This window comes from Streptomyces sp. NPDC006610, assembly GCF_040611575.1.
Classification (GTDB): Bacteria; Actinomycetota; Actinomycetes; order Streptomycetales; family Streptomycetaceae; genus Streptomyces.
The window spans coordinates 1-57437 of sequence record NZ_JBEXOP010000019.1; the positions used below are offsets into that span (position 1 = coordinate 1).

Sequence of the window (57437 nt, forward strand, 5' to 3'; positions counted from 1 at the left end):
CCTTTTCTCAGTGCCACAACCATTTCCTTTTCACCCTCCCCCCGACCCCCCCCCCCCCCCCCCGGGGGGCCGCGCGGCCGGCCGGCCCCCCCCCCCCCCCCACGACGGTGGGGTGGCGGACGGCGGTTCGGGCGCTGCGGACGTCATGACCGAGGAACGTACCCGTGTCGTCAGGGAGTTGGGGCACGTCCGGGTACGGCTGCCTGCTCGGAGGCCAGCTCGCACCACACGTACTTGCGTCGTGTTCCTCGACTCGGAAGCGCAACTCAGCACGTACCGAACACGCTTCCGTAAGGTAGAAGCGGTGTCACTCGAACCGGGCCGGTCGCGTGACTTCATCCACAAGTTGGCGAAGGAGCTGTGAGGCGCCATGACCACCCGCGTCAATTGGCGAAAGTCGTCCTACTCCGGCGAGGGTGACGGAAACGATTGCGTCGAGGTCGCCACCACCCCCACCCGCGTAGCCGTCCGAGACACCAAGGACCGCCCCCGAGCCACCCTCACCTTCCGCGCCCCCGCCTTCGCGCCCTTCCTGGAAGCCCTCAAGCGCGAGCCCGGACTGCGCTGACCGTCCGGGGCGGTCGCTGGACCCGCGCCGCCCCGCGGAGCGGCAAGCGCACCGGCCCCGCTGTCAGCGCGGGCCGGTACCGTCGCAGTCATGGCCCAACCAGCAGGCGGCGAGGGCGGCGAGCGCCGGCTCGCCGTGCTCGAAGGCGTCCTCGAGCGCATCACCTACGCCAACGAGGAGAACGGCTACACCGTCGCCCGCGTCGACACCGGGCGCGGCGCCGGCGACCTGCTCACCGTCGTCGGCGCGCTGCTCGGTGCGCAGGTCGGCGAGTCGTTGCGGATGGAGGGGCGCTGGGGGTCGCATCCGCAGTACGGCAAGCAGTTCACCGTGGAGAACTACACGACCGTCCTGCCGGCCACCGTCCAGGGCATCCGGCGCTATCTCGGCTCGGGTCTGGTGAAGGGCATCGGACCCGTGTTCGCCGACCGCATCACCCAGCACTTCGGGACCGACACCCTCCGGATCATCGAGGAGGAGCCCAAGCGGCTCATCGAGGTGCCCGGCCTCGGCCCCAAGCGCACCAAGAAGATCGCCGACGCCTGGGAGGAGCAGAAGGCGATCAAGGAGGTCATGCTCTTCCTCCAGACCGTCGAGGTCTCGACGTCGATCGCGGTGCGGATCTACAAGAAGTACGGCGACGCCTCGATCTCCGTGGTCAAGAACCAGCCCTACCGTCTCGCCGCCGATGTGTGGGGCATCGGCTTCCTCACCGCCGACAGGATCGCCCAGTCCGTCGGCATCCCGCACGACAGCCCCGAGCGGGTCAAGGCGGGCCTGCAGTACGCCCTCTCGCAGGCCACCGACCAGGGCAACTGCTACCTCCCGGAGGAGCAGCTGATCAAGGACGCGGTGAAACTCCTCCAGGTCGACACCGGCCTGGTCATCGAGTGCCTCGCCGAGCTGGCCGAGCCGCCCGAGGACGGCGGCGATCCGGGCGTCGTACGGGAGAAGGTGCCCGGCCCGGACGGCGGCGGCGAGCCGGTCACCGCGGTCTATCTGGTGCCGTTCCACCGCGCCGAGCTGTCCCTGTCCGCCCAGCTGCTGCGCCTGCTGCGCACCGACGAGGACCGGATGCCCGGCTTCCACGACGTCGCCTGGGACAAGGCGCTGGCGTGGCTGAAGGGCCGTACGGGCGCGGAGCTGGCCCCCGAGCAGGAGGCCGCCGTCAAGCTGGCGCTGACGCGGAAGGTCGCCGTCCTCACCGGCGGTCCCGGCTGCGGCAAGTCGTTCACCGTGCGGTCGATCGTCGAGCTGGCCCGCGCCAAGAAGGCGAAGGTGCTGCTGGCCGCCCCCACCGGCCGCGCCGCCAAGCGCCTCGCCGAGCTGACCGGCGCGGAGGCATCCACCGTCCACCGCCTGCTGGAGCTCAAGCCCGGGGGCGACGCGGCGTACGACAAGGACCGGCCGCTGGACGCCGACCTGGTCGTCGTGGACGAGGCGTCGATGCTGGACCTGCTCCTCGCCAACAAGCTCGTCAAGGCCGTGCCGCCGGGCGCCCACCTGCTGTTCGTCGGGGACGTCGACCAGTTGCCCAGCGTCGGCGCCGGCGAGGTGCTGCGCGACATGCTGGCCGACGGCAGCCCGGTCCCGGCGGTGCGCCTGACGCGCGTGTTCCGCCAGGCCCAGCAGTCCGGCGTGGTGAGCAACGCGCACCGGATCAACGCCGGGCAGCATCCGCTCACCGACGGGCTGAAGGACTTCTTCCTGTTCGTCGAGGACGACACGGAGGCGGCCGGCCGGCTCACCGTGGACGTGGCCGCACGGCGAATCCCGGCCAAATTCGGGCTCGACCCGCGCCGGGACGTCCAGGTGCTGGCCCCCATGCACCGCGGCCCCGCCGGCGCCGGCGTCCTCAACGGCCTCCTCCAGCAGGCCATCACCCCGGGCCGCCCCGACGTGCCGGAGAGGCGGTTCGGCGGCAGAGTCTTCCGTGTCGGCGACAAGGTCACCCAGATCCGTAACAATTACGACAAAGGGAAGAACGGCGTCTTCAACGGCACGGTCGGCGTGGTGACCTCGCTCGATCCGGTCGACCAGCGCCTGACCGTGTTGACGGACGAGGACGAGGAGGTGCCGTACGAGTTCGACGAACTGGACGAGCTGGCCCACGCCTACGCCGTGACCATCCACCGTTCCCAGGGCAGCGAGTACCCGGCGGTGGTCATCCCGGTGACCACCGGCGCGTGGATGATGCTCCAGCGGAACCTCTTGTATACGGCCGTCACACGGGCCAAGCGGCTGGTCGTCCTCGTCGGCTCGCGCAAGGCGATAGGGCAGGCGGTGCGCACGGTGTCGGCGGGTCGGCGCTGCACGGCGCTGGACCACCGGCTGGCTCCGGGACCACTCTTGCGGACCCCTCCGATGGCTTGATCGTAAAAAATGATCGATCAAATGAGTCGGAAAGGTCACACAGACCTTCCGTAAGGGCAACGGAGGGTGGAGGATGAGCGGTTGGCGGCACTGAGTGCCGCCATTAAGCCCAATGGTCGACCCCGAGTGCACTCTCCTGAGCCAAATGGGGGATGGTAGAGACAGTCAGGGCACCTCGAAGATGAGGCACTACGTCGGTGAGGGAAGACGTGAGCGACAACTCTGTAGTACTGCGGTACGACGGCAGCGAGTACACCTACCCGGTGATCGACAGCACCGTCGGGGACAAGGGCTTCGACATCGGGAAGCTCCGGGCCCAGACCGGTCTCGTGACCCTGGACAGCGGTTACGGCAACACCGCCGCGTATAAATCCGCGATCACCTACCTCGACGGCGAGCAGGGAATTCTCCGGTACCGCGGCTACCCGATCGAGCAGCTGGCCGAGCGCTCCACCTTCCTGGAGGTCGCCTACCTGCTGATCAACGGCGAGCTGCCGACCGTGGACCAGCTCACCGGCTTCAGGAACGACATCACGCAGCACACCCTGCTGCACGAGGACGTCAAGAACTTCTACCGGGGCTTCCCGCGCGACGCCCACCCGATGGCCATGCTGTCCTCGGTCGTCTCCGCGCTGTCCACCTTCTACCAGGACAGTCACAACCCGTTCGACGAGCGGCAGCGCAACCTCTCCACGATCCGGCTGCTCGCCAAGCTGCCGACGATCGCGGCGTACGCGTACAAGAAGTCGATCGGTCACCCGTTCGTCTACCCGCGCAACGACCTGGGCTACGTCGAGAACTTCCTGCGGATGACCTTCTCGGTCCCCGCACAGGAGTACGAGCTGGACCCGATCGTCGTCTCCGCGCTGGACAAGCTGCTCATCCTGCACGCGGACCACGAGCAGAACTGTTCGACCTCCACGGTCCGCCTGGTGGGCTCCTCGCAGGCGAACATGTTCGCCTCGATCTCCGCCGGCATCAACGCCCTGTGGGGCCCGCTGCACGGCGGCGCCAACCAGTCCGTGCTGGAGATGCTGGAGGGCATCCGCGACGCGGGCGGCGACGTCGACTCCTTCATCCGCAAGGTGAAGAACAAGGAGGACGGCGTCCGCCTGATGGGCTTCGGCCACCGGGTCTACAAGAACTTCGACCCGCGTGCCAAGATCATCAAGGCCGCCGCGCACGACGTCCTCTCGGCCCTTGGCAAGTCCGACGAGCTGCTGGACATCGCGCTGAAGCTGGAGGAGCACGCGCTCTCCGACGACTACTTCGTCTCGCGCAGCCTCTACCCGAACGTCGACTTCTACACCGGTCTGATCTACCGGGCCATGGGCTTCCCGACCGAGATGTTCACGGTCCTGTTCGCCCTCGGCCGCCTGCCGGGCTGGATCGCCCAGTGGCACGAGATGATCAAGGAGCCCGGTTCCCGCATCGGCCGCCCGCGCCAGATCTACACGGGCGTCGTCGAGCGCGACTTCGTGCCGGTCGAGGCGCGCTGACCGCGGGCTTTCACTCCGAACGACAGAAGGCGCCCTGGCGCCGGTCCCCCCACGGGCCGACGACCAGGGCGCCTTCCCATGTCCCGGTACGGATTCCCCCCACGGGATCCGGCCGGGCGCCTGTGAGAACCAGCGCCTGAATCGCTGTGTCATGAGCTCTGCCGGGACAGCGCACGCAGGGAGGGCCGCTCAAAGCTTCCCGGTGTACGTGTCCCGGCAACGCGACTCCAGGGAAGTCCCCCAAGACATCCCCGGATGCCAGTCGGCGCCCCCCAAGACGCCTTCTGACATCGCCAACTTAGACCCTCGAATCCCTTCGATGGTTACGTTCACACCACTGTGATCTGCGTCTCTTGCATATGTCCTGAAAGATGCCGAGAGGCCCGATCAGGTGAACGAGGCCCAGCGTAAGGAAGCTGCGTGAGCCTTGTGAAGAGCTTATGTGAGGCCCGCGCGGGACTCCAAGGGGATGAGCGCCCCGATTTCGGTGAAATAGTGAAATGAGAATGGTATTCAGCGGGAACGTCCGCGGCGTTGAGTGGAAGGGCCGCGGCGCTCGGCGCGGCCCGGTGCCGGGAGTGTCTCAGGCGCGGCCGACCAGCTCGAAGCCGGCCTCGTCCACGGCGTCGCGCACGGCTTCCTCGTCCAGCGGGGCCTCGGAGACGACGGTGACCTCGCCGCTGGCGGCGACGGCCTTCACGGAGGTGACGCCGGGGATTTCGGAGATCTCACCGGAGACGGCGCCCTCGCAGTGGCCACAGCTCATGCCGCCCACCTTGTAGACGGTGGTCACGGAACCCGGGGTGTCGGTCTGGGTGGTCATGTCGTCGCTCCTCCATCGTTCCAACTTCTCCGACCCTTTCAACTGTATACCCCTAGGGGGTATTCCGGGCGTTCCTCCGCCGTGAGCGGACGGCCGTGGCGCGGAGTGCGTCGCCGGGTGTCCCGCCCGGCGCGCGGACTCGTTGCGCGGCTCGTCGTGGGGGCGCGTCGCGCGGGGCTCGCTCTGGCGGCCCGCTTCGCCCGTTCCCCGTCTACCGCCGTCGGCTCCGTCGACCGTACGCCCACACGGCCAGCGCGGCGGGGATCACCGGGCCGCCGAGGAGGAGTGCGGCGGGCAGGCGGGCGGGGTCGCCGACGCAGGTGACGAGGACGGTGATCGCCCACACGGTCGTCCAGCCCCACAGGCAGCGGCGCCAAAAGACGAGCTGCGGCTCGGGACGGGGCGGCGGGGGCTTCCGTGGGGCGGGGATGCGGGCCCGGGGCGCGCCGGGCGGCGGGGAGTGGGTCACGCTGTCCCCTCCTGCTCGTCCGGTCCTGCTCGTCCGGTCGCCGTGCCGCGTGTCCGATTCGTCCGGTGCCTCTGGTCCCGAACCCTATGCGGTCTCGGCGTGCGGCGCAGTCCGGGACGGTCCGGCGTCGGCCATGGGTTCGAGGTAGCGCACCAGTACGGCTTTCAGCTCCCGGATGTACTCCTCGCGCTCGGCGCCCTCGTGGGCGAGGACCAGTTCCAGACCCGCCTTGTACAGGCTCAGGCAGACGTTCGCGGTGCGGGCGACGTCGGCCTCGCTCGCCTCGGGCAGCAGGGAGGTGAGCAGCGTCGCGACGCGCTGGAGCAGGGTCGCGTGCAGGGCGTCGTGCTCGTCGGTGATCCGGCCCGGGATGTCGGGGCCGTGCATCAGGGCGAAGAAGACCGGGTGGCGGCAGTTGAACTCGATGAACCGGTCGACGGCGGCGTGCACGGCCTCCTCCAGCGGTGTGGAGGGGTCCACGGGGGCGAGCGCCTCGCCGTAGGCGTTCCGCATCTCGTGCATCAGCCGGTCGCCCAGCTCGACCGCGATCGCTTCCTTGTTCGGGAAGAACTGGTAGAGGGTGCCCGGTGAGACGCCCGCCTCGCGCGCGATGGCGTTGGTGCTGGCGGCCGTGTAGCCGGTCGTGCAGAAGACGGTGGCGGCGGCCTCCAGCAACTGGGCCACGCGCCGCTCGCCGCGCGCCTGGCGCCGGCGTGGCTTGGCGTCGGCGGTGGCCTCGCCGGTTCCGCCGGTTCCGCTGGACTCGGTGGGTCCGCCGGATTCGGCGGTTCCGCCGGTTCCGCCGGTTCTGTCGGACCCGCCGGTTCCCTTGGCTTCGCCGGTCCCGCCGGATGCGGTGGTTCCGCTCGTCTCGCTCGTCTCGGGCACGAGTTATCCCCAGCTCTCCGAACGCGATTGACAAACGCGAGTGGTCGCTCGCATTCTAAAGAAACGCGAGCGATGTCTCGTGTTCGCCAGTCTATTGGCAATGGTCGGTCCATGGTGCCTGCCCGCACGCCGCGGGTGGGCCAGGGTGAAGGGGACACCGCACGATGACCGAAGTCAGCAGCCCGCGCCGCACGGACGACGGGCCGCCGCGGCCCGGCGGGTGGACGCGGTTCGTGACCGCCCGGCCCCGGCTGTCCCTGTTCGCCGCCCTGGTCCTGACCGTGCTCGCGGTGCTGGCCGGCGGCGGGGTGGCCGAGCGGCTGGGCAGCGGCGGCTGGGAGGACCCCGCCGCCGAGTCGACCTACGCGACCAGGGCACTGGAGCGCGAGTTCCCCGGCTCGCAGCCGAACCTGCTGTTGCTGGTGGACGCCGGGAGCGCCTCGGTGGACGACCCGGCGGTCGCCGCGGAGGCGGACCGGCTCGCCGATCGGCTGGCCGCCGAGAAGGGCGTCGCCGGGGTCGGCTCCTACTGGCAGTCCGGGTCCCCCTCCCTGCGCGCCGAGGACGGCCACGAGGCGCTGATAGCCGCCCGGATCACGGGGGAGGAGAAGGCCGCCCAGGAGACCCTGGAGCGCATCGCGCCCGCCCTGCGCGGGACCCACGGCCCGGTGGAGGTCCGGATCGGCGGAATGCTCGCGGTCCGGCACGAGATGCAGACGATCATCCAGGAGGACCTCACCCGGGCCGAGCTGATCGCCCTGCCGGTGACGCTGGTGCTGCTGGTGATGGTCTTCGGCAGCGCGGTCGCCGCGCTGCTGCCGCTCGGCATCGGCATCGTGGCCATCCTGGGCACCAACGCCCTGCTGCGCGGTCTGACGGAGTTCACCGACGTCTCGGTCTTCGCACTCAACCTGACCACGGCCCTCGGGCTCGGTCTGGCCATCGACTACGCGCTGTTCATCGTCCGCCGCTTCCGCGAAGAGCTGGCCACCGGGGCCGCGCCGGTGACCGCCGTGGGCGTCACCCTGCGCACGGCGGGCCGCACGGTGCTGTTCTCGGCCCTGACGGTCGCCGTCTCGCTGGCCGCGATGATGCTGTTCCCGCAGTACTTCCTGCGGTCCTTCGCCTACGCCGGCATAGCGGTGGTGCTGCTCGCCGCGGCGGCCGCCCTGATCCTGCTCCCGGCGGCGCTGGTGCTGCTCGGCCACCGGGTGAACGCCCTGGACGTGCGCCGGCTGTTCCGTCGCGGGCGGTCCCCGGAGCCGGCCGACGCGGAGAAGGGCCGGGCGGAGGCGGGCGCGGCCTGGGGCCGCACGGCCTCGCTGGTGATGCGGCGGGCCCCGTTCTTCGCCCTGGGGACGACCGCGGTGCTGCTCCTGCTCGGGCTGCCCTTCCTGGGCGTGAAGTTCGGCACCGCGGACGACCGCCAGCTCCCGTCGAGCGCCGAGTCCCATGTGGTGCAGCAGCACATCAGGGACGGCTTCCCCGGCAGCCCCGGCGGCGGCCTGGAGGTCCTGGCCGAGGGGCGGGCGACCGAGGCCGAGTACGCCGACTACAAGCAGCGGGTCGCCGCGCTTCCCGGCGTCCTGCGGGTCGAAGGGCCTCTGGTGCGGGGCGACGCGGCGTACTTCACGGTGCTGCCGGAGGGCGAGGCCGTCGACGAACCCGCCCAACGGCTGGTGGACGGACTCCGCGCGGTGGACGCCCCCTTCGACACCGCCGTCACCGGCACGGCCGCCGTCCTGGTCGACTCCAAGGACGCCCTGGCGGAGCGGCTGCCCTGGGCGCTGGCCTGCATCGCGGTCGTCACCCTGCTGCTGGTCTTCCTGCTCACCGGCAGCGTGCTGATACCGGTCCAGGCGGTGGTGCTGAACGCACTCAGCCTCACGGCGATGTTCGGCGCGGTCGTCTGGGTCTTCCAGGACGGGCACCTGTCCGACCTGCTCGGCTTCACCACCACCGGCTCCATAGAGACCACCCTGCCCGTCCTGATGTTCTGCGTGGCCTTCGGCCTCTCCATGGACTACGGCGTCTTCCTGCTCTCCCGAATCAAGGAGGAGCACGACCGCACCGGCGACCACGACGAGGCGGTGCGGCACGGACTCCAGCGCACCGGCGGTCTGATCACGGCGGCGGCGGTCATCCTGGCGGTGGTCATGGTCGCCATCGGCACCTCCCGCGTCACCAACACCAAGATGCTCGGACTGGGCATCGCCCTGGCGGTGCTGATGGACGCCATGGTCGTCCGCAGCCTGCTGGTCCCGGCCGTGATGCGGCTGACCGGCCGCGCCACATGGTGGGCGCCGGCACCGCTGCGCCGCCTCCACGCCCGCTTCGGACTCGGCGAGGGCGAGGAGCCGGCCGCGGCGCCGGGGGCGGGCGGCACGCGGGAGCACGGTGCCGGTGGCGGCGAACAGGAAGGGGAGTCCGCCCGGGACACGGTGGCGGCACGGGGTTAGCGTTCCGCCGGGAGCGGTGGTGACCGCCCGCGGCGTCGGCCGCGGGCGGCGGCGGAAGGGCAGGGCGGCGGATGCGGGCTGTGGTGTTCGAGCGGTTCGGGGAGCCGGCCGGGATACGGGAGGTGGCCGACCCGCGGCCCGCGGAGCACGGGGTGGTCGTGCGGGTCGAGGCCACGGGGCTGTGCCGCAGCGACTGGCACGGCTGGCAGGGGCACGACCCGGACATCACGCTGCCGCACGTTCCCGGCCATGAACTCGCCGGCGTCGTCGAGCAGACCGGTGCGCGGGTGACCGCCTGGCGGCCCGGCGACCGGATCACCGTGCCGTTCGTCTGCGCCTGCGGCGCCTGCGCCTCCTGCGCGGCGGGCGACCAGCAGGTGTGCGAGCGGCAGACCCAGCCCGGCTTCACCCACTGGGGCTCGTTCGCCCAGTACGTCGCACTGGACCATGCCGACGTGAACCTGGTCGCCGTGCCCGCGGAGATGTCCTTCGCGACGGCCGCCTCGCTCGGGTGCCGGTTCGCCACCGCGTTCCGGGCGGTCGTGGGGCAAGGCAGGGTCGCCGCGGGGGAGTGGGTCGCCGTGCACGGCTGCGGCGGGGTCGGGCTGTCCGCGGTGATGATCGCGGCGGCGTCCGGGGCACGGGTCGTCGCCGTCGACGTGTCGCCGCGGGCCCTGGAGCTGGCGCGGACCTTCGGCGCGGCGCACTGCGTCGACGCGCGCACCACCGAGGACACCGCGGCGGCGGTCCGCGAGCTGACCGGCGGCGGGGCCCACCTCTCGCTGGACGCGCTCGGCTCGCCCGCCACCTGCGCCGCCTCCGTCAACGGCCTGCGCCGCCGCGGACGCCACGTCCAGGTCGGCCTGCTCCCCTCGCCGACCGGTACCACGCCCGTGCCCATGGCCCGCGCCGTCGCCCTTGAGCTCGAACTGCTCGGCAGCCACGGCATGGCCGCCCACGCCTACCCGCCGATGCTGGAACTGGTCCGCACCGGCGCCCTGCGCCCCGACCTCCTGGTCACCTCCACCATCCCGCTCGACGCGGCCCCGGCCGCCCTCGCCGCCCTGGGCGCGGCCCCGGGATCGGGGGTGACCGTCATCGAGCCGTGGCGGTGAGCCGGGGGGCGACCGCGAGGGGCGGCCCGCTCGTCCAGGACGGCCCCGCCGCATTCCGGGACGACCGTGCCCCGCTCCAGGGCGGGGCACGGGGCGGCCGACGGCCCGTCAGTCCGCCGCGCGGCCCCGGTTGCGGGGGCGGGCGGCGACCCAGGCGCGGACGGTGTCGGCGTACCAGTAGGGCTTGCCGTTCTCCACATGGTCGGGCGGCGGGAGCAGCCCGTGCTTGCGGTACGAGCGGACCGTGTCCGGCTGCACCCGGATGTGGGCCGCGATCTCCTTGTAGGACCAGAGCCTTCGGTCGGTCATGATGTGCACCTCCCCGCGCGCGCCGCGGCGGCGGCCGGGGGACGGCCGCCGGTGGAGCCGGACGCGCGCTGGCGATCATCGAGCCTGCGCCCCGTCAACGACGCGGAGTTCGCAGGGGGCGGGGGCCGTGGCCGGATGTGACACAGGGCGTGCGGATGCATGACATCTGTGACACGACGGTGGCGTTCGTGACAGAAGTGGAGCAGAGGCCCGCGCCGTCCGGGCGCGTTGTCGTCCGAATGTCCGGACAAACCGTTGACAGGGTTCCCGGCGGAGACTAGAAACCCGGAAGAGCGAGCCGCGACCCACCCGCGACGGTGCGAAGGGATCTCGATGGCGTACGACCTGATCACCATGGGGCGGATCGGCGTGGATCTCTATCCGCTGCAGACCGGGGTGCCGCTCCCGCAGGTGTCGACCTTCGGCAAGTTCCTCGGCGGCTCGCCCGCCAACGTCGCGGTCGCCGCCGCCCGTCTGGGCCGCCGTACCGCGGTGATCACCCGCACCGGCGACGACCCGTTCGGCGCCTATCTCCACCAGGCGCTGCGCGACTTCGGCGTGGACGACCGCTGGGTCACACCCGTGCCGGGGCTGCCCACCCCGATCACCTTCTGCGAGGTGTTCCCGCCGGACGACTTCCCGCTCTACTTCTACCGCCACCCCAAGGCCCCCGACCTGGAGCTCGACGCCCACGACCTCGACCTGGACGCCGTGCGCGCGGCCGGGATCTTCTGGGCGACCGGCACCGGCCTGAGCGAGGAGCCCAGCCGCACCGCCACCCTCGCGGCCCTCGCCCACCGCGCCAAGGCCGGTCCGACGGTCTTCGACCTCGACTGGCGCCCCATGTTCTGGACCGACCCGGCCGCCGCCCGCCCCTTCTACGCCGAGGCCTTGCGCCATGCCACCGTCGCCGTCGGGAACGTGGACGAGGTGGAGGTCGCCACCGGAATCCGCGACCCGCATGCCGCCGCCCGCGCCCTGCTCGACGCCGGAGTGGAGCTCGCCGTCGTCAAGCAGGGCCCCAAGGGCGTCCTCGCCGTCGGCGCGGGGGGCGAGTCGGCCGAGGTGCCCCCGCTGCCCGTCGACGTCCTCAACGGCCTCGGCGCCGGGGACGCCTTCGGCGGCGCCCTCTGCCACGGCCTGCTCGCCGGCTGGCCCCTGGAACGGACCGTGCGCCACGCCAACGCCGCCGGCGCGATCGTCGCCTCCCGCCTGGAGTGCTCCTCGGCCATGCCGACCGGCGAGGAGATCGCGGCGGCCCTGGAGGCGGGTGCGGTGCCCTCCGGGACGTCCCGGAGGGCGGCGCCGACCGTCCCCCAGGCCGGCGGGACGACCGCCCGGACCGACGGGACGACCGCCGAGGCCGACCGCAAGGCCGGCGGGACGACCGCCCGGACCGACGGGACGACCGCCGAGGCCGACCACAAGGCCGGCCGGACGACCGCCCGGACCGCCCGGACGACCGCCGAGGCCGACCACAAGGCCGGCCGGACGACCGCCCGGACCGCCCGGACGACCGCCGAGGCCGACCACAAGGCCGGCGGGACGACCGCCCGGACCGCCCGGACGACCGCCGAGGCCGACCACAAGGCCGGCCGGACGACCGCCCGGACCGACCGGACGACCGACCGGACGACCGCCGAGCCGGACCAGACCCCCGCCGAGGCCGCCGCCGAGCCGGATCAGACGGCCCAGCAGACCGATGAGACCGCCCCCGGGGCCGCCGGCCACACCACCCCCGAGGCCGACCCATGCCCGTAGACGTCGCCGAGCTGGTCCGCATCCGCACCCGGCACCCCCAGGCCGTCGTCGAAGCCGCCGCACGCCGGCCGCGAAGGCCGCTGCTCGGCGACGACGACCGGCTGATGGTCGTCGCCGCCGACCACCCCGCCCGCGGCGCGCTCGGGGTCGGCGACCGGGAGCTGGCCATGGCCAACCGCGCCGACCTGCTCGAACGCCTCTGCCTCGCGCTCTCCCGCCCCGGCGTCGACGGCGTCCTCGCCACCGCGGACATCCTGGACGACCTGCTGCTGCTCGGCGCCCTGGACCGCAAGGTCGTCATGGGCTCGATGAACCGCGGCGGACTCCAGGGCGCCCGCTTCGAGCTGGACGACCGCTTCACCGGCCACCGCCCCGAGGACATCCGGCGCCTCGGCTTCGACGCGGGCAAGCTCCTGCTGCGCATCGACTACGACGACCCCGGCTCCCTCGACACCCTGGAGTCCGCGGCCCGCGCCATAGACGAGATGGCCGCCCGCGGACTCCCCGTGTTCGTGGAGCCGTTCATCACCCGCCGCGACGCCTCCGGGCGGCTGGTCAACGACCTGTCCGCCGAGGCCGTCGTCCGTTCCCTCGCCATCGCCTCCGGGCTCGGCGGCACGTCCGCCTACACCTGGCTGAAGGTGCCGGTCACCGACAACCCGGACGACATGGCCCGCGTCATGCAGACCACCACCCTGCCCGCCGTGCTGCTCGGCGGCGACATCGGGGACACGCCCGAGGACCGGGACGAGGCGTACGAGAAATGGCGCGGCGCCCTTCGCCTGCCGACCGTCCGTGGGCTGGTCGCCGGCCGGTCGCTGCTGTATCCGGCGGACGGCGACGTGGCCGCCGCCGTGGACACCGCCGTAGGACTGCTGTGAGGGGTCGTATGAGCAACCGTCTGCATCTGCCCAGGGGCGCCACCTCGGGACCCCAGTACGCCGTCGACGTCGACCCGGAGCTGGCCGGCTGGACCCACTGCAGTCTGCGCGTGGTGGAGCTGGAGCCGGGCGGGACGCACATCTTCACCACCGGGGACAGCGAGTGGATCGTGCTGCCCCTGGAGGGCGGTTGTACCGTACAAGCGGGCGGGACGGCGGGCGAGGTGTTCCAACTCCTGGGACGCGAAAGCGTGTTCGCGTCGGTCACCGACTTCGCGTACGTGCCGCGCGACGCCCAGGCACAGATCGCCTCCGGCGCGGGAGGCCGCTTCGCCCTGGCAGGAGCGAAGTGCGAGCGACGACTCCCCGCCCGCTACGGCCCCGCGCCGGAGGTACCCGTCGAACAGCGCGGCAGCGGCAACTGCGCCCGCACGGTGCGCAACTTCGCCGCCGCCGACGCCTTCCCCTGCGACCGGCTGATCGCCGTCGAGGTGATCACCCCCGGCGGCAACTGGTCCTCGTACCCGCCGCACAAGCACGACGAGCACCGGCCCGGCGAGGAATCCCGGCTGGAGGAGATCTACTACTTCGAGATCGACGGTCGAAACGGCCTCGGCTACCAGCGGGTCTTCCCCTCCCGCGAGGGCGGGGCCGACCTGCTCGCCGAGGTCCGCTCCGGCGACACCGTCCTGGTGCCCGACGGCTGGCACGGTCCGTCCATCGCCCAGCCCGGCCACGACATGTACTACCTCAACGTCATGGCGGGCCCCGGCGAGAGCCGTGAGTGGCGCATCCGCTTCCACCCGGACCACACGGCCGCCGCAGGGGGTTACCGATGACGATCAGGCTGACGGTCGCGCAGGCGCTGGTGCGCTTCCTCACCGTCCAGTACACCGAGCGGGACGGCGTCCGCCGCCGGCTGATCGGCGCCACCTGGGGCATCTTCGGGCACGGCAACGTCGCCGGGATCGGCCAGGCGCTCGTGGAGCACGCCGGCGCGATGCCGTTCCACCAGGGGCGCAACGAACAGGCCATGGTGCACGCCGCCGTCGGCTACGCCCGCCAGTGCGACCGCCTCTCCACGCACGCGGTGACCACCTCCATCGGCCCGGGCGCCACCAACCTGGTCACCGGCGCCGCCCTCGCCACCGTCAACCACCTGCCCGTCCTCCTCCTGCCCGGCGACGTCTTCGCCGCCCGCCCCGCCGACCCCGTCCTCCAGCAGCTCGAAGTGCCGTACGCGGGCGACGTCTCGGTCAACGACACCCTGCGCCCCGTCTCCCGCTACTTCGACCGCGTCACCCGCCCCGAAGCCCTGATCCCGGCCGCGCTCCAGGCCGTGCGCGTGCTCACCGACCCCGTCGACACGGGCGCCGTCACCCTCGCCCTCCCGCAGGACGTGCAGGCGGAGGCGTACGACTGGCCGGACGACTTCTTCGCCGAGCGCACCTGGGCCGTACGGCGTCCCGGCGCCGACCCCGCCGAACTGGCCGAGGCGGTCCGGGCCGTCCGTGCCGCCCGGCGGCCCCTCGTCGTCGCCGGCGGCGGGGTGCACCACAGCCGGGCGGAGACGGCCCTCGCCGAGTTCGCCGAAGCCACCGGCATCCCGGTCGCCTCCACCCAGTCCGGCAAGGGCGCCCTGCCCCACGACCACCCCCAGGACGTCGGCGGCATCGGCCACACCGGCACCGCCGCAGCCGACGCCCTGGCCCGCAGCGCCGACCTGGTCATCGGCGTCGGCACCCGCTACACGGACTTCACCACCGCCTCCGGCACCCTGTTCGCCGCCGACGGCGTCCGCTTCCTCAACCTCAACATCGCCCCCTACGACGGCCACAAGCTCGCCGCGCTCCCGCTGATCGCCGACGCCCGCAGCGGCCTCGCCGAACTGACCGAGGCGCTGCGCCTGCACGGCCACCGCGTCGAGCCCGGCTACGCCGCCGAGTACGCCCGCGACAAGAAGCGCTGGGAGCGGCGCGTCGACGCCGCCTACGCCGCCCCCGACCCGGACGCCCGGCCCACCCAGACGCAGGTCCTCGGCGCCCTGGACGCCGTCGTGGACGAGACGGACGTGATCATCAATGCGGCCGGCTCCCTCCCCGGCGACCTGCACAAACTGTGGCGGACCCGGTCGCGGGACCAGTACCACCTGGAGTACGGCTACTCCTGCATGGGCTACGAGATCCCCGCCGCGATCGGCGTCAAGCTGGCCGCGCCGGACCGGCCGGTGTGGGCGCTGGTCGGCGACGGCACCTATCTGATGATGCCCACCGAGATCGTCACCGCCGTGCAGGAGGGCGTCGCGATCAAGGTGCTGCTGGTGCAGAACCACGGGTACGCCTCCATCGGCGGCCTGTCCGAGTCGGTCGGTGCGGAGGGGTTCGCCACCGCCTACCGCTTCCCGGCCGCCGACGGCACGTACACCGGCGCGCCCCTGCCGGTCGACCTCGCCGCCAACGCCGCCAGCCTCGGGATGCGGGTGCTGCGTGCCCGCACCGTCCGCGAACTGCGCGCCGCGCTCACCGAGGCGCGGGCCGCGGACACTCCCACATGTGTCTACGTCGAGACCGAAACGGCAGACACAGTGTCGGGCGCGCCCGAGGCGCAGGCCTGGTGGGATGTACCCGTGGCCGAGACCGCGACCAGGCCGTCCGCGGTCAAGGCCCGCGAGCTGTACGAACGGCACGTCTCGACCCGACGCCGCCATCTGTGAAGGAGCACCCGGTCATGACGAAGATCGTCAACCACTGGATCGGCGGCAGGTCCGTCGACGGCACGTCGGGCGCGTACGGGCCGGTCACCGACCCGGCGACCGGCGCGGTCACCGCCAAGGTCGCCCTCGCCTCGGCCGACGAGGTGGACGCCGCCGTCGCCGCCGCCAAGGAGGCCTACGTCACCTGGGGCCAGTCCTCGCTGGCCCAGCGCACCTCGGTCCTGTTCTCGTTCCGGGCACTGCTCGACGCCCACCGCGACGACATCGCCCGGCTCATCACCGCCGAGCACGGCAAGGTGCACTCCGACGCCCTCGGCGAGGTGGCGCGCGGCCTGGAGATCGTCGACCTGGCCTGCGGGATCAGCGTGCAGCTCAAGGGCGAGCTGTCGACGCAGGTCGCGAGCCGCGTCGACGTGGCCGCGATCCGGCAGCCGCTGGGCGTGGTGGCGGGAATCACGCCGTTCAACTTCCCGGCCATGGTGCCGATGTGGATGTTCCCCCTCGCCATCGCCTGCGGCAACACCTTCGTGCTCAAGCCCAGCGAGAAGGACCCCTCGGCCTCCGTGCGGCTGGCCGAGCTGTTCGCCGAGGCGGGCCTGCCGGACGGCGTCCTCAACGTCGTCCACGGCGACAAGGTGGCCGTCGACCGGCTCCTGGAGCACCCCGACGTCAAGGCGGTCTCCTTCGTCGGCTCCACCCCCATCGCCCGCCACATCCACACCACCGCCTCCGCCCACGGCAAGCGCGTGCAGGCCCTCGGCGGCGCCAAGAACCACATGCTGGTCCTGCCCGACGCCGACCTCGACGCGGCGGCCGACGCGGCGGTCAGCGCGGCCTACGGCTCCGCGGGCGAGCGCTGCATGGCCATCTCGGCCGTCGTCGCGGTCGGCGCGATCGGTGACGAACTGGTCGAGAAGATCCGCGAGCGCGCCGAGAAGATCAGGATCGGCCCCGGCGACGACCCGGCGTCCGAGATGGGCCCGCTGATCACGCGTGAACACCGCGACAAGGTGGCGTCGTACGTCACCGGGGCCGCCGACGAGGGCGCCGAGGTCGTCCTCGACGGCACCGGCCACACCGTCGACGGCTACGAGGACGGCCACTGGATCGGCATCTCCCTGCTCGACAAGGTGCCGACCACCGCCAGGGCCTACCGGGACGAGATCTTCGGCCCCGTCCTGTCCGTCCTGCGCGTGGACACCTACGAGGAGGGGGTGGCGCTCATCAACGCCTCCCCGTTCGGCAACGGCACCGCGATCTTCACCCGCGACGGCGGCGCGGCCCGCCGCTTCCAGCTGGAGGTGGAGGCCGGCATGGTCGGCGTCAACGTGCCGATCCCGGTCCCCGTCGGCTACCACTCCTTCGGCGGCTGGAAGGACTCCCTCTTCGGCGACCACCACATCTACGGCAACGACGGCACGCACTTCTACACCCGCGGCAAGGTCGTCACCACCCGCTGGCCGGACCCGGCCGACGCCCCCGCGGGCGTGGACCTGGGCTTCCCGCGCAACCACTGACGCCCTGACGCCCTATGTCCTGACTCCTGACGCCCTCGACCCAACCGCGCCCCGTCCCGGCGTCCGCCGGGTCGGGGCGCCGGCGCGTCACTGGCCTATCGCCGTGTCCCGCTGCTCCCTGACCTGCTCGCTGAGGTCGCCGGTCCGGGCCGCGGGCGGAGCCGTGATCCGCTCGGTCGTCCCGAACTGCACGAAGTCCATGGTCACGGTCATTCCGGCGCCGGTCTGCGAGATGCGCACGGGCAGGTCCTCGGCGTCGACCCAGATGTCGGCCGTCAGCTTCCCGCCGTCCGCCTCCAGGGCGGCGAGGGCGGCCTTCTTCTCCGCGTCGGTGAGCCTGGACCCGCTGACGTGGTCCGCGCTGAGGCTGCCCCGGTAGTGGGTGGTCCTCTTGCCGAGGACGGTCTCCTCGCCGAGGTCCTTCACCTGCGTGGAGGCGGTCATGTAGCGCAGGGTCGCCGTCGGGTCGGCGGTGGCCGCCATGTTCTCGACGCCCGTCTCGCCCATCACCGCGGAGACGTCGATGCGCATCCACTCCTTGCCCTGCAGCGGACCGCTCGGCTGGGGGTCGACGTCGTAGTAGTAGGCGCCGTCGACCATGATCACTCGCGTCGTCGGGGCGTCCTGGGGGGCGCTCATCTGCGCCGCGGCGGTGTCCATCTCGACGTCCATCGCGGGGCCGTCGCCCCAGGAGTACGTGCCGTCCATGGCGATCGGCCCGCCGCCCGTCGCCTTCAGCTCGGTCGTCGTCTCGATCCGCGCCGAGCCCAGCTCCTCGGTCCGGTCGGTGGCACGGGCGAGCGCGGCCAGGATCCGGTCCGCGTTCCGCGCCGCCTCGCCCGCCTTCCTCGTCGTCTCGGCACCGCAGGCGGTCGTCGCCAGCAGCGCCGCCGCGGCCCCCACCCAGGCGGCCGTGTACCGCACCTTCATCCGCGTCCCACCCCAAAGCCGTGTGTCGGTTGTGAGCGACGACCCTGGCGAGCCCCACTGACAGTCCCGGCGCACGGGGACGATGATCCTCCCTCACCGCCGGGCCCCGCGAGACCGGCGGCATACCGCGAGACCGGCGGCGTCCACGGCGGCGTACCACGAACGCGGTACGCCCGGCCCGGCCCGTACGCCCGCAGGAGGGCCGGGGGCTCCACCCGACGGCGGCATCGGTTGTCACAGGCGGGCCGTACCGTTGACGCATGGATCTTCGACTGAGGCGCGTGGGCGGGCGGCTGCGGACGCTGCTCGGCGGACCGCGGCGGACCGTCGCCGCCGGCGCCGCCGTCGTCGTGCTCGCCGCCGCCGGCACCTGGACGGCCGTCGCGGACGACGCCGCGCCCGCGGTGCACCGTGCCGACCGGGTCATGGCCATGGGCGACGGGATCCGCATCGACACCTCGTACTTCACGGCCGGCGACTCCGGCCGTCGGCCCGCCGTCCTGCTGGCGCACGGCTTCGGCGGCAGCAAGGACGATGTGCGCGGCCAGGCCGAGGACCTCGCCCGCGACGGCTACGCGGTGCTGACCTGGTCGGCGCGCAGCTTCGGCCGCTCCACCGGGAAGATCGGGCTGAACGCCCCGGACGGCGAGGTCGCCGACGTCTCCCGGCTGATCGACTGGCTGGCCGAGCGCCCCGAGGTCCGCCTCGACCGGGCCGGCGACCCCCGCGTGGGCATGGCCGGCGCCTCCTACGGCGGCGCGGTCGCCCTGCTCGCCGCCGGGCACGACGGCCGCGTCGACGCCATCGCCCCCGCGATCACCTACTGGAACCTCGCCGACGCGCTGTTCCCGAACGGCGTGTTCAAGAAGCTGTGGGCCGGCATCTTCGTCAACTCCGGCGGCGGCTGCGACCGGTTCGAGGCGCGGCTGTGCGCGATGTACGAACGCGTCGCCGAGTCCGGCGCCCCCGACCCCGAGGCCCGCGCGCTGCTGGAGGAACGCTCACCGGTCGCCGTCGCCGACCGGATCGAGGTCCCCACCCTCCTGGTGCAGGGCCAGTCCGACTCCCTCTTCTCGCTCGGCCAGGCCGACGCCGCCGCACGCGCCATCAAGGCCAACGGCGCCCCCGTCGACGTCGACTGGATCGCCGGCGGCCACGACGGCGGCGACCCGGAGTCCGACCGCGTCCAGGCCCGCGTCACCGCGTGGTTCGACCGCCACCTCGACGGCGACGAGTCCGCCGCCACCGGCCCCGCCTTCCGCGTCACCCGCACCGGAGGCGTCGACTCCACCGACGGCGAGGCCCTGCTGCGCGGCGCGAGCGCCGACGCCTACCCCGGCCTCGGCAGCGGCCGGCGCGCGATCCCCCTGACCGGACGCGAGCAGACCTTCGACAACCCGCCCGGCGCCGGCCCGCCCGCCGTCTCCGCCCTGCCCGGCATCGGCGGCGCCGGCGGCCTGGCCCAGCTCTCCTCCCTCGGCGTCGGCGTCTCCCTCGACTTCCCCGGCCAGCACGCCCGCTTCGACTCCGCGCCCCTCGGCGACGACCTGCGCATCACCGGCTCGCCCACCGTCACCGTCCGCGTGAGGTCCACCTCCGAGGACGCCGTCCTGTTCGCCAAGGTGTACGACGTCGGCGCCGACGGGCGGCAGCAGGTGCTGCCCTCCCAGCTGGTGACGCCGGTCCGGGTCGAGGGCGCGAAGTCCGGCAAGGACGTGACCATCGCCCTCCCGGCCGTCGACCACGAGCTGGACAAGGGCCACCGGTTGCGCCTGGTCCTCGCCTCCACCGACCTCGCCTACGCCTCACCGGCCGCCCCGGCGTCGTACACCGTCTCTCTCCGGAGCGACCTGTCCGTCCCGACCGCCCCCGGCGTGACGACCGCCGCCGCCCCGCTGCCCGCCTGGGTGTGGTGGCTGCCGCCGACCGGCGCCGTGGCCGCGCTGGCGCTGCTGCTCTCGGCCCGCCGACGCACCGCCACCCCGCCCTCGGACCCGGCCCTCGCCGACGTCCCGCTGCAGATCACCGGCCTGAGCAAGCGGTACGCCAAGGCGGCCGACCGGTACGCGGTCCGGGACCTCTCCTTCCGCGTGGAGAAGGGCCAGGTCCTCGGCCTGCTCGGACCCAACGGCGCGGGCAAGACGACGACCCTGCGCATGCTGATGGGCCTGATCGTCCCGGACGGCGGCGAGATCCGCGTCTTCGGCCACGCCATCCGCCCCGGCGCCCCCGTGCTCTCCCGTGTCGGCGCCTTCGTGGAGGGCGCGGGCTTCCTGCCCCACCTGTCCGGCCGGGAGAACCTGGAGCTGTACTGGCGGGCCACCGGCCGCCCCGCCGAGGACGCCCACCTGGACGAGGCCCTGGAGATCGCCGGACTCGGCGACGCCCTCGCCCGCGCGGTGCGCACCTACTCGCAGGGCATGCGCCAGCGCCTCGCCATCGCCCAGGCCATGCTCGGCCTGCCGGACCTGCTCATCCTGGACGAGCCGACCAACGGCCTCGACCCGCCCCAGATCCGCGAGATGCGCGAGGTGATGATCCGTTACGCCGCCGCCGGCCGCACCGTGATCGTCTCCAGCCACCTCCTGTCGGAGGTCGAGCAGTCCTGCACGCATCTCGTGGTGATGGACCGGGGCCGCCTCGTGCAGGCGGGCCCTGTCGCCGAGATCGTCGGCTCCGGCGACACCCTCCTCGTCGGCACCGCCGTGCCCCTGGAGGAGCCCGTCGCCGAGAAGGTGGCCGCCCTGCCGGGCGTGGTCTCGGCCGTGCGCACCGACGACGGACTGCTGGTCCGCATGGACGCCGCGAGCAGCCCGGCCCACCTGGTCGCCGAACTCGTACGGCTCGACGTGCCCGTCACCTCCGTCGGCCCGCACCGCCGGCTCGAGGACGCCTTCCTGACCCTGATCGGAGGTTCCGCATGAGCGGCACGACCGCCCAGGGCGGCAGCACCCTCGCCGCGGGCGCCGACGTGGCCTCCGGTTACCGGGCCGGCCGCACCCTGCCGCTGCGCGTCGAACTGGCCCGCCAGCTCAAGCGCCGCCGCACCCTGGTCATGGGCGGCATCCTCGCCGCCCTGCCGTTCGTCCTCGTCGTCGCCTTCGCGATCGGCGGCGAGCCCGAGGGGCGCGGCGACCGCATCACCCTGATGGACACGGCCACGGCGTCCGGGGCCAACTTCGCCGCGGTCAACCTCTTCGTCTCCGCGGGCTTCCTGCTGGTGATCCCGGTCGCCCTGTTCTGCGGGGACACGGTCGCCTCGGAGGCGAGCTGGTCGTCCCTGCGCTATCTGCTGGCGGCGCCCGTGCCGCGGGTCAGGCTGCTGTGGTCCAAACTCGTCGTCGGGCTCGCGCTCAGCCTGGCCGCGATGGTGCTGCTGCCGGTCGTGGCGTTGGCCGTCGGCACGGTCGCCTACGGCTGGGGGCCGCTGGAGATACCCACCGGCGGCGTGCTGGAGGCGGGCACGGCGGCGCAGCGGCTCGTGGTGGTCGTGGGGTACATCTTCGTGTCCCAACTGGTCACCGCCGGGCTCGCGTTCTGGCTGTCCACCAAGACGGACGCTCCGCTCGGCGCGGTCGGCGGCGCGGTCGGCCTGACCATCGTCGGCAACGTCCTCGACGCCGTGACCGCCCTCGGCGACTGGCGCCACTTCCTGCCCGCGCACTGGCAGTTCGCCTGGGCCGACGCCGTACAGCCCCGCCCCGAGTGGTCCGGCATGATCCAGGGCACGGCGATCTCCGTCACGTACGCCCTGGTGCTGTTCGCCCTGGCCTTCCGCGGTTTCGCCCGCAAGGACGTGGTCTCCTAGGTCACCGGAGGATCACCCGCCGGTCTCGGAACCCCCTCGCCGTAGCCCCTTCGAGACCCAAGCGCAACGTCTCGTCGCGCACGTTCCCGCCCGCCGCGCCGTCACAGTCACCGGAAGGCGACACCAACCGGCACAGGGGGCAACGGAGATGAACGCTCACGGAACACGGCGGCTGCGCGGGGCGCTGGTCGCCCTCACCGCGGCCGGCGGCCTGCTGCTCACCGGCTGCAGCGCGAGCCACACCGAGGAGGGCGCCGCGGACGCGTCCCGCAAGGGCGGTCAGGAGGCGCCGCTGCCCGCCCCGGACAGCGGTCGCGTCACCGGCGGCGGACAGGGGTACGGCGAGGAGGGCTCCGGCGGGCAGGGCGACGAGTCCTCCCGCGAGGTCGCTCCCGCGCCCGACCTGCTGTCCACCTTCGCCCTCGACGTCGACACCGCCTCCTACGGCTACGCCCGCCGCGTCCTCGCCGGGGGCGGCCGGCCCGACCCGTCGACGATCCGTCCCGAGGAGTTCGTCAACAGCTTCCGCCAGGACTACGAGCGCCCCGACGGCAACGGCTTCACCGTCTCCGTCGACGGCGCCCGCACCGGCGAGCGGGACTGGTCCCTGGTCCGCGTCGGCCTCGCCACCCGCGCCGCCGACGAGCGCGAGCGCCCGCCGGCCGCCCTCACCTTCGTCATCGACGTCTCCGGCTCCATGGCCGAACCCGGCCGCCTGGACCTCGCCAAGGAGTCCCTCGGCGTGATGACCGACCGGCTGCGCGACGACGACGCGGTCGCGATCGTCACCTTCACCGACGAGGCCGAGACCGTCCTGCCGATGACCGGCCTCGGCGGCAACCGCGACCGGATCCACGAGGCCGTCGCCGGGCTGGAGCCCTCGGCGTCCACCAACCTCGGTGCGGGCGTCGAGACCGGCTACGCCACCGCCGTCGCGGGACTGCGCGAGGGCGCCACCAACCGCGTCGTCCTGGTCTCCGACGCCCTCGCCAACACCGGCGACACCGACCCCGACGCCATCCTGGAGAAGATCGGCGAGGCCCGCCGCGCCCACGGCATCACCCTCTTCGGCGTCGGCGTCGGCAGCGACTACGGCGACGACCTGATGGAACGCCTCGCCGACCGCGGCGACGGCCACACCACCTACGTCTCCACCCCCGAGGAAGCCCGCGAGGTCTTCTCCCGGGACCTGCCCCGGCACGTCGACCTGACCGCCCGCGACGCCAAGGCGCAGGTGGCCTTCGACCCGCGGACGGTCGCCGAGTTCCACCTCGTCGGCTACGAGAACCGCGCGGTCGCCGACGAGGACTTCCGCGACGACCGCGTCGACGGGGGAGAGGTCGGCCCCGGCCACACGGTCACCGCCCTGTACGCGGTGCGCGTCCGGCCCCGCGCCGACGGACACCTCGCCACGGCCACCGTCCGCTGGCTCGACCCGAGGACCCGCGCCCCGCACGAGGAGTCCGGCCGGCTGGATGCCGCCGCCCTCGGCGGCTCGGTGCGCGAGGCGTCCCCGCGCTTCCAGGTCGCCGCCGTCGCCGCCTACTTCGCCGACGCCCTGCGCCGCCCGGACCCGCAGGCCCGCCGGCTGCCGGGCGCCCGCCCCCTGTCCGAGCTCGCCGAACACGCCGACCGGCTGGCGGCCCTCACCGAGGACGAGGACGTACGGGGACTGGCCGAGGCGGTGGACCGGGCGAGCTGGATCGCCTGAACCGGCGACCGGAATCGAACACTACCCATTGACGCTCCAGTACGCGACAGTAAGTTGACTTGCTGTCAATAACGACGGTCGCCGTCTCGCCACCGGGAGCGCCCATGGGCTTACGCAGGGATCTGAAACGGGCCGAGCGGCGCGCCGGCCTCAGCGCCCGCGCCACGGTCGAGCTGTTCCGGGACGACACCGGCCGGGTCCGTGAGGTGCGCACCGCCCCGCTGGCCCCCGGCGCCCCCGCCGGCAGCCTGGCCGACCTGCCCTACGGCACCGCGGCGGCCGACCCGGGCGCGGTCGTCCTGCGCCGCAGGACGACCCCCTCGGGGCCCTGGCGGCCGGTCACCGCCGCCGCGTTCGCCCGCGAGGTCACCGCCGTCGCCAAGGGCCTCGTCGCCGCCGGGCTCGCACCCGGCGGCCGGGTCGCCGTGATGTCCCGCACCCGCTACGAGTGGACCGTCCTGGACTTCGCGATCTGGGCCGCCGGCGGGGTCACCGTTCCGGTCTACCCGACGGCCTCCATCGAACAGGTGGACTGGATCCTGCGCGACTCGGGCGCCCGGCTCGTCGTCACCGAGACCACGGGCGACACCGCCACCGTCGCCGTCGCCACGGCCGCCCACCCCGTGTCCCCGCGCATCTGGCAGTTCGACGACGGCGCCGGCGCCCTCGTCCACCTCGCCGCACTCGGCGACCACCTCCCGGACGAGGAGGTCACCAAACGCCGTACCGTCCTCAACCCGGGCGCGGTGGCGACCGTCTGCTACACCTCCGGCACCACCGGCCGGCCCAAGGGCTGCGTCCTCACCCACGCCAATCTGCACGCCGAGGCCGCCAACACGGTCGAGCTGCTCCATCCCGTCTTCAAGGCGGTCGGCCGGCGGCCGGCCTCCACCCTGCTCTTCCTCCCCCTCGCCCACATCCTCGGCCGCGCCCTGCAGATCGCCTGCCTCATGGCACGGATCGAGGTCGGTCACTTCCCGAGCGTCAAGCCCGACGAACTGCGCCCGGCACTGAAGGAGTTCCGGCCCACGTTCCTGGTCGGCGTCCCCCACCTGTTCGAGAAGGTCCACCAGACCGGCCGGGCCACCGCCGAGCGGATCGGCCGCGGCGCGTCCTTCGACCGCGCCCACCGCGTCGCCGTCCGCTACGGCGAGGCGTACCTGAACCGGCTCCTCGGCCGCGGCCGGGGACCCGGCCCCCTGCTGTGCGCCGCGCGGGCGCTGTACGACCTGCTCGTCTACCGGCGCGTGCGCAAGGAGCTGGGCGGCCGGGTGCGCCACGCCGTCAGCGGCGGCTCCCCGCTCGACCGTGAGCTGAACCTGTTCTTTCTCGCAGCGGGGATCGCCGTCTACGAGGGCTACGGACTGACCGAGACCACCGCCGCCGTCACCCTGGTCCCGCCGCGGAGCCCGCGCCCCGGCACGGTCGGCCTGCCGGTCCCCGGCGCCTCGGTGCGCATCGCCGACGACGGCGAGGTGCTCATCAGGGGCGCCACCGTCTTCCGGGGCTACTGGAACGACCCGGCGGCCACCTGCGAGGCCCTGCGGGACGGCTGGTTCGCCACCGGGGACCTCGGGACGCTGGACGCCGACGGGTGCCTCACGATCACCGGCCGGAAGAAGGACATCATCGTCACCTCCGGCGGCAAGAACGTTTCACCGGCGGTGCTGGAGGACCGTCTGCGCAGCCGCCCGCCCATCGGCCAGTGCCTGGTCGTCGGCGACCACCGCCCCTACGTGGCCGCGCTGATCACCCTCGACCCCGAGGCGGTCGCCCACTGGCTGTCCGTGCGCGGGCTGCCCGCCGACACGCCGATGTCCGAGGTGATCGCCGACCCGCGGATGCGGGCGACGGTGCAGCAGGCCGTCGACCACGCCAACGAGGCCGTCTCGCGCGCCGAGTCGATCCGGGCCTTCGCGCTGGTCGAGGGGGCGTTCACCGAGGAGAACGGCCTGCTCACGCCGTCCCTGAAGGTGCGGCGCCAAGCGGCGACGGAGGTGTACGCGCAGCAGGTCGAGGAGCTGTACGCGCAGGCGCGGATCAGGCCGATCGGGTGAACTTCCGCAACCAATTCCCGTGGCGACGGTTGATGAGTCCGAAGGACACACGCGTAGCCCCGAGGAAAGGAACGCGAAGTGAAGACCGACTGAGGGATTTGTCGCTCACCTGGCGGTATTGCGCCGCGCGGAGTGGAGCATCTGAGTGAACTTCCCGGCCTCCCACGTTCCGTGGTTTCTCCGGCTGTCAATTCCTGGTGTGCAGGCTGCAGGTCATGGTGCGAGCCGTTCAGTTGTGCTCGCTCGGCTTATCGGCCGTCACACGGGCATGACCGCAGAGAAGGGAAAGTTCATGAAGAAGAGCGCTGCTGTCGTCGCTGGCGCGATCATGGTCCTCGGTATGGCCACCCCGGCCTTCGCCGACGCAGAAGCCAAGGGTGCCGCAGTCGGCTCCCCGGGCGTTCTTTCGGGCAACGTGGTCCAGGTCCCTGTGCATGTGCCGGTCAATGTGTGCGGCAACACGGTCAACATCATCGCCGCCCTGAACCCGGCAGCCGGCAACAAGTGCGTGAACAAGTAACGTCGTTCCGCACCAGCCGACAGGCTGCGTCACGGCCGGCCTCGGGACCGAATCCATCGGGTCCCGAGGCCGGCTTTTCCCGGTTCTTTCCCTTATTTCTCCAAGCAGGAAGACTAGTAGATTGCGACAGAAGACCCTGAACAGGGGAATGGTCGCGGCGGCCGCCGCGACGAGCATTCTGTCCCTGTACGGCAGCCCCGCCCTCGCCGATTCGCAGGCGGAAGGGGCGGCCAAGAACTCGCCGGGCGTCGCGTCCGGCAACACCGTCCAGGTCCCGGTGCACGTGCCGATCAACCTGTGCGGCAACACCGTGGACGTGATCGCCGCGCTCAACCCGTCGTTCGGCAACGCCTGCGCCAACGACGGTGACGCGGCCGGGACCAAGGACGCCGCCAAGAGCGCGCCCGCCACCAAGAGGTCCGGCGGCACGCCCGAGGACGACACGTCCGGCACGGACCGGGCGGGTGCTCCCGAGGACGACGCGTCCGGCACGGACCGGTCGGGCGCTCCCGAGGACGACGCGTCCGGCACCGACCGGTCGGGCGACGACGGCGGCTACGGCGACATCGACGGCGCCTACGACGACCCGGACGCGTCGGCGGAGGGCCTCAGCGAGGGTTCGCCCGGCGTCCTGTCCGGCAACACCATCCAGGTCCCGGTCGACGTGCCGGTCAACGTCTGCGGCAACAGCGTCAACCTGGTGGGCGCGCTCAACCCGGCGTTCGGCAACGAGTGCGAGAACGGCGACGAGGGCTACGGCACGCCCCCGAAGACGCCGCCGGTGAAGGAGAAGCCCCCGGTCAAGGAGAAGCCTCCGGTCGAGGAGGAGGAGCCGCCCGCCCCGGAGGAGGAGGCCCCGCCGGTTCACGAGGAGCCCCCCGCCCTGCCCGAGACCGGCAGCAGCGAGAACCTCATGGCCGCCTCGGGCGCCGGCGCCGCCATGATCATCGGCGGCGCGATCCTGTACCGCCGCGCCCGCACGGCGTCCCGCAGGTAACCACGCCCGCACCCGCGCACACCCCCACCCCGCCCCGGCGACGCCCGACCGTCGCCGGGGCGGGGTGTTTTCCGGCCCTTCCCGCAAAGGCGGCCGGTGCGGAACGCCCCGAGCGCCGTGCCGCCCACGCGGGAACACCTCGGCGCGGGGCGCTCCAAGGTGCCGTACGGCCTCCCCGGGGGCGCCCCGCGCCGTACCGCGCCCTCAGCCCTGCGCGACCGGAGTCGAACGCCTGCCCCCCGGCGCCGGGATCCGGGCGCTCCACGGGCCCTTGCGCAGGCGGGAGCCGACGCCGCGCAGCACGGTCGGGGCCGTGAACGTCGCGCCGTAGACGAAGCGCATCGACGGGCCGAAGGCCGTCGCCGTGGGCAGACCGGCCAGGAACAGGCCCGGCTGGGAGGTCTCGAAGTCGCGCCCGACCGCGGGGGAGCCGTCGGGTTCCGTGGCGAGCGAGGCGCGCAGCTCGTCGGAGAGGAGACCGAGTCGGTCGGCACGCGGGCGGAAGCCCGTTGCCGCGATGACATGGCCGGTCTCCAGCGAGCGCGTGCCGGCCGTGCCGTCCGCCGCCCGGTGGGCGATCTCCAGGCGCACCCCGTCACCGGCGGGACGGGCCGCCGTGACCTCGTGCCCCAGCAGCACCTCAACCGCCGGTTCCACCCGGTCCCGTACCCACCAGGCGCCCGCCGGGCCCAGGGCCGTCGCCGTGATCGCCGCCCGGCGCCGGCCGGGGAGCCGATGGAAGAGGCCGGGGCGCTCCGCGTAGAACCAGTTGCGCCAGCCGGGGCCCAGGCCGCTGTGCGGGGAGCGGGCCGACTGCCACCAAGGGCGCTCCCACGGCGGCGGGACGTCGTTCCAGCACAGCCGGTCGGCGCGGGCCAGCACCCGCACGGAGGTGCCCTGTTCGGCGAGCAGCGCCGCCGTCTCCAGGGCCGCCTGACCGCCGCCGACCACCGTGACGTCCCGCCCGCGGAACCGGTCCAGGTCGCGGTGGTCGCTGCTGTGGGTGACGCGGGAGGAGCCGAGGCCGCGCAGCGCCGCGGGGATCTCCGTGAACGGCATGACGCCGACGGCCAGCACGACCGTACGGGCGTACAGGACCGCGCCGTCGTCCAGGACCGCCTCGAAGCCGTCCGGGCAGGGCGCCAGCCGGGTCACCGTCCGCTCGTCGACCTCCGGCACCGCGTGGCGGGCGAACCACAGGCCGTACTCGGCGAAGGTCTCCACCGGGATCGGGTGCCCGTGCCGGGCGTCGACGCCCAGGCCCGCGCAGTACACGTCGAGCCGGCGACGTCCGGTCGGGTCGGACAGGTTGGACGCCCACGGCTCCGACTTCAGGAACATGCCGCGCGGCATGTGGTCCCGCCAGGACGCCATCGGCCGCCCGTGCACGCGCAGCCGCAGGCCCGCGGCCGCGGCGTGCGCCGCGACGGACAGTCCGTAGGGGCCCGCGCCCACCACCAGGAGGTCGTACATCAGCAGTTGCTCGCTTTCTCGTCGTCGGTCAGGGCGGCCGGCACGGCGGCCGGCTCGGTGGTCGGCGGGGCCTGGCGGGCAGGTGGGACGGGAGCCTGCACGGGGGCCGCCGGCCGGGTGTGCAGCCGCTCGGCCAGCCGGCGCAGCACGTGCCGGGTCCACAGGGCGCTCATGGCGAAGCCGGGAGCGAGGTCGTCGCCGGCGTGCCAGGCCAGCTCCCGGCCGCCGCGCGTGGGGCGCGGCAGGTTCAGCGGGGCGTAGTTCTCCACGACGAACGTCCGCCCGGGCCGCGGCGCCCCCTCCGGCAGCGGCCGGTGCGTCAGGTCCAGGTGCAGGGCGCGGACGACGTCCAGTCCGGCGGCGTCGGCGAACAGCCGGAACTGCGCGCCGGGGCGCGGGTTGAAGTCCAGCAGGTGGTAGCGGCCGGTCGTGGCGCAGCGCCGGAAGTCCAGGTCGAGGACGCCCCGGTAGCCGAGCGCGGCGACGACGCGCTCGGTCAGCGCCGTCACCTCCGGGTTCGGGGTCCACTCGCCGACCGCCGTCAGCCCGGCGGTGCGGGGCCAGGCGTGCAGCTTGCGCCCCGTGCCCCCGCCGCGCACCGCGCCGGACCGGTCGGCGTAGCCGTGGCTGAACCAGTCCAGATCGGGCCCCGGCGGCAGGAACTCCTGGAGCAGCAGCCGGCTGCCCGCCTCCGGGGAGCGCTCGTACAGCTCCCGCGCCTCCTGCGGAGAGCGCACCAGGACCGTGCTGCGCAGTCCGCCGCCGGGCGGCAGCAGCCAGGGCCGGCTCCACTTGGCCACCACCGGCAGCCCGAGCCGCCAGGCGTCCGAGGCGGCTTCCGCGGGGCCGTCGGGGATCAGCGTCCGCGGGTGCGGCACGTCGAGCGTGGCGCACAGGGCGGCCAGTTCGGCCTTGTCGGCGACGCGTTCGGGCAGCGCGGCCGGCGACTCCGGGAGCAGGTAGGAGGGCGCGAGGACCTCCCGCGCGCTGTCCACCGCGACGGCGCCCGCGTCGTCCATCGGGATCAGCACGGCGGGCCGCTCCACCTTCGCGGCCACCCGGCGCAGCACGGCGGCGACCTCCTCGGCCGTGGCGTCGGGGGCGGGCGGCGGATGCAGCCGGGTGACGTACCGGGAGCTGCGGACGGGACTGCCCGCGCAGTCGGCGACGACGTGCACGTCCACGCCGGCTCTGCCGAGCGAGCGCACGGCGCCGAGGGTGCCGTGGTGAAAGGGATTCCGGTCCGTCCGCAGCAGGACCGCGGGGACTCGGGTGTCGAACAACGACACGGTCGTATTTCCTTCGGGTCGATTTCACCCGTGCGGACCGGCGACACACTCGTACGCCACAGCCGCACTGGCGGAAAGCACACTCATATGACTGGGTGTCAGTAACTGACCGAGTGGAGAGGAGCAGGCATGGCCGCAGAGCAGCGACGGTCCCGGTTGCGCCGGGCGGCGTGCGTCGTGGCGACGATCGCCGCGTCGGCCGCCCTGGCCGCGGGTCCGGTGTTCGCCGCGGGCCTGGGCGTGGTGGTGACCCCGCCGTCCGCTCCGCCGCCGCCGCCCCCGCCGGCGACCCGGCCGATGCCGTTGCCGCCGGCCGCCCCCGAGGCGGAGGCCGAGGCCGAGCCCGCCTTCGGCGCCTACCTCCACTACGGGGAGCAGGGCGTGGCCCGGATGGCCGAGCTGAGCCGCTGGCTGGGCGGCGCCGACCTGCGGGTCGGGCACACGTATCTGCCGGGCGACCGGTGGAGCAACATCGAGGGCGCGCCCGCGTTCCTCCAGGCCTGGGCCGACTGGCGCGCCGCGCGCGAGGACCGGATCTTCGTCCTGAACGTCCCCATGCTGGAGGGCAACGAGGAGAAGTTCGACGACGCCGAGGTGCGGGCGCTGCTGCGGCAGGGCGCGGCCGGGCGGTTCGACCACCACTTCCGTGCGCTCGCCCAGCGGCTGGTGGGGCTCGGGCTGACGGACACCGTCCTCGTGCTCGGCTGGGAGATGAACGGCGAGACCTACACCCATCGCTGCGGGCCCGACCCCGTGGCCTGGAAGCGGTACTGGAACCGGATCGTCACCGCCATGCGCGCCGTGCCGGGCCAGGAGTTCCGGTTCGACTTCGCCCCCAACCGCGGCCGGGACGCCATCGCCTGGACCGAGTGCTATCCGGGCGACGACACGGTCGACGTCATCGGCATGGACTCCTACGACCAGCCGGAAGGGGTCACCTTCGACGAACAGGTGAACGAGCCGTACGGCCTCCAGGACCACGTCGACTTCGCGAAGGCGCACGGCAAGCCGGTCTCGTACCCCGAGTGGGGCCTGTTCCGCAACGACGACAACCCCGTCTACATGCAGCGCATGCTCGACTGGATGGACCGTCACAGGCCCCTCTACAACACGCTCTCCGACTACTGCCCGCACGGGGTCTGGCAGTGCGACGCGAACCCGCAGTCGGCCGCCGTCTACCGGTCGTTCCTCTACGGCCGCGGCGCGGAGAAGAAGCCCGCCGACCAGGTCACGCCGCCACCGGCGCCCACGGCGCCCACCGAGCCGCCCCAGGACTGCTCGCCCCTGATGCCGGACGACTGGATGGAGCACTGGCTCGGCGGGGAGCTGTGCGTGAAGCTCGACTGGTGGACGCGCATCCGGTGACCGTTCCCCGGCGGGTTCCGGTGACCGTGCTTCAGGAACTGCGGTCACCGTCGCGCTCCTTCCGGCGGCGCAGCAGCTCCCCGCCCAGCCGCCGCAGGCCCGCCCCGTACAGCGCGGCCCGCAGCAGCGGGGCCGTGCGCCGCCGGGCCAGCAGCAGCCGCCTGTTGACCACCGGCTCGGGGCGCCAGTGGTGCTTGTACGGCTCGTTGCCGCGCAGCAGGCTCAGCGTGCCGGGTCCGCCCGGCCGGACGTGCTCGGCGCAGGCGTCCAGCAGCATCACCGCCACGTCCGCCCTGCGCTCCCGCAGCCGCGGATGGGCGCCGTACAGGTAGCCGCCCGCGAGCCGCCGGGACAGCAGCGTCAGGTCGACGGCCACCACCTCGCCGTCCAGCCGGAACTCCGTCACCACGGCGTCCCCGGAGAGCACCATCGGCCCCGCCGAGCGCACCAGATGGTCGCGGAACCGGGGCCGCAGGTGCTCCGGCGTCACCCCGCGCCCCTCCCACTGCAGCCGGTGCAGCTCCAGCATCCGGCCCAGCGTCCGCTCCGCCTCGCCCGGCGGTACGACGCGCCGCTCGACGCCGAGGGCCTGCAGCTTGCGGAGCTTGGCGCGGAACCGTTGCCGGGCCTTGGCCGACGGCAGCCGGTCGATCAGGCCGTCCATGGGCAGGGCGGGCAGTTCCAGGCAGACCGAGTCGTCCACGCGCCGGCGCGGGCCGGTCCAGCGGTCGTAGACGCGTTCGACGGCGGCGCCCGGCCGGACCTCCCGGAAGTCGATCAGCGCGGTCCGGGCGGCCTGGGCGAGCCCCTCGGCGAGCGCGGCGACCGCGGCCTCCCCGTGCTCGTCGTCGAGCAGGACGTCCGCGTAGTCGGAGATCGGCCCGCCGAGCGGGACCAGCGCCGGCAGCGGGCGGTGCACGCGCATCAGCGGGGCCGCCGCGACGAGTTCACCGCCGGAACCGCCGAGGGCACCCGAGCCGTCGGAGACGCCCGCGCCGCCCGCGTCGTGGGCACGGACCAGGATCAGCCGCAGCCCGCCCGGGCTGCCGTACGACAGCCACCAGGAGTGCAGCCAGGCGTGGCTCTGGAACGGCGTCGCGGAGGGCGAGCGGGCGTGGAGGCGGGCCCAGGCGGGGGCGAGGCCGGCGAAGGCGCGCTCGTCGGTGACGACCTCCGTGCGGTAGACCGGCGCCGGGGGACGCCGTACCGGCGCCGCCTCCGCGCGGTAGCCCGCCGTCACAGCGGCCGGTGGGCGTCGACGGAGACGGCCGGGCCCGGCACGGAGGCGGCGCGGCCCGGGTCCTCGGCGGCGCGCCGGGGCCTGACCAGCAGCGCCAGTCCGCCCAGCAGCCCGCCCGCGCTCGCCCCGACCAGCCCGGTCACCGGCGCGGACGCGGAGGACGGCTCGGCGGGTTCGGGGGCGCGGGCGAACTGCCGCAGCTCGACGCGGGTGTCGTCGGAGGCGTCGCCCGCGTGCCGGGTCAGGGCGCGGGCGACCGCGTTGGCCATGTCGGCGGCGACGTCGGGGCGTGCCGAGTCCGCGGAGACGGCCACCATCGGGGCGTCCGGCGAGGTGGCGGTGCGCACGCTGTCCCGGAGGGTGCCGACGGGGACGCCCGCCCACACCTGCGCGTCCCCGAGCACCGCCAGTTGCGTGGCGACCTTGCCGTACGCCTGCGCGAAGCCCAGGGCCGCGGCCGGGTCCGACTTCTCGGTGGGGACGGCGACGACATAGCTGGTCGCCGTGTAGGTGGGCGTGTGCAGCACGCCGTACGCGCCGCCGAGCAGTCCGCCCGCGAGGACGCCGGCCGCGAGCAGCGACCACGGGGGCAGCGTCCGCAGGCGGGACAGCGGGCCGGGGGCGGGGGTGTCGGTCATGACGTGCGGGCTCCCTGGGGTGACGGAGACGGGGACGGTGAAGGGGCCGCTGCCGGCGACGCGGCCACGGCCGGGGGAGGGGCCGGGACCGCGGGCGCCGTCGCCGGCGGGCGCGGGGCGGCGAGCGCGGTCGCGTAGACGTCCATCAGCCGGGCGGCGCTGCGGGTGATGCAGTAGTGCCGGGCGGCGTCGGGGGCGGTGCGGGGGCGCGGGCCCGCCGCGCGGGTCTCGGCGACGGCGCGGGCGAACTCCTCCGGGCCGCCGGTGATCCGGCGCGCGCCGGGCGCGCTGTGCGGGGGCAGGTCCTCGACGGCCGGGCAGGACGCGTACAGCACCGGCAGCCCCGACGCCAGCGCCTCCACGACCGCCAGCCCGAACGCCTCCTCGGGCGAGGGCGAGACCAGCACGTCCATCGCGTCGGTGAGGGACGGCAGGTCGGGTCCGGGGGAGCCGTCGGGCAGATAGGGGCGTTCGCCGGTGAACAGGACCCGGTCGGCGACCCCGGCCTCGTGGGCGGTGCGCCGCAGCACGTTCTCCTCGGGGCCGCCGCCGACCAGCAGCAGCCAGTGGTCGCGGGGGAGGAGGGCGAGGGCGTGCACGGCGACGTCGAAGCGCTTGCCGGCGGCGAGGCGTCCCACCGCCCCGACGACGTACGCGCCGCCGGGCAGTCCGAGCCGCTGCCGGGTGCGCAGCCGCCGCACCGGGTCGAAGCGGAAACGGTCAAGGTCGATGCCGTTGGGCACCACCTCGACGCGGGCCGCGGGCACGCCCCAGCGGCGCAGCCGGTCGGCGACCGTGGGGGAGACGGCGACGGTGGTGCTGCCCAGGCGCTCCCCGGCGAGGTAGAGCGCGCGCACGCCCGGTGTCAGCCGGCGGCCCTCCATCCGGGAGTCGCCGAGGGAGTGCTCGGTGGCGACGACCGCCCGCACCCCGGCGATGCGGGCGGCGATCCGGCCGTAGAGGCAGGCCCGGTACAGGTGGGTGTGGACCAGGTCGTAGCCGCCGGCGCGGATGTGGCCGACCAGCCGGGGCAGCGCGGCCAGGTCGCTGTTGCCGGCCATGCCGAGGCAGGTCACGCGCACCCCGTCGGCGGCCAGTCCCTCGGCGACCGCGCCCGGGTTGGTGAGCGTCAGGACGTCGCAGTCGACGGGCAGATGCCGCAGCAGCAGCCGCAGTTGCTGCTCCGCGCCGCCGACGCCGAGGCCGGTGATGATGTGCAGCGCCCTCATCACACGCCCTCCACGGGACGGCGGCGCAGCCGGTGCAGCCGGTGCTTCAGCAGCAGCCGTACGCCGGTGTCCCGCTGCCCGATGTGGACGCGGGGCAGGGCGTGCGGGCCGGTGAGCGGGCCGGGGTCGATCGCGCAGGCGTACGCGTACCCGGCGTCCCGCACGGCGCGCACGGCGCGTTCGTTGAGCGTGCCGTACGGGTAGCAGAACCCGGCGACCGGAGCACCGGTCAACTCCGAGAGCAGCGCTCTGCTGTCGGCGGTCTCGGCGCGCAGGGTCGCGTCGTCGGCGCGGGTGAGGTCGACGTGCGTCAGCCCGTGCGAGCCGATCTCCACGCCGGCCTCGGCCGCCTGCCGGACGCCGTCCGCGGTCAGCAGCGGCTTGCGCGGGCCCAGCGGGTCCCAGGCGTTGTCGCCGCCGAGCCGTCCCGGCAGCACGAACAGGGTGGCCGAGCAGCCGCGCCGCAGCAGTACCGGCAGCGCCGCCCCGACGAAGTCGGCGTAACCGTCGTCGAAGGTCAGCCCCACCAGGCCCGCGTCCTCCCCGCGGGCGCGCGCGGCGAGCAGCTCGGCCACGGACACGCCCCGCAGCCCGCGCCGGCGCAGCCAGTGGAGCTGGTCGTCGAGGCGGTCGGGGGTGACGGTGATGCGGTAGGGGTCGTTCGAGCAGTCGCCCACCGAGTGGTACATCGCCACCCAGGGGACGGGAGCGGGGCGGGGTGCGACACGTGTGCCGGCGTCAACGGGTACGGACATGCGGAAGCCTTCGGGTCGCGGAACGTACATGACGGAGTGCCGAGGTCACGCCCTGGTCGCCCAGGGCGCGCCCGAGCAGGGCGAAGACGACGATCACGGTCGGGCAGCCGGCGAGCAGACCTGCCGCCGGCGCGTCGGCCCGGCTCGCGGCGTACGCCCCGGCCGCCGTGGCGACCGCCGCCGCGAGCACCGGCCGGCCCAGCGCGCCGAGCACCCGCCGCACCCGCACCGGCACGACGCTGTGCGGCGCCCGCCGGCCCCCGCGCTCGCGCATCCCGGCGAGCAGCAGCGCGGCGGTCAGGGTGATGCCGGCGGCATTGGCGGCGGCGATCCCGTGGACGCCCAGCGGACCGGCGCTCAGCGCGCCGATGCCCGAGGTGGCGGCGATCCCGGCGGCCATCGCGCCGAGCGGGTACCAGGAGGGCCGGCCGTCCGAGAAGTACGAGCGGACCAGCGCGCCCACCAGCGTCTGGCCGAGCAGCCCGAGCGCGTACACCCGCATGACGCTCGCGGTCGCCGCCGTGTCCGCCGCGCCGAACGCGCCGCGCTGGAACAGCACCTCGACGATCTGCGGGGCGCACGCGACGACCACGGCGGCGCCCAGCAGCACCATGCACGCCGCCAGCGCCAGATCACGCTCCACCCGGTCCCGGGCCCGCCCGGTGTCGCCGTCGGCCAGGGCCCGCGCCACCACCGGGAAGGTGACCGTGCACAGCATCAGCGACAGCGTCATCGGGACCTGCGCGACCTTCTGCGCGTAGTTCAGGTGCGAGATCGCCCCCGGCTCCAGATGGGAGGCGAGGAAACGCTCGATGAGCACCTGCGACTGACGGCACAGCGCGAACAGCAGCACCGCGCAGACGACGGCGGCGCCCATTCGCCGCTCCGGCCCGGACGCCGCCCCGGCCGCCCCGACGGCCGCCTTCCCGCGCAACTCCCGCCACAGCGCCGGCAGCTGTACGGCCACCATCAAGCAGCCGCCCGCCGCCACACCCACCGCCGCCGAGCGCACCCCCCAGCGCCCGCCCAGCGCGACCATCGCCGCGATGATGCCGGCGTTGTAGGCGACGTAGATCGCCGCCGGCGCCAGGAAGCGGCGGTGGGCGCGCAGGGCCGCGCTGCAGTACCCGGCGAGCCCGAAGCTGAGGAGACAGGTGGCGGTCAGGCGGGTGCAGTCGACGGCGAGGGAGCGGTCGGACAGGCCCGGAGCGAGGGCGGCGACCAGCTGCGGGGCGGCGAGCGCGGTCAGGGCCGACGCGGCCACCAGTGCCGACGCCACGCGGGGCAGGGACGTGCCGACCAGGGCGCGGACCGGGTCGCCGGGGGCGCCCTGCGCACGCCGGGCCAGGGCAAGGCTGAACGCCGGGATCAGCGCCAGCGCCAGACCGTCCTCGATGAGCAGCGTCGCCGCGAACTCCGGGACGGTCCAGGCCACCAGGAAGGCGTCCGTCTCGGTGCCGGCGCCGAACAGCCGGGCCAGCGCCTGGTCGCGGGCGAGCCCCAGCAGCGCGCCGGCGACGGAGAGGGCGGCGGTGACGAGGGCGGCCCGGGCGAGGAAGCCGCGCGTGGCGGCGCGCTCCCCGGGAGGGCTCTGCGCGGGCCGGACGACGGCCGTGTCCTGCGAAGTCACCGTCATCGCCGCGACGCCCCCTCGGCCCGCCCGCCGGACAGCGCCCACCAGGCCGCCGCCCCGAAACCCACCGCCGTCAGCGTCGTGGAGGGCCCGCCGATGTCGGCGTAGCAGAAGTCGGTCAACTGCCACACCAGCAGCCCGCAGGCGACCAGCGCGCAGTCCGGCCCGCCGCCCAGCCGCCGGCACCGCAGCAGCCCCCGCAGGGCGCACACCAGCAGCGCCAGCCAGCTCCCCACGAGCGTCAGCAGCCCGATCAGCCCCTGCTCGCTCAGCACCAGCAGATACATGTTGTGCGGCGACAGCAGCGGCTGGCGCCGGTAGGCCACGCCCGCGCCCTCGGTGTCGCTGCCCGACGACAGAGCCAGCGGGGCGTGCGCGTCCCGGTGCTCGGGAAAGCCCTTCAGCCCCACCCCGGTCAGCGGCCGCTCGCGCCACATGCCCACGGCCGCCGCCCACATGCTGTACCGGTCGGTCACCGACTGGTCGGGGGAGTCGGCGACCTGCGTGATGCTGGCCATCCGCTCCTGCAGCAGCGCCGTGCCCACACCGAACCCGCCCACCAGCACCACGCCCGCCGCCACCGCCGCCGCGCCCACCGCGAGCGCCCGCCGCGCCCCGGCGAGGGCCAGCTGCACCGCGCAGGTCAGCGCGGTGGCGATCCACGCGCCCCGGCTGAACGACAGGGCGAGCGGCGGCAGCAGCAGGAGCGCGCACCCGGCCGCCGCCCACCGATGCCTCACCGGCGCCCCGCCGCCGAGGGCCAGCCCGAGCGCGCAGACCACGCCGAGGGAGACCACGCTCGCCATCCCCATGACGTCCTGCGGTCCGAAGGTGCCGACAGCGCGGATCGGCTGCCCCTGGTACGAGGCCCCGGTCCCGGTCGCATACTGGTGCACGCCGACCGCCCCCTGCCACACGGCGAGCCACACCAGCGACCAGGCCACCAGCCGGAAGTCGCCCCGGCCGCGGATCAGCAGCAGCACGGCCGCCGGCACCAGCACGAACACCTGGAGGTAGCGCCCCAGGCCGGTCAGCCCCGCCCCCGGCGACGCCGCCCCGGTCGCCGCCACGGCCAGGCCCGCCACCGGCAGCCCCAGCACCAGCGCGGCCGTACGGGACAGCGGACGGCGCCGCTGCCGCAGCAGCCGTACGACGCAGAACCCGACCAGCACGGCGGACGCCGCGTCGGCGGGGGTGGCCCCGCCCCCGCCGCCGGGGCCCACGGGCAGCCCCAGCAGGGCGACCACCGCCACCACGGGCAGCACGGGCGTGGCGGGCAGCGGGAAGGGGCGGGGCAGCGCCGGGGCCAGGCTCATCGCTCAGCTTCCCGTCTGGCGCACGAGCGCGGTCGCGGTGCGCAGCAGGATGCAGACGTCCTGCCACAGCGACCAGTCGTCGATGTAGGCGTTGTCGAACCGCGCCCGGTCCTCGATCGAGGTGTCGCCGCGCAGCCCGTTGATCTGGGCGAGACCGGTCAGCCCGGCCGGCATCCGGTGGCGGGCCGCGTAGCCCGGGTAGGTCTGGCTGAACTGGGCGACGAAGTAGGGCCGTTCGGGACGCGGGCCGACCAGGCTCATGTCGCCCCGGAAGACGTTCCACAGCTGGAGCAGTTCGTCCAGCGACGTCCGGCGCAGGAAGCGGCAGAACCACGGCATGTCGTGGGCGTTGGCCACGCTCCAGCGGGTCGCCGCCTCGTGCTCGTCCACCGGGCGGTGGGTGCGCAGCTTCAGCAGCGTGAACGGGCGGCCGTCCAGGCCGATCCGCTCCTGCCGGAACACCACGCCCGGCCCGTCGTTGATCCGCAGCACCAGCGCGCACACCAGCAGCAGCGGGCTGACCGCCAGCAGCAGCGCCCCGGACACCACCACGTCCAGCACCCGCTTGCCGGCCCCGCCGCGCCGCCCCGCGCCCCAGTCCAGGGGGCGGCAGGAGAAGCCGGCGAGGTGTTCGCGCGCCCCGTGGGAGGGCGGGTCGGCGTCGAGTTCCCACACCGTGCACCCCGACTCGGCGAGCGCCCGCAGCACGGGCTCCTGCTCGGACCGCACGCTGGGGTGCACGGCGAGGACGTCGCGGACGCCGTTCTGGATCAGCGCCCGCTGGACCTCCTCCCCGGTCGTCAGCACCGGCAGCCCTTCGCCGCCGTCCGCCCGCTCGGTGACGATCCCGACCGGCCGCACCCCGCACGCCGGGTGCCGCAGCACCGCCGCGGCCACCCGCCGCGCGGTCGCCGCCGGACCGACCACCAGCGCCGCGCGCGGATGCCGCAGCAGCGCCGCGCGCCGCCGCCGGTGCACGAGGGCGCGGGCCGCGCAGCCTGCTGCGGCGTGCACCAGGTACCCGGCCGCGAGGGTGCGGGCGGGCAGGGCGTGCTGCGGGGCGCACGCGGCGGTCAGGGCGGCGAGGGCCAGCCAGGCCACCGCGATCCGCCCGCACACCGTCGGCAGTTCGTCCAGCACGCCCTGGAGCCGCCGGGGCGGCCGGTGCGGGCGCAGCAGCAGCGCACCGGCCACCAGCAGGGCCGCCTGGAACGGGCGCTGCCCGGCGAGGACCGCGGCGGCCGGCAGGGCGGCGGCGAGGTCCGCGGCCAGCAGCGGCAACGGAGACGGCGGACGGACCGGGGGCCGGCGGACGGGAAACCGGAACCCGGCGCCGGCGCGGCCGGGCGCGGGCAGGACCGAGACGTGCGCGCCGGGCGCCGGGACGGTGCCCTGCGCGGGGTCGGCGGCGGTGCTTTCCGTACTCACGGGTGGCTGGGCTCCCTGTGCTCGGTGGGCACGGCGTGTGCCGCGGGCCCGGCGGCCGGTTGCGGGTGGTGGGGGTGGGTGGCCGCGCGGGCCGTGTGCCGTACGTCGTGCGTGGGGGTGGGGGTGGGCGTGGCGGTGGTGGTCGCCGGGGTGCCGGTGGCTGGTTGGGGGTGGGTGGCCGCGCGGGCCGTGTGCCGCACGTCGTGCGTCGGGGCAGGCGCGGGGGCTGCGGTGGTCGCCGGGGTGCTTTCCGTACTCACGGGTGGCTGGGCTCCCTGTGCTCGATGGGCACGGCGTGCGCCGCGGGGACGGCCGGGACCGCGCCCAGCAGCGCGCGGTACAGGTCCGCCACCGCCTCGGCGGTCCGCCGTACGTCGTGCGCGGCCAGGACGTGGCGCCGGCCCCGCTCGCCGAGCGAGGCGCGCAGCGGCGGGTCGGCGAGCAGCGCGGCGATCGCCCGGGCCAGCGCGGCCGGGTCCTCCGGCGGTGTCAGGCAGTGCGCGGCGTGCCCGGGCGGCAGGCTCTCGCGGGCGCCGTCCACGTCCGTCACCACGACGGCCCGCCCGCAGGCCATCGCCTCCAGCGGGGCCAGCGCCATTCCCTCCCAGCGGGACGGCAGGACGACGAGGTCGGCCGCCTGGTACCAGGGCACGGGATCGGCGACGTCCCCCGCGAACAGCACCGGCTCCGGGGCGCGCAGCCGGTGGCGGTCCGGTCCGTCGCCGACCAGCGCGAGCCGCGCCCCCGGCCTCCGCCGGACCACCTCCTCCCAGGCCGCCAGCAGGACGTCCTGGCCCTTCTGCCGGCACAGCCGCCCCACGCAGACCACGAGGGGCGCCTCCGGATCGTCGTCCGGGAGCAGCGCGGCCCGGGCGGCGGCGGAGGGGGCGGGGCGGAAACGCGCGGTGTCGATGCCGTTGGGGACGACCGTCCACCGCGCGCGGACGCCGGCCCGCTCCCCCGTCTCCCGCTCGGCGGCGCTCACGCACACCGTCCGGTCGGCCCAGCGCGCCCCGAACCGCTCCCACCCCAGCGCCAGCGCCGCGGCGGGTCCGCCGACCGCCTCGAACGACCAGGCGTGCGGCTGGAACACCGTGGGGATCCGCCCCCGCACCGCGAGCCGCACCGCGAGCCCCGCCTTCGCGCTGTGCGCGTGGACCAGGGCGGGCCGCACCTCGTCGACGAGCCGCGCGAGCCGGCGCACCTCACCGGGCAACGACAGCCCCGGCGCGCGCGTCGCCCGCCACGGCCGCACCTCGGCGCCCAGCGCCCGCAGCGCACCGGCGAGCGGCCCGTCCGGGCAGGCGACGGCGACGCGGAGCCCGGCGGCGAGCTGAGCCCGGGTCAGATCGGTGACGTACCGGGCGACACCGCCGTCCACGGGCTGGGCCACGTGCAGGACCCGTGGCGGGGGATCGGTTGCTGACTGGTGCATGCGCGGTCTTCCTCGCTCACGAGTGCGGCTCGGGACGGGCGGGCGGAACGGTCACCGTGAGGCGCCCGCGGCGACGAAGAGCACCCCGGCCCAGGCCTCGTCGCTCCCGCCGGTCAGCCGCAGGGCGATGCGGTGGGCGCCGGTGCGCGCGGCGTCGCCGAGGCCGAACACGTCGGAGTCGTAGCCGAGGGTGTGCGCGTACGCCGGGACCCGTTTGCCCGACGCCCCGCTGATGGTCGAATTCAGCACGTCGTCGCGGGGGTTGGCGGCGTCGCCGAGCAGCGCGGGGGCCGCCCGGCCGGTGAACAGCGCCAGCGACTCCCCGGTACGGCCGCGGTCACCGTCGTAGGCGACCAGGCCGACCTGACCGGTCGCGTCCGGCGGCAGGCCCGGCAGCAGGATCTCCCGGCCCGCGCCGAGGACGTCGAACCCGTCCCACAGCGACAGCAGGCGCAGCGGCTCCTTCGGGTTCGCGTACGCCACGACGAGCGTCCAGCCGCCCCACGCCCCGGCCGCCGACCTGCCCATCGCCACGTTGAGCTGCGCCACCGTGTACAGGCCCGGCCCGCTGCGCCGCACCAGGCCGGTGACGTCCGCCGAGGCCTGGTAGGCGTCCGCCTCCGGGGCCACCCGGTGGCCCACGACGGTGTCCGCGAGGACCTCCTGGTACCGGCCGCCGGGTTCGGCAACCAGCACACGCGCGTTGTCCTCGCTCGGCTTCTGCTCGCCGACGCGCAGATTGCCGCCCCAGTACAGCCGCGCGTACGACACCGAGGAGCCCTTGGGCAGCCGGACCTCCGCGCGGGAGGAGTTGTAGGTGTTCGGGTCGCGGTCGACGTCGACGTAGGTCATCTGGAAGTCGCCGTTGACCGCCGGGCGGCCCGCGCGGGCGGCCGGGCAGACAGCGGCGCCGGCCGCGGACCGGGGCGCCGGACGGCAGGTGACGGCGGTGTTCGCCGCGCGGACGATGCCGCCGCGCTGCACCGCCCCGTACCGCTGGGCGAAGGGGACGTGTTCCGCCTCCGGCACGGGCGGCGCGCCCGCGCGGGCGGCGGCCGGTGCGGCGATCGCCGCGAGGGCGAGGGCGCCCGCTGCCGCGCGGCGCAGCAGCGGACCCAGGGAGTTGCTCATGACCGGCGTTGCCCTTCCGGGAAGCGGCCCCCTGCAAGGGGCGCGTCGGACGAGCGGCAACTCTAGCCACTAACCGGACTAATACCTCGAAACTCCTCAATCGTGTCGGATTGGTGAAACTGTCCCACCTGTCACATCACCCCTTTGGGGGCGCAACTCCCGGCCCTCCCGCGCGTTGACACAACGCCGGGCATCCGCCCGGATGTTTTTGTGTCAACCCCAAGGAGCATTTCTCCATGTCGCGTATCGCGAAGGGCCTGGTTCTGACCTCCGTCGCCGCTGCCGCCGTGGCCGGCACCGCCGGTGTGGCCACCGCCGACAGTGGCGCCAAGGGTGTCGCCGCCCACTCCCCGGGCGTGCTGTCGGGCAACGTCATCCAGGTTCCGGTTCACATCCCGGTCAACGTCTGCGGCAACACCGTCAACATCGTTGGTCTGCTGAACCCGGCGTTCGGCAACGAGTGCACGAACAAGTAGCGTTCTCCGCGCTCCGGCCGGCCGCTCTTCCCTGACGGGAGGGCGGCCGGTTCCTTTTGGCACCCTCTTTCTTTTTGTATTTCTTATGCATTCCGAGGGTTCGGAAATCCGAACGGGCCGCAGAAACCCTCTGCGGGCAGGGTTTCCGCTCCGGCCGGAAATCGTTGGGCAGGGCGCAACAATTTCCTCCGGCGGCCCCGGCCGCCGACGAAAGGACCACGATGAAGCCTCTGCAGGCCGCCGCTGTCGTTGCCGGATCCCTCGTCGTCGCCGGCGCCGCCGCGCCCGCGTTCGCCGCCCCGGCCGGCCCCACCCCGCCCACCAGCGTCACCGGCGCGGTGAAGACGATCACCTCCGAGCCCGTGGACGTCATGCCGCTGCGGCAGGAGACGCACGCGCTCGACACCGAGAAGGAGGGCTCCGTGCTGCACACCGCCAACAGCACGACCGAGAGCCTCAACCGGGCCCGCCTGCTCGGCGGCATGCCGGTGCGCTGACGCCCGGGACCGCCGGCGCGTGCGTCGCTCGATCGGGTGGAGCGGGCCGGGGCCGTCGTCCGCACGGGTGAGAACCCGGCGGGCCGCCCCGGGCCCCGCCACTAAGGTCGCGCCGTGACCACCGCACCCGGCGCGACCCGCCCCCTCCCGATGCCGCCGGCCCGCGGCCCGCGCTCCTGATGGCCCGCACCGCCGCCCACCGCGCCCGCCCGCCGGCCCCCACCGCCGGCGCCGGCCGCGCCCTCGCGGTGCTGCTGGTGCTCACCGGAGCCGCGGGGCTGCTGGCCTCCTGGGTCATCACCCTGGACAAGTTCAAACTCCTCGAGGACCCGGACTTCACCCCCGGCTGCAGCCTCAACCCGGTGGTGTCCTGCGGCAGCGTCATGGAGAGCGACCAGGCCGCAGCGTTCGGCTTTCCCAACCCCATGCTCGGACTGGTGGCGTACGGCATGGTGGTCTGCGTCGGCGTGAGCCTGCTGGCGGGCGCGGTCCTCCCCCGCTGGTACTGGCTGCTCTTCGCGGCAGGCTGTCTGTTCGGCGTCGGATTCGTGTCGTGGCTGCAGTTCGAGTCGCTCTACCGGATCAACGCGCTGTGCCTGTGGTGCGTCCTGGCGTGGATCGCCACGATCCTCATGTTCTGGTACGTCGTCTCCTTCGCCGTACGCCGCTCCTTCCTCCCCGCGCCGCCCGGACTGCGCACACTGCTCGACGAGTTCACCTGGGTCCTGCCGGCGGTGCACCTCGGGGTGATCGGCATGCTGATCCTGACCCGCTGGTGGGACTTCTGGACGAGCTGACCGGACGGCCGGCCGCCGGTCGGATGGTCCGCCGGTCGGATGGTCCGTCTGGAGGCGTGCGGGGTTCGGGAACGGGGCCGGACGGTTATGGCGGTACGGACCACCCGAACCGCACGAGGAGCACCCCATGGCCGTCAACGCGGGCGAACCCAGACCCCGGCGGAACGTGATGCGAGGCCTGCTCGGCTCGGCCGCCGCCCTCGCCCTGGCCCCCGTCGTCGCGGCGTCCCCTCCCCCCGAGGAAGCACTCCCCGAAGAACCCCGCGAGGTCGTGGTGTTCGAGGAGGTGTACCGGGGCCGCAGAATCCGCGGCGTCAGGTCCCTCGGGGACCAGGAGGTGCGGGTCACCGTGGACGGCCGGCCACTGCATCTGATGCGCCGCGCGGACGGCGGCTGGCTCAGCACGGTCGACCACTACCGCTCGTACCCGACCCCGCAGGAGGCCGCCCGCGCGGCCGTCGACGAACTGGGCCCGGGCGAGTCGCTGCGGGAGCCGCACGACGCCGGAGGGGGACACCGTGGCGTACGTCCGTAGGGACGTCAGCACGCTGACACGCGCAGAGAAGCGGCGCTTCGTCAACGCCCTGCTGGTGCTCAAGCGCCGCGGCGAGTACGACGAGTTCGTGCGCACGCACATCGCGTTCTACACGGCCGACGGCGAGGACGGCCTGCGCACCGCCCACATGACGCCGTCGTTCCTGCCCTGGCACCGCCGGTTCCTGCTGGAACTGGAGAAGGCCCTGCGCCGCGTCGATCCGTCGGTGACCATCCCCTACTGGGACTGGACCCGCGACCGCACGCCCACCTCGGCGCCCTGGACCGACGACCTGCTCGGCGGCAACGGACGGCCCTGGGACCGCCGGGTGACGACGGGACCGTTCGCCTACGCCGAGGGCAACTGGACCCTCACGGAGAACGTGACGGACACCGAGTTCCTCACCCGTGACCTCGGCCGCGCCCGCGATCCGATCCAACTGCCGACCAGGACCGACGTCGAGTGGGCCCTCGCCGACCCCGTGTACGACGCCCCGCCCTGGGACTCGACGGCGCGCCGGGGTTTCCGCAACAAGCTGGAGGGCTGGGGCGCGGGCCGGGGCAGCGTGTCCTGGCGCAACCACAACAGGGTTCACCGCTGGGTCGGCGGGGTGATGGTGGGCGGCGCCTCCGTCAACGACCCCGCCTTCTGGCTGCACCACGCCTTCGTCGACCTGCTCTGGTCACGCTGGCAGCGCCGGCACCGCGTACACCGGTACCTCCCGGCGAAGCCGCCGGGCCGCGGGGACGCCCAGCACGGCCGGGTGATCGCCCGGCACCAGCGGCTGCCTCCGTGGGACGTGACGCCGGATCAACTGGAGGACCACACGCGCTTCTACCGCTACGCGTGAGTCCGCGTCCGGGCGACGGCCGGTGAGTCGGGCCCGCCCCGGCCGGCCGCGTGGCACGGGAGAGCCCCGGCGCTCGGGGCTGCCGGGGCTCTCATCGGGTGCGGCGGGTACCGCTGGGTGTCGCGCTGTGCGGCGGTGGTGCGGGCGCTGCGCAGGTCAGCCGCCGTACGCGCCGGACTTCTTGCCGTCGCTGTTCTCGCAGGTGTTGCCGGCGGCCGGGTTCAGCAGCCCGCCGATGTTGACGGTGTTGCCGCACAGGTTGATCGGCACGTGGACCGGGACCTGGATGACGTTGCCGGACAGCACGCCCGGGGAGTGGGCGGCGACGCCCTTGGCGCCCGCGTCCGCCATGGCCAGACCGGCCCCGCCGAGAACCACGGCGCCCGTGCCGACGGCCACACCGGCGGCCTTCGCGATGCGAGACATCACGTTCTCCTTCTGACTCGGTGAGCGCGACAGCAGGACGCGCCGCCGCACTTTCCGCTCAACGCGGGGAGCGGGAGTCGGTCACGGGAATGATGTCCGTATCACCCGTTTTGAGGGGAAGGGTGAGTGGAGAGGCCCGATGGTCGTGCTGGCCGGAACCGGCCTGCTGTGTGGCGCCCCCGGCAGGACTCGAACCTGCGGCCAAGCGCTTAGAAGGCGCCTGCTCTATCCACTGAGCTACGGGGGCCGGTGTGGTGGCCTCTGTCGTGGTGCCCGCGTGCGGGCCGAACCGTGACGTCGCCGGGGTCAAGGATAGGGCTCCCGGCTCCTTGACCCTGTCGCTTCGCCTCCGTGGCTCAATGTGGAGGTTCAGTGAAGCGGTCCGATAATCGCAGGCAGGTGGCAAACGTGCAGCGCTTTTCGCGCCTCGCGCGCCGGGTGTTGTGTACTCGTTATGCCTGCGCTGTGCCTCTGTCCCCCTCGCCCTATGCGCCCCTTCTGTTCTGTCGGCGCGCAGACATGCTCATATGCTTCAGATATCCCATAAAATTGGGCATTCTTCGCATGTGGTGACCTTGGACGTACGGCCTCAGCTGCTCGACGCACTTTCCGCGCTGCGCGACCGCGTCGCCGCCGCACGCTTTCCGCTCCCGCTGGCGGGCGCTCCACGCGCGCGTGCCAACCGCGACGAACTGCTCGCCCAGCTCGACGACTACCTGGTGCCCCGGCTGAGAGAGCCCGACGCGCCCCTGCTGGCCGTCATCGGCGGCTCCACCGGTGCGGGCAAGTCGACGCTGGTCAACTCCCTGGTGGGCCGCAGGGTCAGCGAGGCGGGCGTACTGCGGCCGACGACGCGCACGCCGGTGCTGGTGTGCCACCCGGAGGACCACCACTGGTTCAGCGGCATGAGGGTGCTGCCCGGCCTCACGCGCGTGTGGGCGCCCCCGCAGGAGACCGGGGAGGACGACGATCTCCTCCTCCCCGGGGAGGACCAGACGCGCGTCCTGCGGATCGAGACCGTGGAGACCCTGCCGCCCGGCCTCGCCCTCCTCGACGCGCCCGACGTCGACTCCCTCGTCGCCGACAACCGCTTCCTCGCCGCCGAGCTGATCTGCGCCGCCGACATCTGGATCATGGTCACGACGGCCGCGCGGTACGCCGACGCCGTCCCCTGGCACCTGCTGCGCACCGCCAAGGAGTACGACGTCACCCTGGTCACCGTCCTCGACCGGGTGCCCCACCAGGTCGTCTCGGAGGTCTCGCGGCAGTACGGCGCGCTGCTCACCAAGGCCGGGCTGGGCGACGTGCCGCGTTTCACCGTGCCCGAGCTGCCCGAGTCGGCGTGGGGCGGCGGCCTGCTGCCGGCCACCGCCGTCGCGCCGCTGCGGACGTGGCTCGTCCACCAGGCACAGGACCCCGCGGCCCGGCAGCACGCCATGGCCCGCACCGCCTACGGCGTCCTGGCCTCCCTCCGGACCCGGCTGCCCGAGCTGGCCGGGGCCGCCGCCGCCCAGTACGCCGCCGCCCTGCGGCTCACCTCGGCCGTCGACCACGCCTACGACAGCGAGCACGCGCGCGTGCGCGGCCGGCTGCAGAGCGGGGCCGTGCTCGCGGGGGACGCGCTCAAGCGGTGGCGGGCCTTCCCGCTCGACTGCACCGCCGGGGAACTGCTCGACGCCCTTGTGGAGAGCCTGAGCGACCTCGTGCTGTGCTCCGTCACCGCCGCCGACGAACGGATCGACGAGGCCTGGCGGCGTGAACCGGCGGCGGGCGCGCCTGAGCTGGAGGACCCCGAGTCGACCCCGGAGAGCGCCGAGCACCGCATCGGGATGGCGGTGCGGCGGTGGCGGCGCGAGCTGGAGGAGTACGCCGAAGACGAGGTCCGCGCCCTGGACCGGAGCGTCGCGCCGGATCCCGAGGTGATCGCCGCGCTGGTCGCCACGGCGCTGCTCGGCGGGCGCCGGGCCAGGGTGGCGGGGGAAGGGCTCGCCGAGCGGCTCGGCGCCCACGGCGCGCTGCGGCTGCGCGACCGGGGCGGGCGGCTCCTCGTGGAGTACGTGGACCGGGTCATGAACGCCGAGCGCGAACGCCGTATGGCCCCGCTCGACGCGCTCGAGGTCCAGCCCGAGCCGCAGGCCGAACTCATCGCCGCGCTGTCCGTACTGCAGAAGGAGAGGTGACCGGTGACTGCCGTCACTGACCAGGACCAGGACCACACGGACCACACCGAGCACACGGAGCACACGGAGCACACGGAACAGGCCGACCGTGCCCGCGACGGGGGCGGGGGCGGGGGCGAGGGCGGGGGCGAAGGCGAAGGCGGCGAGGCCGGGAGGACGGGCGCCGAGGTCTCTGCCGCGGACGGTTCGGGTGCGGAGGGCTCAGCTGCCGGGGAGGCGGCCGACGAGGGGTCGGCTTCCGGGAAGGCCGGTTCCTCGAAGGCCGGCTCCGGGGCGACGGGCTCGGGGGACGGCGATCCCGGAGAGTCGGGTTCCCGTGGAGGCGAGGGCGCCGTGGAGGACGGCGTGGCCTCGGACGGGGACGCGGCGACCGACGGAGGGCGCCCGGAGGGCCGTACCGGAGCGGGCGGCTCCGCGGACGGGGATGCCGGGGATGCCGCGAAGGACCGCTCCGAGGAGGCCGGTTCCGCGGAACGGGAAGCCGGTGAGCGGCGGTTCTGGAGGAGCAGGCGCAAGGCCGCCGACACCGGTACGAAGAAGGGGGCCGGACGCGCGGTGGAGCATCGCGCACGCGGGCGGGCCGACGATGTCTACGGCGCGGACGCCGAGGACGCCTGGGACGACGGGCTGATCGCCCGGCGGGTGAACGAGGCGACCGCCGTCGAGCAGGCCGCCGTCGTGGAGCACCGGGCGTCGAGCCCGCAGACCGTGACCCCGCTCGCCTACGACGGCTCGCTGCGCTCGCGGCTCGACGCGCTGCGCGAGCTGGTGGGCCTGTCCCGCGCGCGGCTGGACAACCGGACCCTCGCCGAGGCCGGCCGGGTCCTGGACGAGGCGGCGGCCCGGCGCAAGCTCTCCGGACAGCACACCGTCGTCGCCATCGCGGGCGCCACCGGCAGCGGCAAGTCCCAGCTGTTCAACACGCTGGCCGGGGTGACCATCTCGGAGACGGGCGTACGGCGCCCCACCACCGCCGCGCCCATCGCGTGCAGCTGGAGCGACGGGGCCGCCACCCTCATCGACCGGCTCGGCATCCCCGGCCGGCTGCGCCGGCGCCCGCTGCAGAGCCCGGAGGCGGAGGCGCAGCTGCGCGGGCTGGTCCTGGTCGACCTGCCCGACCTCGACTCGGCGGCCGTGCACCACCGTGAGCAGGCCGAACGGGTCCTGGAACTGGTCGACGCGGTCATCTGGGTCGTGGACCCGGAGAAGTACGCCGACGCCGTGCTGCACGAGCGCTATCTGCGTCCCATGGCCGGGCACGCGGAGGTGATGTTCGTCGTGCTGAACCAGGTCGACCGGCTGCCCGGCGAGGCGGCCGACCAGGTCCTCGACGACCTGCGGCGGCTGTTGGACGAGGACGGGATCGCCCTCGGCGAGTACGGCGAACCGGGCGCGACCGTGCTCGCGCTGTCCGCCCTCACCGGGGAGGGAGTCGCGGAACTGCGCGAGGTGCTCGGCCAGTTCGTGGCGGAGCGGGGCGCCGCGGCACGCCGAATCTCGGCGGACCTGGACGCCGCGGCGGCACGGCTGTGGCCCGTCTACGCCACGCGCCGCCGGCCGGGGCTGAGCGAGGAGGCGCGGGACGAGTTCTCCGCGCGGCTCGCGGACGCCGTGGGCGCGACGGCCGCGGGAGAGGCGGCCGAGCGGGCGTGGCTGCGCAACGCCAACCGCGCCTGTGGGACGCCCTGGCTGCGGTTGTGGCGGTGGTACCAGGAACGGCGCGAACCGCCCACCGGGCGGCTGCCGGTGCGCACGCAGGCCGATGAGCAGGCGACGGCGCGGCAACGGGTCGAGCAGGCGGTACGGACGGTCGCCGACCGGGCGTCGGCGGGGCTGCCCGCGCCCTGGGCGCAGGCGGTGCGCGAGGCCGCCGTGCGCGGGTCCCAGGGGCTGTCGGAGGCGCTGGACGAGTTGACGGCACGGGCCGGGCTGCCGCCGGGCCGGCCGCCGACGCCGGGCTGGTGGCCGGTGGCCGTGCTGGTGCAGGCCTGCATGACCCTCCTCCAGATCGTCGGGGGGTTGTGGCTGGTCGGGCAGATCGTCGGGGTCATGTCGCCGAACCTCGGGGTGCCGGTGCTGCTGATGGTGTCCGGGATCGTCGGAGGCCCGATCGTGGAGTGGAGCTGCCGGATGGCGGCGCGGGGACCGGCCCGCAGATACGGCCTGGAGGCGGAACGCCGGCTCCGGGAGGCCGCGGCCGGGTGCGGACGGGCGCGGGTGCTGGACCCGGTCGCGGCGGAACTGCTGCGGTACCGGGAGGTGCGGGAACAGTACGGGCGGGTGATCGGGGCGCGGGCTGGGGGGAGGTAGCGGGGAGGGGGACCGGCCGCGGGTCGGCCTCCCGTCCTCTCGGTGCCTCGCCCTTCAGCGCTTCGTCCTTCGATCCTTCGATCCTTCGGTGCTTGGGGTGCTTGGGCCTTTGGCGCTTGGGCCCTCGCTTCCTCGATCGGGTGGCGGAGTTTTCCACAGGTGGGGGACGGTCCACAGCGCCCGGCGGGCCCGGCCCGGCGGAGGCAGTCTGGTTCCGCGGCGATCACGACCGGCGAGGTCGCCGCATCAGACGCAGCCGTACGGGACGGGCCCGTCGGCGTGTCCGCCCGGCGCGTGAACGGTCGGGCGGGGAGGGACGAGTGAGATGAACGAGACGCTGATCTGCGCGGTGGGCAACGTGGCGACGCAGCCGGTGTACCGGGAGCTGGTGGCGGGGCCGTCGGCGCGGTTCCGGCTGGCGGTGACCGCGCGGTACTGGGACCGGGAGAAGAACGTGTGGGCCGACGGGCACACCAACTTCTTCACGGTGTGGGCGAACCGCCAGCTGGCCACCAACGCGGCGGCCTCTCTCTCGGTGGGCGACCCGGTTGTCGTGCAGGGCAGGCTGAAGGTCCGCACGGACGTGCGCGAGGGCCAGAGCTGGACGTCCGCGGACATCGACGCCGTGGCGATCGGCCACGATCTGGCGCGCGGCACCTCGGCGTTCCGGCGCGGCAACGGCAAGACCGAGAGCGGAGCGGCGGGTTCACCGTCGCAACCGGAGCCGTCGTGGGAGACGCCGGCCGGAGAGGAGGGGTCCGGGGCGGCCGGTGACCATCAACGCGCCCTGGAATCCGCAGCGGTGACGTGACGTCGGCCGTGACGGCGGCCATGCCCGTCGACTGACCGAACTGCGGCTTATCGGCGATTGCGTTACTGAACGCCCCGAGCGGATTTGTCGATAAGCCCAGTTCATGGGCGGTCCTGCGATAACGATTCCGATTCGGATCACCGGCCGACTCGATCACCGGGAAGGCTGATGCGCCCGCGTCCTTAGGATGCGGGAGTTGGCTCTTGTGCCGTGATGATTCTGCTGGCGGGACCGCCCCCCACGTCAACGGGTCCCGCCCGGAGGGGAATTTAGGTGTTTGCTTCGTTCTCCGCACTGTCCGTACGCGGTCGCGGGGCGGCCCGCCTCGCCGCCGTGACGATGGTGTCCGGGCTCGCCGCCGGAGTGCTGGCGACGGCCGGTCCCGCCGTCGCGGCCGGAACCGGGGCGGTGCGGGGCCAGGGCGGAGCGACCGCCACGATGGGCGGTCTGGAGACCTACGGCACGGCGGTCCTCCACACCGACGAGGGCGACCAGGAGATATCCGCCGGTCTGTTCGAGATGTCCGTCGAAGGCGGCGGCACGCTCCAGACGTACTGCGTCGACATCCAGAACCCGACGCAGAAGGACGCCAAGTACCACGAGACGCCGTGGAGCGGCACCTCGCTCGGGGCCAATGACGACGCCGGCCGGATCCGCTGGATCCTGCAGAACTCCTATCCGCAGGTGAACGACCTCGCGGCGCTCGCGCGGCGGGCCGGCATCGACAGCGGGCTCAGCGAGCAGGACGCGGCGGCCGGCACCCAGGTGGCGATCTGGCGCTACTCCGACGGCGCCGACGTCGAGGCCGCCGACCCGCAGGCCGAGAAGCTCGCCGATCACCTGGAGAAGAGCGCCCGCGACGCCGCCGAACCCGGGGCGTCCCTGACCCTGGACCCGTCGGCGCTCTCCGGCCACCCCGGCGAGCTGCTGGGCCCGGTGACCGTGCACACCAACGCGGACAGCGTCACGGTGGCCCCGCCGGCCGACGCCGAGACCAGCGGCGTGCGGATCGTCGGCAAGGACGGTGAGGACGTCACCACCGCGCGCGACGGCAGCGAGCTGTTCCTCGCGGTGCCCGAGGACGCCGACGACGGCTCCACCGAGGTGACCCTCCAGGCCTCCACCACCGTGCCGGTCGGCCGGGCCTTCGCCTCCGAGAGCCGCAGCCAGACCCAGATCCTGGCCGGCTCCAGCGCGTCCACGGTCTCGGCGACCGCGAGCGCCACCTGGGCGGCGACGGGCGCGATACCCGCGCTGTCCGCCAAGGAGAACTGTGCCGAGGGGGCGGTCGACATCACGGCCGTCAACGAGGGCGACGCGCCGTTCGTCTTCGAGCTGATGGGCGTCGAGCACAGCATCGCGGCGGGGGAGTCGGAGACGGTGTCGGTCCCGTTGCAGGAGGACCAGGCCTACGACTTCACGATCACCGGCCCCGGCGGTTACGACCAGCGCTTCGCCGGCGTCCTCGACTGCCTGACCCGCACCGACGAGGCCGAGCAGGCGGGCGACTCCCCGCAGCTCCTCGCCGAGCCGAGCCCGGCCACGGTGGGCAGCACCGACGCCGACGTCAACCTCGCCGCCACCGGCAGCTCCAGCGCCACCCCCCTGATAGGCGGCGCGGCCATCGCCCTGGTCGTCATAGGAGGCGCGGCCCTGGTGCTCGTACGAAAGAAGAAGACGCCCCAGGACTGACCCTGCGGCCCGGGCCCCGTACTGGGAGTGCTCGGACGTGGTCGGTCCCGGCCGGTCAGGCGGGGCGCCACGCGGGCCACCGGAGCGGGACGTTGCTCGCGGGGCAGAGGCCGGAGTCGCCGGGGCGGCCGCCCAGCGTGCCCCGGCTCGCGAAGAGCCACCGTGCGAGCCCCACGGTCGGGACGACCACCAGCAGCGCCGGCGGCGACGGGCCCGCATCGGAGGGTCTCCGCCCCGGAGGGAGGTATTAGGGGGTGGCCGGCGCTCGCCGGCGCGGCCGGTCGGCCTCCGTCGCAGGGAAACCCCAGGTCAGGACCGCCGGATCGGACGGGTTACCACCCAGGGATGGACGTACGGCAAGATGGGGTGTATCTGCCCACTGCCAGATTTCAAGCTGCCGGACGGTTTCTCTTGGCTGAGTTCATTTACACCATGCGCAAGGCGCGCAAAGCGCACGGCGACAAGGTGATCCTCGACGACGTCACCCTGAACTTCCTGCCGGGGGCGAAGATCGGCGTCGTCGGCCCGAACGGCGCCGGTAAGTCGACCGTGCTCAAGATCATGGCGGGGCTGGAGCAGCCGTCCAACGGCGACGCCTTCCTCTCTCCCGGCTACAGCGTCGGCATCCTGCTCCAGGAGCCCCCGCTGACCGAGGACAAGACCGTCCTGGAGAACGTCCAGGAGGGCGTCGCCGAGATCAAGGGCAAGCTCGACCGGTTCAACGAGATCGCCGAGCTGATGGCGACCGACTACTCGGACGCCCTGCTCGACGAGATGGGCAAGCTCCAGGAGGAGCTGGACCACGCCAACGCGTGGGACCTCGACGCCCAGCTGGAGCAGGCCATGGACGCCCTGGGCTGCCCGCCCGGCGACTGGCCCGTCACCAACCTCTCCGGCGGCGAGCGGCGCCGCGTCGCGCTGTGCAAGCTGCTGCTGGAGGCGCCCGACCTGCTGCTCCTGGACGAGCCCACCAACCACCTCGACGCGGAGTCGGTGAACTGGCTGGAGCAGCACCTCGCCAAGTACGCGGGCACCGTCGTGGCCATCACCCACGACCGGTACTTCCTGGACAACGTGGCCGAGTGGATCCTGGAGCTCGACCGCGGGCGCGCCTACCCCTACGAGGGCAACTACTCCACGTACCTGGAGACCAAGGCGACCCGTCTCAAGGTCGAGGGCCAGAAGGACGCCAAGCGCCAGAAGCGGCTCAAGGAAGAGCTGGAGTGGGTCCGCTCCAACGCCAAGGGACGGCAGGCCAAGTCCAAGGCCCGTCTCGCGCGGTACGAGGAGATGGCCGCCGAGGCCGAGAAGATGCGGAAGCTGGACTTCGAGGAGATCCAGATCCCGCCGGGCCCGCGCCTGGGCAACGTCGTCGTGGAGGTCAACAACCTCCACAAGGCCTTCGGCGAGAAGGTGCTCATCGACGACCTCAGCTTCACGCTGCCCCGCAACGGCATCGTCGGCGTCATCGGCCCGAACGGCGCCGGCAAGACCACCCTGTTCAAGATGATCCAGGGTCTGGAGCAGCCCGACTCCGGCACCATCAAGGTCGGCGAGACCGTCAAGATCTCCTACGTCGACCAGAGCCGCGAGAACATCGACCCGAAGAAGACGCTGTGGGCCGTCGTCAGCGACGAGCTGGACTACATCAACGTCGGACAGGTGGAGATGCCCTCGCGGGCCTACGTCTCCGCGTTCGGGTTCAAGGGTCCGGACCAGCAGAAGCCGGCCGGCGTCCTCTCCGGCGGCGAGCGCAACCGCCTGAACCTGGCGCTCACCCTCAAGCAGGGCGGCAACCTGCTCCTCCTCGACGAGCCGACCAACGACCTCGACGTCGAGACCCTGTCCTCGCTGGAGAACGCGCTGCTGGACTTCCCCGGCTGCGCCGTGGTCGTCTCCCACGACCGGTGGTTCCTGGACCGGGTCGCCACCCACATCCTCGCCTACGAGGGCGAGTCCAAGTGGTTCTGGTTCGAGGGCAACTTCGAGTCGTACGAGAAGAACAAGATCGAGCGGCTCGGTCCGGACGCCGCCCGTCCGCACCGTGCCACCTACAAGAAGCTGACCCGGGGCTGATCTTGCGGCACATCTACCGCTGCCCACTGCGCTGGGCGGACATGGACGCGTACGGCCACGTCAACAATGTGGTGTTCCTCCGCTATCTGGAGGAGGCCCGTATCGACTTCCTGTTCCGCCCGGACAAGGACTTCCGGCAGGGGTCGGTGGTGGCGCGCCACGAGATCGACTACAAGCGGCAGCTCGTCCACCGGCACGCGCCCGTGGACATCGAGCTGTGGGTCACCCAGATCCGGGCCGCCTCCTTCACCCTCTCCTACGAGGTGAAGGACGGCGACCAGGTCTACGTCCGCGCCTCGACGGTCATCGTGCCGTTCGACTTCGAGGCGCAGCGTCCGCGCCGGATCACCGCGGAGGAGCGGGAGTTCCTGGAGGAGTACATGGACGACGCGGACGCTGCCGCCGACGCCGGCGGCAGTGGTGGCGAGGAGGAGGCCGTCGCGGCATGACGGTGCTCCACCTCGCCGACGACGGGGAGGCCGCGGACCTCGCGGCCTTCCTGTCCCGGCTGCTCCACTACGACCGTGGAGCCGCGGTGCGCCTCCAGGCCGCGGGCACCGCGCTCGCCGTCTTCGGCCGGCCTCCGTCCTTCGAGGTGCTGGCGGTCCGCGCGGTGCGGCTGGCCAAGCCGTACGAGAACGGGCTGGACGTCACGCTGGACGTGACCGTGTCCGCAGGTGAACTGCTGGAGGCCGTGGACGGGACGGCGGCCACGGCCGCGGTCCCCGGCGCGGTCACCGGGCCGCCGTGGGCCGGGGTGCTGCCCCCGCGCGGAGGCTGGCGGACGGAGGCCGGGCTGCCCGGGGCGGACGAGCTGCGGGCGCTGGTCGCCGCGGCGGTCGCCGAATTCCGCACCAGGTCCCAGGAGTTGCCGGCCGAGAGCCGGACCCGGGCCGAACTGGACCGGATCGGGCGCGACATATGGTCCCGGACGGTCGGACGGACCGCGCTCCCGGTGCGCGCCGTGCACGCCGCACAGTCCCTCGGCTTCGTCCGCCCCGGCACCGGCGACCAGGAGCTGGGGCTGCTCTCCTCGGGCGCCTGGCTGCGCCTGCGGACGCCGTACGGGTCGGTCGCGGTGCGGCGGGCGGGGCTGGGGGCGCTGGGCGTCAGCGTGCGCTGACGCCCGCCCGCGTCGGGGCCGGTGACGGGGCCCGTGAGGTCAGTCCGGAGTGTTGATCATCGAGGCGGCGGCGTACGTCAGGTAGTTCCACAGCGTCCGCTCGTGCTCCTCGGACAGGCCCAGCTCGTCGACGGCGTCCCGCATGTGCTTCAGCCAGGCGTCGTGCGCCGCCCGGTCGACGGCGAACGGGGCGTGGCGCATCCGCAGCCGCGGGTGCCCTCGGTTGTCGCTGTACGTCGTCGGACCGCCCCAGTACTGCATCAGGAACAGCACCAGGCGCTCCTCGGCCGGACCCAGGTCCTCCTCGGGGTACATCGGCCGCAGGATCGGGTCCTCGGCGACTCCCTCGTAGAAACGGTGGACCAGGCGGCGGAAGGTCTCCTCCCCGCCGACCTGCTCGTAGAAGGTCTGCTCCTGAAGCGTGCCGCGCCGAATCTCATTCACGCCGTCCATGGTCTCAGACGCGGGGACCGAGGTCTGCGGCCCTAGGACCACGGATACCACGAGGCGCCGGGCGCTCGCCTCGCGGCGGGAATCGCAGGACAGTGGACCCATGGGTGCGCAGGCTCTCGACACGGACACGGGCGACGACGGTCCCGAGCGCGGCGAACGCCGCGAGGGCGACGAAGGCTGCGAAGGGCTGGAGGCCGTCGCCGCCTCGGCGCGGGCCGCGCTGGTGCGGGAGATCGACGCCGACGGGGCCTGGGAAGCGGACCCGGTGTGGCGGGAGGCCTTCGCGGCGGTGCCCAGGCATCTCTTCGTGCCGTACTACTACGTGGGCGTCGTCGGCGGCTACGAGCGGCACTGGGGGGAGAGCCCCGATCCCGCCGCGCGTGAGCGCTGGGCGCGCGGCGCCTACGAGGACGCCCCGCTGGCCACCCGGCTGCGCGACGGCGAGCTGCTCTCCTCCAGCAGTCAGCCCTCGCTGATGGCGATGATGCTCGTCGCGCTGCAGGTGGAGGACGGCCACCGGGTGCTGGAGATCGGCGCGGGGACCGGCTACAACGCGGCCCTGCTCGCGCACCGGCTCGGCGACGGCGGTCTCGTCACGACCGTCGATCTGGAGCCGGAGATCACCGAGTCGGCGCGGCGGCACCTGGACGCCGCCGGGTACCACCCGGTCGTCGTCACCGGGGACGGCGCGCGCGGTGTGCCCGAACGCGCTCCCTACGACCGCATCATCGCCACCTGCGCCCTGCCGTCGATTCCGCGCGCCTGGCTCGCCCAGTGCCGTCCCGGCGGGCGCATCCTGACGCCGTTCGCCACCGGACTGGTCGCGCTCGACGTCCGGGGCGCCGGGCAGGCCGAGGGCCGCTTCCTGCACACGTCCGCCT

General features: G+C 73.8%; 48 protein-coding genes, 1 tRNA gene and 2 pseudogenes (1 of these 51 running past the window's edge). 31 read left to right on the forward strand and 20 right to left on the reverse strand.

The genetic code is table 11. The annotated features are described in order from the left end of the window. Positions 1-241 precede the first annotated feature (241 nt). The 4 genes and pseudogenes from ABZY13_RS17275 to ABZY13_RS17290 all read left to right on the forward strand — a co-directional run. A pseudogene (locus ABZY13_RS17275) lies at positions 242-364 on the forward strand (transcriptional regulator); the annotation flags it as partial. Positions 365-370: 6 nt separating this feature from the next. After that, a complete protein-coding gene (locus tag ABZY13_RS17280; protein WP_356631453.1) occupies positions 371-568 on the forward strand; it encodes a DUF397 domain-containing protein in 198 nt (65 codons plus the stop codon). Between the two features lie 90 nt (positions 569-658). Beyond that, positions 659-2941 (forward strand): ATP-dependent RecD-like DNA helicase, encoded by a 2283-nt coding sequence (locus ABZY13_RS17285; RefSeq protein WP_356631455.1) that lies wholly within the window; start codon positions 659-661, stop codon positions 2939-2941. A gap of 209 nt (positions 2942-3150) precedes the next feature. Next, positions 3151-4440 (forward strand): citrate synthase, encoded by a 1290-nt coding sequence (locus ABZY13_RS17290; RefSeq protein ID WP_356631457.1) that lies wholly within the window; start codon positions 3151-3153, stop codon positions 4438-4440. 583 nt (positions 4441-5023) lie between these two features. Here ABZY13_RS17290 and ABZY13_RS17295 read toward each other — a convergent pair. The 3 genes from ABZY13_RS17295 to ABZY13_RS17305 all read right to left on the reverse strand — a co-directional run bounded on the left by ABZY13_RS17295 (position 5024) and on the right by ABZY13_RS17305 (position 6416). Next, entirely contained in the window at positions 5024-5263 is a 240-nt protein-coding gene (locus tag ABZY13_RS17295) for a heavy-metal-associated domain-containing protein (protein ID WP_356631459.1), read from the reverse strand. 211 nt (positions 5264-5474) lie between these two features. After that, positions 5475-5732, reverse strand: a complete 258-nt coding sequence (locus ABZY13_RS17300; protein ID WP_356631461.1) for a hypothetical protein — start codon at positions 5730-5732, stop codon at positions 5475-5477. 84 nt (positions 5733-5816) lie between these two features. Further along, positions 5817-6416, reverse strand: a complete 600-nt coding sequence (locus ABZY13_RS17305; RefSeq protein ID WP_356631655.1) for a TetR/AcrR family transcriptional regulator — start codon at positions 6414-6416, stop codon at positions 5817-5819. Between the two features lie 368 nt (positions 6417-6784). Between ABZY13_RS17305 and ABZY13_RS17310 the strand changes: the two genes are divergently transcribed. Both ABZY13_RS17310 and ABZY13_RS17315 read left to right on the forward strand, forming a co-directional pair. Continuing rightward, positions 6785-9079: an MMPL family transporter gene (locus ABZY13_RS17310; protein WP_356631463.1), complete on the forward strand. Its 2295-nt coding sequence runs from the start codon at positions 6785-6787 to the stop codon at positions 9077-9079. A 71-nt stretch (positions 9080-9150) separates the two neighbouring features. Further along, positions 9151-10194, forward strand: coding sequence for a zinc-dependent alcohol dehydrogenase family protein (locus ABZY13_RS17315; RefSeq protein ID WP_356631465.1), 1044 nt, complete (start codon positions 9151-9153; stop codon positions 10192-10194). A gap of 108 nt (positions 10195-10302) precedes the next feature. On the opposite strand, the gene ABZY13_RS17320 is transcribed toward ABZY13_RS17315, so the two are convergent. After that, the gene (locus ABZY13_RS17320) at positions 10303-10503 is read right to left on the reverse strand and encodes a MerR family transcriptional regulator (RefSeq protein ID WP_356631467.1); all 201 of its coding nucleotides are present in this window, start codon (positions 10501-10503) and stop codon (positions 10303-10305) included. Between the two features lie 333 nt (positions 10504-10836). On the opposite strand from ABZY13_RS17320, the pseudogene iolC reads away from it, so the two are divergent. The 5 genes and pseudogenes from iolC to mmsA all read left to right on the forward strand — a co-directional run. Beyond that, positions 10837-11781 (forward strand): annotated as a pseudogene (iolC, locus tag ABZY13_RS17325) (5-dehydro-2-deoxygluconokinase); the annotation flags it as partial. 473 nt (positions 11782-12254) lie between these two features. After that, positions 12255-13145, forward strand: a complete 891-nt coding sequence (locus tag ABZY13_RS17330; RefSeq protein WP_356631469.1) for a deoxyribose-phosphate aldolase — start codon at positions 12255-12257, stop codon at positions 13143-13145. Positions 13146-13153: 8 nt separating this feature from the next. Then, positions 13154-13984 (forward strand): 5-deoxy-glucuronate isomerase, encoded by an 831-nt coding sequence (gene iolB, locus ABZY13_RS17335; protein WP_356631471.1) that lies wholly within the window; start codon positions 13154-13156, stop codon positions 13982-13984. Beyond that, the gene (gene iolD, locus ABZY13_RS17340) at positions 13981-15858 is read left to right on the forward strand and encodes a 3D-(3,5/4)-trihydroxycyclohexane-1,2-dione acylhydrolase (decyclizing) (protein WP_356631473.1); all 1878 of its coding nucleotides are present in this window, start codon (positions 13981-13983) and stop codon (positions 15856-15858) included. The genes iolB and iolD overlap by 4 nt, the downstream gene beginning before the upstream one ends. A gap of 14 nt (positions 15859-15872) precedes the next feature. Further along, complete coding sequence (gene mmsA, locus ABZY13_RS17345; RefSeq protein WP_356631475.1) at positions 15873-17375, forward strand: CoA-acylating methylmalonate-semialdehyde dehydrogenase; 1503 nt, start codon at positions 15873-15875, stop codon at positions 17373-17375. 87 nt (positions 17376-17462) lie between these two features. On the opposite strand, the gene ABZY13_RS17350 is transcribed toward mmsA, so the two are convergent. Continuing rightward, entirely contained in the window at positions 17463-18305 is an 843-nt protein-coding gene (locus ABZY13_RS17350) for a hypothetical protein (RefSeq protein ID WP_356631477.1), read from the reverse strand. Between the two features lie 260 nt (positions 18306-18565). Here ABZY13_RS17350 and ABZY13_RS17355 point away from each other — a divergent pair, with 260 nt between their 5' ends. The 6 genes from ABZY13_RS17355 to ABZY13_RS17380 all read left to right on the forward strand — a co-directional run bounded on the left by ABZY13_RS17355 (position 18566) and on the right by ABZY13_RS17380 (position 27398). Beyond that, the gene (locus tag ABZY13_RS17355; RefSeq protein WP_356631479.1) at positions 18566-21229 is read left to right on the forward strand and encodes an alpha/beta fold hydrolase; all 2664 of its coding nucleotides are present in this window, start codon (positions 18566-18568) and stop codon (positions 21227-21229) included. Next, entirely contained in the window at positions 21226-22113 is an 888-nt protein-coding gene (locus ABZY13_RS17360; protein ID WP_356631481.1) for an ABC transporter permease, read from the forward strand. Before ABZY13_RS17355 ends, ABZY13_RS17360 begins: the two co-directional genes overlap by 4 nt. Before the next feature lie 148 nt (positions 22114-22261). Next, complete coding sequence (locus tag ABZY13_RS17365; RefSeq protein ID WP_356631483.1) at positions 22262-23824, forward strand: von Willebrand factor type A domain-containing protein; 1563 nt, start codon at positions 22262-22264, stop codon at positions 23822-23824. Positions 23825-23928: 104 nt separating this feature from the next. Further along, on the forward strand, positions 23929-25881 hold the full coding sequence (locus ABZY13_RS17370; protein ID WP_356631485.1) for an AMP-dependent synthetase/ligase: 1953 nt from the start codon (positions 23929-23931) through the stop codon (positions 25879-25881). A gap of 292 nt (positions 25882-26173) precedes the next feature. Continuing rightward, entirely contained in the window at positions 26174-26401 is a 228-nt protein-coding gene (locus tag ABZY13_RS17375; RefSeq protein WP_356631487.1) for a chaplin, read from the forward strand. Positions 26402-26522: 121 nt separating this feature from the next. Further along, positions 26523-27398: a chaplin gene (locus ABZY13_RS17380; protein WP_356631489.1), complete on the forward strand. Its 876-nt coding sequence runs from the start codon at positions 26523-26525 to the stop codon at positions 27396-27398. A 204-nt stretch (positions 27399-27602) separates the two neighbouring features. Here ABZY13_RS17380 and ABZY13_RS17385 read toward each other — a convergent pair whose 3' ends face one another. Both ABZY13_RS17385 and ABZY13_RS17390 read right to left on the reverse strand, forming a co-directional pair. Continuing rightward, positions 27603-28871 carry an FAD-dependent oxidoreductase gene (locus ABZY13_RS17385; protein WP_356631491.1) on the reverse strand — a complete coding sequence of 423 codons (1269 nt, stop codon included), beginning with the start codon at positions 28869-28871 and terminating at the stop codon, positions 27603-27605. After that, positions 28871-30160, reverse strand: a complete 1290-nt coding sequence (locus ABZY13_RS17390) for an ATP-grasp domain-containing protein (protein WP_356631493.1) — start codon at positions 30158-30160, stop codon at positions 28871-28873. The genes ABZY13_RS17385 and ABZY13_RS17390 overlap by 1 nt, the downstream gene beginning before the upstream one ends. 129 nt (positions 30161-30289) lie before the next feature. On the opposite strand from ABZY13_RS17390, the gene ABZY13_RS17395 reads away from it, so the two are divergent. After that, positions 30290-31525 carry a glycosyl hydrolase gene (locus tag ABZY13_RS17395; RefSeq protein WP_356631495.1) on the forward strand — a complete coding sequence of 412 codons (1236 nt, stop codon included), beginning with the start codon at positions 30290-30292 and terminating at the stop codon, positions 31523-31525. A gap of 31 nt (positions 31526-31556) precedes the next feature. Here ABZY13_RS17395 and ABZY13_RS17400 read toward each other — a convergent pair whose 3' ends face one another. From ABZY13_RS17400 to ABZY13_RS17445, 10 genes are read right to left on the reverse strand one after another with little or no spacing between them, the layout of a single operon-like run. Then, complete coding sequence (locus ABZY13_RS17400) at positions 31557-32765, reverse strand: GNAT family N-acetyltransferase (protein WP_356631497.1); 1209 nt, start codon at positions 32763-32765, stop codon at positions 31557-31559. Further along, on the reverse strand, positions 32762-33403 hold the full coding sequence (locus ABZY13_RS17405) for a lipopolysaccharide biosynthesis protein (RefSeq protein ID WP_356631499.1): 642 nt from the start codon (positions 33401-33403) through the stop codon (positions 32762-32764). Before ABZY13_RS17405 ends, ABZY13_RS17400 begins: the two co-directional genes overlap by 4 nt. Then, positions 33400-34632, reverse strand: a complete 1233-nt coding sequence (locus ABZY13_RS17410) for a glycosyltransferase (RefSeq protein ID WP_356631501.1) — start codon at positions 34630-34632, stop codon at positions 33400-33402. The genes ABZY13_RS17405 and ABZY13_RS17410 overlap by 4 nt, the downstream gene beginning before the upstream one ends. Further along, the gene (locus tag ABZY13_RS17415; RefSeq protein WP_356631503.1) at positions 34632-35387 is read right to left on the reverse strand and encodes a polysaccharide deacetylase family protein; all 756 of its coding nucleotides are present in this window, start codon (positions 35385-35387) and stop codon (positions 34632-34634) included. Before ABZY13_RS17415 ends, ABZY13_RS17410 begins: the two co-directional genes overlap by 1 nt. Then, the gene (locus tag ABZY13_RS17420; protein ID WP_356631505.1) at positions 35371-37023 is read right to left on the reverse strand and encodes a lipid II flippase MurJ; all 1653 of its coding nucleotides are present in this window, start codon (positions 37021-37023) and stop codon (positions 35371-35373) included. The genes ABZY13_RS17415 and ABZY13_RS17420 overlap by 17 nt, the downstream gene beginning before the upstream one ends. Then, positions 37020-38336 (reverse strand): O-antigen ligase family protein, encoded by a 1317-nt coding sequence (locus ABZY13_RS17425; RefSeq protein WP_356631507.1) that lies wholly within the window; start codon positions 38334-38336, stop codon positions 37020-37022. The genes ABZY13_RS17420 and ABZY13_RS17425 overlap by 4 nt, the downstream gene beginning before the upstream one ends. 3 nt (positions 38337-38339) lie before the next feature. After that, positions 38340-39764 (reverse strand): exopolysaccharide biosynthesis polyprenyl glycosylphosphotransferase, encoded by a 1425-nt coding sequence (locus ABZY13_RS17430; RefSeq protein ID WP_356631509.1) that lies wholly within the window; start codon positions 39762-39764, stop codon positions 38340-38342. Further along, positions 39761-40024: a hypothetical protein gene (locus ABZY13_RS17435; protein ID WP_356631511.1), complete on the reverse strand. Its 264-nt coding sequence runs from the start codon at positions 40022-40024 to the stop codon at positions 39761-39763. Before ABZY13_RS17435 ends, ABZY13_RS17430 begins: the two co-directional genes overlap by 4 nt. Next, positions 40021-41199 (reverse strand): glycosyltransferase, encoded by a 1179-nt coding sequence (locus ABZY13_RS17440; RefSeq protein WP_356631513.1) that lies wholly within the window; start codon positions 41197-41199, stop codon positions 40021-40023. The genes ABZY13_RS17435 and ABZY13_RS17440 overlap by 4 nt, the downstream gene beginning before the upstream one ends. A gap of 51 nt (positions 41200-41250) precedes the next feature. Further along, complete coding sequence (locus tag ABZY13_RS17445) at positions 41251-42330, reverse strand: DUF3344 domain-containing protein (protein WP_356631515.1); 1080 nt, start codon at positions 42328-42330, stop codon at positions 41251-41253. A gap of 236 nt (positions 42331-42566) precedes the next feature. On the opposite strand from ABZY13_RS17445, the gene chpG reads away from it, so the two are divergent. From chpG to ABZY13_RS17470, 5 genes are all read left to right on the forward strand, one after another. Beyond that, positions 42567-42806: a chaplin ChpG gene (gene chpG, locus ABZY13_RS17450; RefSeq protein ID WP_356631517.1), complete on the forward strand. Its 240-nt coding sequence runs from the start codon at positions 42567-42569 to the stop codon at positions 42804-42806. A 221-nt stretch (positions 42807-43027) separates the two neighbouring features. Continuing rightward, positions 43028-43303: a hypothetical protein gene (locus ABZY13_RS17455; RefSeq protein WP_356631519.1), complete on the forward strand. Its 276-nt coding sequence runs from the start codon at positions 43028-43030 to the stop codon at positions 43301-43303. 179 nt (positions 43304-43482) lie between these two features. Continuing rightward, positions 43483-44100, forward strand: coding sequence for a vitamin K epoxide reductase family protein (locus ABZY13_RS17460; RefSeq protein WP_356631521.1), 618 nt, complete (start codon positions 43483-43485; stop codon positions 44098-44100). A 127-nt stretch (positions 44101-44227) separates the two neighbouring features. Beyond that, complete coding sequence (locus tag ABZY13_RS17465) at positions 44228-44635, forward strand: tyrosinase family oxidase copper chaperone (RefSeq protein ID WP_356631523.1); 408 nt, start codon at positions 44228-44230, stop codon at positions 44633-44635. Further along, the gene (locus tag ABZY13_RS17470) at positions 44619-45485 is read left to right on the forward strand and encodes a tyrosinase family protein (RefSeq protein WP_356631525.1); all 867 of its coding nucleotides are present in this window, start codon (positions 44619-44621) and stop codon (positions 45483-45485) included. Before ABZY13_RS17465 ends, ABZY13_RS17470 begins: the two co-directional genes overlap by 17 nt. Before the next feature lie 156 nt (positions 45486-45641). Here the strand turns inward: ABZY13_RS17470 and ABZY13_RS17475 are convergent, their stop codons facing one another. Next, positions 45642-45911: a chaplin gene (locus ABZY13_RS17475; RefSeq protein ID WP_356631527.1), complete on the reverse strand. Its 270-nt coding sequence runs from the start codon at positions 45909-45911 to the stop codon at positions 45642-45644. Positions 45912-46082: 171 nt separating this feature from the next. Next, positions 46083-46158: transfer RNA gene (locus tag ABZY13_RS17480), tRNA-Arg, on the reverse strand. A gap of 319 nt (positions 46159-46477) precedes the next feature. Here ABZY13_RS17480 and ABZY13_RS17485 point away from each other — a divergent pair. The 7 genes from ABZY13_RS17485 (at position 46478) to ABZY13_RS17515 (ending at position 56103) form a co-directional block, all read left to right on the forward strand. After that, positions 46478-48091: a dynamin family protein gene (locus ABZY13_RS17485; protein ID WP_356631529.1), complete on the forward strand. Its 1614-nt coding sequence runs from the start codon at positions 46478-46480 to the stop codon at positions 48089-48091. A 3-nt stretch (positions 48092-48094) separates the two neighbouring features. Then, positions 48095-50401 carry a GTPase gene (locus ABZY13_RS17490; RefSeq protein WP_356631531.1) on the forward strand — a complete coding sequence of 769 codons (2307 nt, stop codon included), beginning with the start codon at positions 48095-48097 and terminating at the stop codon, positions 50399-50401. Between the two features lie 325 nt (positions 50402-50726). Continuing rightward, a complete protein-coding gene (locus ABZY13_RS17495) occupies positions 50727-51212 on the forward strand; it encodes a single-stranded DNA-binding protein (protein ID WP_356631533.1) in 486 nt (161 codons plus the stop codon). Between the two features lie 273 nt (positions 51213-51485). Next, positions 51486-52904 (forward strand): TQXA domain-containing protein, encoded by a 1419-nt coding sequence (locus ABZY13_RS17500; protein WP_356631535.1) that lies wholly within the window; start codon positions 51486-51488, stop codon positions 52902-52904. A 411-nt stretch (positions 52905-53315) separates the two neighbouring features. Then, positions 53316-54980 (forward strand): energy-dependent translational throttle protein EttA, encoded by a 1665-nt coding sequence (ettA, locus tag ABZY13_RS17505; protein WP_356631537.1) that lies wholly within the window; start codon positions 53316-53318, stop codon positions 54978-54980. Positions 54981-54982: 2 nt separating this feature from the next. Next, positions 54983-55429, forward strand: coding sequence for a thioesterase family protein (locus ABZY13_RS17510; protein ID WP_356631539.1), 447 nt, complete (start codon positions 54983-54985; stop codon positions 55427-55429). Continuing rightward, complete coding sequence (locus ABZY13_RS17515) at positions 55426-56103, forward strand: hypothetical protein (protein ID WP_356631541.1); 678 nt, start codon at positions 55426-55428, stop codon at positions 56101-56103. The genes ABZY13_RS17510 and ABZY13_RS17515 overlap by 4 nt, the downstream gene beginning before the upstream one ends. A 39-nt stretch (positions 56104-56142) precedes the next feature. Here the strand turns inward: ABZY13_RS17515 and ABZY13_RS17520 are convergent, their stop codons facing one another. Next, complete coding sequence (locus ABZY13_RS17520) at positions 56143-56556, reverse strand: globin (protein ID WP_356631543.1); 414 nt, start codon at positions 56554-56556, stop codon at positions 56143-56145. A 100-nt stretch (positions 56557-56656) separates the two neighbouring features. On the opposite strand from ABZY13_RS17520, the gene ABZY13_RS17525 reads away from it, so the two are divergent. Further along, positions 56657-57437: the 5' portion of a methyltransferase domain-containing protein gene (locus ABZY13_RS17525; protein WP_356631545.1), read on the forward strand. The gene runs 281 nt beyond the window's last position; only the first 781 of its 1062 coding nucleotides appear in the window; its start codon is at positions 56657-56659; its stop codon lies beyond the right edge, outside the window.

What these genes read in the sequence shown, in the direction of transcription:
- ABZY13_RS17310 (WP_356631463.1), top strand. Translation starts at nt 6,785, where the DNA reads ATGACCGAAGTCAGCAGCCCGCGCCGCACGGACGACGGGCCGCCGCGG.
- chpG (WP_356631517.1), top strand. Translation starts at nt 42,567, where the DNA reads ATGTCGCGTATCGCGAAGGGCCTGGTTCTGACCTCCGTCGCCGCTGCC.
- iolB (WP_356631471.1), top strand. Translation starts at nt 13,154, where the DNA reads ATGAGCAACCGTCTGCATCTGCCCAGGGGCGCCACCTCGGGACCCCAG.
- ABZY13_RS17330 (WP_356631469.1), top strand. Translation starts at nt 12,255, where the DNA reads ATGCCCGTAGACGTCGCCGAGCTGGTCCGCATCCGCACCCGGCACCCC.
- ABZY13_RS17375 (WP_356631487.1), top strand. Translation starts at nt 26,174, where the DNA reads ATGAAGAAGAGCGCTGCTGTCGTCGCTGGCGCGATCATGGTCCTCGGT.
- ABZY13_RS17460 (WP_356631521.1), top strand. Translation starts at nt 43,483, where the DNA reads ATGGCCCGCACCGCCGCCCACCGCGCCCGCCCGCCGGCCCCCACCGCC.
- ABZY13_RS17420 (WP_356631505.1), bottom strand. Translation starts at nt 37,023, where the DNA reads ATGACGGTGACTTCGCAGGACACGGCCGTCGTCCGGCCCGCGCAGAGC.
- ABZY13_RS17285 (WP_356631455.1), top strand. Translation starts at nt 659, where the DNA reads ATGGCCCAACCAGCAGGCGGCGAGGGCGGCGAGCGCCGGCTCGCCGTG.
- ABZY13_RS17440 (WP_356631513.1), bottom strand. Translation starts at nt 41,199, where the DNA reads ATGCACCAGTCAGCAACCGATCCCCCGCCACGGGTCCTGCACGTGGCC.
- ABZY13_RS17360 (WP_356631481.1), top strand. Translation starts at nt 21,226, where the DNA reads ATGAGCGGCACGACCGCCCAGGGCGGCAGCACCCTCGCCGCGGGCGCC.
- ABZY13_RS17410 (WP_356631501.1), bottom strand. Translation starts at nt 34,632, where the DNA reads ATGAGGGCGCTGCACATCATCACCGGCCTCGGCGTCGGCGGCGCGGAG.
- ABZY13_RS17385 (WP_356631491.1), bottom strand. Translation starts at nt 28,871, where the DNA reads ATGTACGACCTCCTGGTGGTGGGCGCGGGCCCCTACGGACTGTCCGTC.
- ABZY13_RS17455 (WP_356631519.1), top strand. Translation starts at nt 43,028, where the DNA reads ATGAAGCCTCTGCAGGCCGCCGCTGTCGTTGCCGGATCCCTCGTCGTC.
- ABZY13_RS17415 (WP_356631503.1), bottom strand. Translation starts at nt 35,387, where the DNA reads ATGTCCGTACCCGTTGACGCCGGCACACGTGTCGCACCCCGCCCCGCT.
- ABZY13_RS17405 (WP_356631499.1), bottom strand. Translation starts at nt 33,403, where the DNA reads ATGACCGACACCCCCGCCCCCGGCCCGCTGTCCCGCCTGCGGACGCTG.
- ABZY13_RS17355 (WP_356631479.1), top strand. Translation starts at nt 18,566, where the DNA reads ATGGATCTTCGACTGAGGCGCGTGGGCGGGCGGCTGCGGACGCTGCTC.
- ABZY13_RS17495 (WP_356631533.1), top strand. Translation starts at nt 50,727, where the DNA reads ATGAACGAGACGCTGATCTGCGCGGTGGGCAACGTGGCGACGCAGCCG.
- iolD (WP_356631473.1), top strand. Translation starts at nt 13,981, where the DNA reads ATGACGATCAGGCTGACGGTCGCGCAGGCGCTGGTGCGCTTCCTCACC.
- ABZY13_RS17370 (WP_356631485.1), top strand. Translation starts at nt 23,929, where the DNA reads ATGGGCTTACGCAGGGATCTGAAACGGGCCGAGCGGCGCGCCGGCCTC.
- ABZY13_RS17395 (WP_356631495.1), top strand. Translation starts at nt 30,290, where the DNA reads ATGGCCGCAGAGCAGCGACGGTCCCGGTTGCGCCGGGCGGCGTGCGTC.
- ABZY13_RS17445 (WP_356631515.1), bottom strand. Translation starts at nt 42,330, where the DNA reads ATGAGCAACTCCCTGGGTCCGCTGCTGCGCCGCGCGGCAGCGGGCGCC.
- ABZY13_RS17365 (WP_356631483.1), top strand. Translation starts at nt 22,262, where the DNA reads ATGAACGCTCACGGAACACGGCGGCTGCGCGGGGCGCTGGTCGCCCTC.
- ABZY13_RS17515 (WP_356631541.1), top strand. Translation starts at nt 55,426, where the DNA reads ATGACGGTGCTCCACCTCGCCGACGACGGGGAGGCCGCGGACCTCGCG.
- ABZY13_RS17280 (WP_356631453.1), top strand. Translation starts at nt 371, where the DNA reads ATGACCACCCGCGTCAATTGGCGAAAGTCGTCCTACTCCGGCGAGGGT.
- ABZY13_RS17350 (WP_356631477.1), bottom strand. Translation starts at nt 18,305, where the DNA reads ATGAAGGTGCGGTACACGGCCGCCTGGGTGGGGGCCGCGGCGGCGCTG.
- ABZY13_RS17425 (WP_356631507.1), bottom strand. Translation starts at nt 38,336, where the DNA reads ATGAGCCTGGCCCCGGCGCTGCCCCGCCCCTTCCCGCTGCCCGCCACG.
- ABZY13_RS17315 (WP_356631465.1), top strand. Translation starts at nt 9,151, where the DNA reads ATGCGGGCTGTGGTGTTCGAGCGGTTCGGGGAGCCGGCCGGGATACGG.
- mmsA (WP_356631475.1), top strand. Translation starts at nt 15,873, where the DNA reads ATGACGAAGATCGTCAACCACTGGATCGGCGGCAGGTCCGTCGACGGC.
- ABZY13_RS17295 (WP_356631459.1), bottom strand. Translation starts at nt 5,263, where the DNA reads ATGACCACCCAGACCGACACCCCGGGTTCCGTGACCACCGTCTACAAG.
- ABZY13_RS17465 (WP_356631523.1), top strand. Translation starts at nt 44,228, where the DNA reads ATGGCCGTCAACGCGGGCGAACCCAGACCCCGGCGGAACGTGATGCGA.
- ABZY13_RS17320 (WP_356631467.1), bottom strand. Translation starts at nt 10,503, where the DNA reads ATGACCGACCGAAGGCTCTGGTCCTACAAGGAGATCGCGGCCCACATC.
- ABZY13_RS17520 (WP_356631543.1), bottom strand. Translation starts at nt 56,556, where the DNA reads ATGGACGGCGTGAATGAGATTCGGCGCGGCACGCTTCAGGAGCAGACC.
- ABZY13_RS17475 (WP_356631527.1), bottom strand. Translation starts at nt 45,911, where the DNA reads ATGTCTCGCATCGCGAAGGCCGCCGGTGTGGCCGTCGGCACGGGCGCC.